The following is a 57,671-nucleotide window of genomic DNA, read 5'->3' as shown; positions in this document are numbered from 1 at the left end:
TACAGTTGTATAAGTCGAAGAGCTAAGCAAGTCGAGGCTTCATTTAAACCCAAGACTAGAGGTGCAATACAGCATCTAGCTATTGATGCGACGGGTCTCAAGGTTTATGGCGAAGGTGAATGGAAGGTCAAGAAGCATGGTACTAACGGGAAGCATAGGGTCTGGATAAAATTGCATTTAGCGGTAGATACCAGTACTCATGAAGTCGTCGCGGCAGAACTGAGTTTATCTAATGTTACCGATGCAGAAGTCCTTCCTAACTTGCTCAAGCAAACACGCCGAAGAATTATCGAGATATCTGGTAATGGCGCTTATGACACAAGGGATTGCCACGATGCCATACGGTTCAAGCGAATGCATTATATAATAATCGCTCAATTTTAGGCAGTTTGGTTCTCTGATCGAATTACGCAACAAAGCCGAAGAGAAGCGCGAAAATATGGATTAGATTGCATAGCGAGCAGATTAGAATTTATACAACGTAAAAAATAAGCTCGTTGTTCAAACCATCTCTATGAAGGGCTTTAATGTCTAAGTTATCAACAATGTGACGATACATTTCACAGATCATGGTTTTTATAAAATATAAAGAGTATTATAGTGAAACTAATATAACCACATACACGTCAGTAACAATTCCTTTTTACGTAAGGTTAAGTTATGTTTTTCTCTAAAAAAAAGACAATAATAAAGTCCTGTCATTCCGAGAATGTATACAACGCTTTAAAGAGACATGTTGCATGGGTCGAGTTCAGCCTAGATGGATCAGTTAAAGATGCAAGTCCACTATTTTTGAAAATTTTTGGGTTTTCATTAGATGAAGTTAAAGGTAAACATCACAGAATCTTCTGTCCAGAAAACCAAGTAAACTCTTCCTTATACCAAAACTTTTGGAGAGATGTAACTAATGGAGTAATTAAAGAAGGTACCTTCGAGAGACAAAATAAGCAAGGTGAGCGCGTTGTTCTTGAAGCTACTTACTTCTCAATCAAGGACTCTGACGGAAATTTCACGGGTATTGCAAAGGTTGCTTCCGACGTAACAGATCTTTATAACAAAAATCAAAAAAGTGAAGCACTTATTTCAGCCCTAAATAAATCTCAAGCCATTATCGAATTTGACCCACAAGGAGTTGTGCTTCAAGCAAATAACAACTTCTTGAACACGTTAGGTTACACAGCAAACCAAATAGAAGGGCAACATCATCGTACATTCTGCTTTGACGATTTTTACGAAAAAAACCCTCAGTTCTGGCAAGAGTTACAAAGTGGACAGATTAAATCAGGCCTATTTCAACGTCGTAGCGCTAATGATACAAGTGTTTGGATTGAAGCTACATACAATCCAATTCTCGACGAAACAGGCAAGGTAGTAAAAGTTGTTAAATTTGCGAGTGACATTACCGAGCGAGTAGAACGTAACCGTGCTATAGCTGAAGCTTCAGAAATTGCTTACTCCACCTCAGTAGAAACGGCACAAATAGCCCAGGAGGGCTCTAGGCTTCTGGCAGACTCTGTTCAAGTTTCATTAAACGTATCTCAAAAAGCAGGCGAAACAGCTCAAAAAGTCCACCAACTAAAAGATAGCTCGCAAGACATTCAAAACATAGTAAAAACGATTCAGAGCATTGCGGATCAAACCAACTTACTAGCACTTAACGCAGCTATCGAAGCTGCAAGAGCTGGTGAGCATGGCAGAGGCTTTGCAGTTGTAGCGGATGAAGTCCGCCAATTAGCGTCTCGAACCTCAGACTCTACAGACGAGATTGTAAAAGTGGTGGAACAAAATCAATCCCTAATCAACGACGTGACAAAGAGCATGACCGAAGTGTCATTAATCTCAGAGGAAGGTAACGCCAAAATCACTGAAGTATCGACGGTGATGGATGAAATCCATAAGGGCGCTGAAAATGTTTCAAATACCGTTATGAGTCTATCTGAGAGTCAATCATAATGCTTTGAGCGTTTTTTTAGAGCAAGCCGACCCCAAAGGTTGGCTTTGTTTATTATTGAGATAGTAAATGTTTTCATTGTAGACAGAGGCTATGAAAATGAAGATCTCAAAGCATATATATGTTTAAAGGAGAGGCAAGCCTCACTCCCAAAAGGAACTATGGTCAGGATATAGATAAAAAATGTGTAGATTGGTGCTTATATACATACCGACATCAAGTTGAGAATGCCTTCGCAAGGATTAAGCACTCTCTGTCAATATCAACCAAATATGACAAGTTAGAGAGAAAATACGCCAGCATGGTATCACTGGCGTTTACTATGATGTGGCTATCGATGTATTGCTGAGAACAATATGTACAGCAAAGATCAACACGCCCTAGAAACCCACCGTCATGTGTAAGCTGTAAAACAGGCCACGTCCTATCAACTCAGACGCTAAGATCAACACCAGCGCTACGGTTAAGTTAACTGGATTGACACTCGACTTATTGATCATCGGCAACACCCAAATGAGTAGACCAGCCAGCAGAAGAGCCACTTGCACACTCAAATAACCGCCAAGTCCATCCACCAGTTCAGAAGCTTTAATAGTTGAACTTTGTACTTCACTCACAAGGTTCATTTTGCCCACCGTCACGACCAAGCTAATCGCAACCGCAACAACAGCCAACATCACAATGTTTCGATCCACAGTGAAGCGGCTATCCTTGGCAGATACGATCACCAGCTGCGAGAGCAACAAACCACCGACCACCATTGTCATCACAAAGCTTAGCGGTGTGTAAATGTTAAACCAGGTTGGAACGGTATTGATCATGTACACATTCACCATGGAATACATAAAGATACAACCCAGAACCATCGCGCCAATCATTAAGATTTTTTGAACTGCTGCACCGCCTTTATTCAGTACTGATAGCAACCACTGTAGCCCACCAACAACGAAGAACGCAGCGCCAAAGAACACTTCATTTGACAGCCACGCTGAACCTAGCTGGTTAAATGAGTTAAATGCGCGGAGCGGAGAACCTAAATGGGTGATCGAGAACAGAAAGCCCAATCCCATGATCGCCCACAGAGCAAACATCGGCACTTTGTAGCTGTTGATTTTTGCTTCATCAAAACCCATGGCCAACGCATGCGCGCTAACGATTAAGTAACCACCGACGGCCGTTTGCGCCAGCACCGTAAAGAAGATTAAAGAATACTCATGGAAAATCATCTTAAACCTCCTTAGGGTTTGCTAAGTAGCCAGTTGTATCGCCCGTTGGCTTAGCATTCTTGTTCAACTTAATCACAATATTGGGCAAAGTCAGGTGTGAAGAAGGTAGTGGCGCAACATCAGCGGTTGTACCGTATTTCTCACGTAATACCTGGACTTCCCCAAATTCCAACGCACGCAGCGGACAAGATTCAACACACATTGGTTGCTTACCATCAGCCACGCGCTCGTAGCACCCATCGCACTTAGTCATATGGCCTTTCTCTTTGCTAAACTGAGGCGCGCCATACGGACACGCGTTGCTACAGTGCTGACAGCCAATACAAATCTCTTCGTTTACCACCACCAAACCATCTTCTTGGCGTTTGTGCATCGCGCCTGACGGACACACTTTCACGCAAGCTGGATTTGAGCAGTGATTACACGCGATGGACAAATAGTAAGAGAACACATCATTTTGAATCCACGTATCTCCATCTTGGACAAAGCCGCCGCCAGCGTATTCATACACACGACGATAATTGCGCTTCACGTCCAAGTCCCGATAGTCTTTACAAGCAAGCTGGCAAGTTTTACAACCTGTGCATTTACTTGAATCTATGTAAAAGCCGTATTGTTTCATCTTTACCTACCTTATGCTTTGTTCGCCAATTTGATATCAACCAGATTGGAGTGTTGCGGATTACCCTTAGCGAGTGGACTTGGTCGCTGAGTCGTTAACACGTTAATCGAGCCAGCATGATCGACTTTTTGTCCATCGGGTGCATACCAAGCGCCTTCACCTAGCGCGACTACGTGAGGCAAGATACGTGGTGTCACTTTGGCGGGAATCCACACTTCGCCGCGATCATTAAAAATACTCACCATGTCGCCATTTTTGATGCCACGGGCCTCGGCATCGATCGGATTAATCCATACTTCCTGACGTGCCGCCGCTTTAAGCAATGCCACATTGCCATAAGTAGAGTGGCAGCGAGCTTTAAAGTGGAATCCCGTCAGCTGCAGTGGGTACTTGGCTGTTAATGGGTCATTGTGTCCCTCAAACGAATCCACATAGATAGGTAGTGGATGAATCACTTCATCTTCTTTTAGCGTCCACTCTTTGGCAATGTTCGCTAGTGTTTCAGAGTAAATTTCAATCTTGCCACTTGGGGTTGAAAGCGGATTGGCTTCAGGATCATTACGAAAATCTTGATAAGCGATGTAATCACGCTGATATTGACGCTTATAAATGCCCAACTCTTTCATCTCTTCAAAGGTTGGTAGAGATGGGTCTTGCTTGCGGGTTTCCGCATACAAATGCTCAACCCACTCTTGCTGTGTCCGCCCTTCAGTAAACTCTTTCTCTACTCCCATCCGTTTGGCGATTTCAGAGCACATTTCGTAGATACTTTTTGCTTCGAACTGAGGCTCAATCGCTTTCTGGGCGTAGATGAAATAAGGCGCATTCGATGCTTTGCCGTCCATTGCCCAGTCATCTTGTTCAGAAGTGGTTAAATCCGGCAGGATAATATCGGCGTACTTAGCAGAAGAAGTCATGTGATTGTCGATCACGACAATCATTTCACACGCTTTGTCGTCTTGTAAGATTTCATGAGTTTTGTTGATCTCGGCATGCTGGTTAACCAAGCAGTTACCCGCGTAGTTCCAAATCATCTTGATCGGATTCGCTAAGCGCTCTGCACCTCTCACACCATCGGTTTTATCTGTCATTTCATGGTGGCGATAAATTGCATCCGTCCACAAGAACATCGAGATAGAGGTTTTTACTGGATTAGGAACCGTTGGGAAACGCACAAACGGAATATTGATATCACTCTCACGAGCACCAGTTGAACCACCAGATACACCTACCGAGCCAGTCAGTAGAGACAGCATAACAATAGCGCGCGATGCCAATTCACCGTTCGCCGTGCGTTGCAAACCCCAGCCTTGGTGAATGGCACATGGTTTGTTTGCGCCCATTTCTCGGCCCAGCTTAATAATGGTGTCGACAGGAATCCCTGTGATCTTTGAAGCCCATTGCGGCGTTTTTTCTACCCCATCGTCACCCAAGCCTAAGATGTATGACTTGTAGTCGCTGTTTTTTGGTGCGGACGCTGGCAGGGTTTTCTCATCGTAGCCGATGCAATATTTATCGAGGAAAGCCTGATCGACATAGTTCTCCGTGATAAGCACATGCGCTAAGCCTGCTACTAATGCCGCATCAGTAGAAGGACGAATTGGGATCCATTGGTCTTCACGCCCGCCTGCGGTATCGGTGTAACGAGGGTCAATAATAATGGTTCTAACGTTGGACTTATTTTTACTCTCGACATAGTGATGGATCAAACCACCACCAGACATCCGAGTCTCAGCAGGGTTATTACCAAACTGGATATTAAGCTTTGCGTTGGCCAAATCAGAAAACGAGTTGTTCATCGCCCAGCCGCCGTAGGTATGACTGAGGCCTTCCGCAATTTGCGCTGTGGAGTAATCGCCGTAGTGATTTAAATAGCCACCGCATAAATTCATTAAACGAGCAATCAATGTGGATGCTGGTGGCCATGACTTAGTCACTGTCCCGCCAAGCGTGCCCGTACCGTAGTTCAAATAAATTGCGTCGTTGCCGTAGTCTTTGATTAGCCGTTGCATCGTCTTGGCAACTTCATCGTAAGCTTCTTCCCAACTGATGCGCTTAAACTTACCTTCACCACGCTTACCTACCCGTTTCATTGGGTACTTCAATCGGTCTGGGTTATATACCCGGCGGCGCATAGAACGGCCACGTAAGCATGCTCTTACTTGAGGACTGTCACCAAATACGTCTCCACCGGTATTATCGGTTTCAACATATTTGATCTCACCATTTTGTACATGCATGCGAAGCGGGCAGCGTGAACCACAGTTTACTGTGCATGCACTCCAAACAACTTTCTCGTCACTTGTTACTGATTCTACCGCGCGTGCAGGGCTAGACTTAAATGGTAAGCTAATACCACTGGCTAACGCCGCTGCACTACCTATCGCAGAACTCGCTTTAATGAATCCGCGACGAGTCAGATTCATCAAGTCAGATTGCTGTTTATTCTTCGTCATAATTGGATGCCTTAACATTGCTTGCACATACCACTTTAGGGTTAAATTCGTGCTATTAAAATGATGAGAGCACCCACTATTGATATAAATCAAAGTGAATATTAATTTAATTTTAAATTGTCAATTTTGTGATTAAACTTGGCGTGAATATGAAAGAATAGAAACACACATTGTTAAGCTAATTTATTGAAATGAAAACGATTATCTATACACTAAAGATATTAGGCACACTGTTCTATCACAAACGCGGCAAGTCAGAATCGGTTGAGCTGGTACGCTCTTTAGTGACAGAAAATGTTCTTCAAACAGAAACGTTGAATTCGCTCACTTCTTTAACGGAAGAACAACTCGAACATGATTTCAGCGTGGTATTCGAAGGAATGGGTACTATGCCAGTCCCACCTTGGGGATCGGTATATTTAGACAAAGAACAGATATTGTTCGGTGAATCAAACACGCAATATCGATTATTTTTACAGCAGAACGGTATCGAATTAGATTCAGGCCAACGCGAGCCAGAAGATCAATTTGGTTTAATGCTGTTAGCCTGCGCATACTTTCTTGAACAAGACCAAACACAAACAGCATGTGAGCTACTCGGAGAGCATTTAATGCCTTGGGGCTCAAGCTATCTTGAGCAGCTCAGATACAAAGCGCCAAATCTGTTTTATCAGCGGTTGGCAGAAGACGTCTCGAAATGGCTAAACGCATTGATTCAACAACAACAGATTGAAGTAGTGAAAAGGAAGATCTATTTGAATGAGTGAATCTATCGATACTAATCGACGAGGCTTTCTGAGCCGTTTCAGCCAACCAGTAAAACGGACTCAGCAAGCCGAAATAACACCGCGCCTCGTAGCACGCCCGCCTCATGCGGTGGATGAGGCGTTGTTTGTGCGTCTTTGCGACGGCTGTGGTGAATGCCTCAAAGTTTGCCCAAACAGTGTCATAGAGCTTGATGCTCAACTGGCGCAACTCAATCTCGATTACAACCAATGCAGTTTATGTAGCGAGTGTGTCAAAGCCTGCCCTAGCGACGCGCTGCATGCTTCTGTACCACTAGACATCAACTTGCGTCCAGACTTTACGCAAAGCTGCGACAATTACCTTCAGACGGAATGCCAGCAATGTGCCTCCGCTTGTCCACAACATGCCATCTCCGTTCAAGATGATGAACTACCACACATAAACAACGAACTCTGCAATGGTTGCGGGCAATGTCGTATTAGTTGTTATTCAAACGCGATTTTAATGAAGCTGTATAACAAACACTATAGATGAAGTGCATTAAGTGACTTCCCTTAACTTCACGTCCCCTAACGAAAAGGCTTTGATGTGATGGACGTACTTCACTTCTAGTATAGTTGAACAAGCTAATGACCTATAGCTTCGTAACACCTGAAAGAGTTCTTGTTTTCTCGGCTTTGCGTAAGCGCTTCAGCCAAAGACTCTAACTTAAGAGGTTTTGTTATCACAACATTTACCCCGGCCCTGATATAACCCGCAGCTGTCTCATCGGTTACATCAGCAGTGCAACCAAGAATTATCCCCTTAAAGAGGTGCTCATTTCGTATGATGTGCGTGGCTTCTATACCTCCCATTTTAGGCACCTGATGATCCATTAAAATCACGTTGAAAGATGTTTGCTGCACCTTTTTTATCGCCTCAACACCATCAGAGGCGATAAAAACGGTAAAACCTAGTTTTTGGCACATACGCTTAGCAACGAGTTGATTCACTCGGTTATCCTCAACAATCAGCACACTCTCTCCCTCAAAATCGGCTAGTAACAGGGATTTTTTTTGTAAGTTGCTTTGCGTTCCTACGGGAGTTGTAACTGTCGCAGTAAAGCAACTCCCGATACCTAACTTACTAGTAACTGTTACGTCCCCCCCCATTGCCAAGCATAATTTTTTTACTATCGATAGACCTAACCCTGTGCCTCCGAAGTCATGCATTGTTCTTATCTCAGCTTGCTCAAAAGCATTAAAGATACTCTCTAAACGTTTGCTTGGAATGCCTATCCCTGTGTCAGAAACTTGGAAGATGAGCTCCTCTTTTTTAACGTCATACTTTACTACAGCTTTAACCATACCATCCGAAGTGAACTTGATTGCATTCCCCACTAAGTTAAAAATAATTTGACGAATACGAACAATATCTCCTTTCAGAACTAAGTTCTTGGGAAGCTGTTGAGTGTCAAAAGTGAGCTGAACACCTTTATCATGAGCTTGTGGATTGAACGCATTTATTACAGGTATTACTAATTGACGAGCATCAAAGTCTTCTTTAACAAGGTCTAGTTTTCCTTGTTCTAACTTCGAGAAGTCTAGAATTTCATTAATAATCACCATAAGGTGCTCACCAGATTCTAGTAGCGTGCTTAAGTGCTCCTGAACCTTGGGGTCTTTGTTATCTGATATGAGCAGCTGAGTCATTCCTATAACACCATTCATTGGAGTACGAATTTCATGACTCATGGCTGCCAAAAACATGGATTTAGCATGGTTAGCCTCTTCGGCTTTTTTTACCGCTGCTTGCAGAGCTAGTTTGGTATTTTTGAGTTCAGCTATGTAGTGACTAAGATATAAAACAATGACCGAAAACATTAAAACAGTGGAAAGTATTAATGAATAAACCGCCGCTTCACTCGTTAGAAAAATATTATTCATTAAACGTTCATGAGCTTGTTCGGCGGCTTCGTCCATGGACTCTGAAAAAACAAGTCGCTCTAATTTATTTAGAGGTGGCGTTGTTTTTGTCTTTTGCTTAACTTCAATTATATTCTCAAGTAAAGCTAACTGCTCATTTGCTGTTTTGGCGTAAGCTTCAACTATGTGAGAAAGTGAATCTCCTAGCCAAAAAAACTGGGGGAATCTTGTAGTAATATCATTGGATGCTTCGGATAGCCCCTTTAATTCACTAGTTAACTCTTGTATCTGGTTCAATAATTTACGTGCTTTATCGTTATCTTTTCGGTCTAATAAATAAACATAATTTCTGATATGAATAATACTTGATGAGTGCGCAACATGAGAACTTTCTACTGCTTCTAGAAGGTTGTTTTGAGTCTTAAAAGAGAAAAAAAGCAATCAAGGTGATACCTAATCCAATGCCAATAAAAAACTCAAGTATATTCATACTTTGTGAATTTCTATCATTCACTAGACTCCTCCAGATGGAACTCATGGATCACAGGTATGACACTTTCTTTTTCAACGTAATAGAAAAAAGAAGCGGCTATCACCAACAAAGTGGCTAGTATTCCCCGCGCGAGCATTTTTAACTTAGACAACGATCAGCCTCCTCAGCCATCCTCGCACTTATACAACCAGTCTAGTAAATAACGGCCCCTTGCGCCAATTTTGTTACTTCACGCAACCATCTGAAAAGTTGTCATAAAGCCCCCATATTCTCGTTCTGGCATGGTTCAGAGGAACTGTGGTGCGACGCGTAAAATGAGTAACTGATATATTGGCTACTACTGCAGCAACTTGAAAAAAACGACTTGTCTTTGGATGTGTTGAATAGAACCATTGACGAGTACTTTGCTCCGCTCTAGGAGTAACTTCATAATGCACAACAGTGTCCGGCTTTTATTAAACCCTTTCATAAATTACTCCTTACGAAGAAATACCGTATATTTCAATTTTGATAAAATCATTCGCATTTAGGTTACTATCAATGGCTAAGTCTAGAAAAGTAAGCAGTACCACCACACCGCTTTCAAGCTCAAATTGAATGTTATGCCGATACATTCCTCCTGAAGATAATTTCTCATATGACCTCCTGTTAGGTGAATACACCAGCAAAGGTGCATAGCGGCCTAGTCGTACTCACCTATGGGTCTGTAAGGTCAAACATAAGTTGCGAAACTTTAGTTCAGTGCATATCTTCTTTACTCGTGCTTTTCTCGTAGTACAATCTTCAAGCTGAGCGGGGTCATACCGATATAAAACTACAGTGTTAAAGTATAAGTAAATGGACAGACTGTTAAGAAATCACGTTAATATCTCAGTCGCCTAATCTGTACTAGCTTTGAAACGGCTTGAGGTCTGTATTCAGTAAGCTAGATCCAATTATCGGCTCGCACTGTAAGGTAGTATTATTTGCCTTTAGTGCGAGCCTTTTTATTGCATCACGTGCTTTATTTGGTCGCGGTTTCTAGCGCCAATAGCATCATATTATCAAACGAGGTTTGACGCTCTTGATGCGTCAGCTCTCCGCCTTTCACTACGTGGTCAGACACCGTCAGAATACTTAACGCTTTCACACGATTTTTCGCGGCGATTGAGAACAACGCGGCGGACTCCATATCCAACGCTAAGATATTCATCGTCTTAAGTGCAGGCATGAGGTAATCCGGATCTTCATAGAAGAAATCATTGGTGAAAATGTTGCCCACTCGCACGTCGATAGACATCGCCTCAGAGACATCCCAACAGGTTTTCAGCATAGAAAAATCCGGAGCCGCTGCATAATCGTAACCTGCGAATCGTGCGCGGTTCATCGCATTGCCAGTACTGGCCGCGTTTGGCACAATAATGTCTCTTAGCTCAATATCTTCAGCGATCGCGCCACAACTACCAACACGAATTAGCTGCTTAACATCATACTCATTAATTAGCTCATTCGCGTAAATCGCCATTGACGGTGTACCCATGCCAGAAGCCAATACGGAAACGGGATTTCCTTTGTACGTGCCAGTAAAGCCGAGCACGTTTCTCACGTCGCTCACTTGCTTGGCGTCAGATAAGTAGTTTTCGGCGATAAATTTAGCGCGAAGTGGATCACCCGGCATTAGAACCGTTTCAGCAAAGTCACCTTTTGATGCATTAATATGAGGAGTCATGATTGTTCCTTTTTGTATGTATCGACTTATTAATTGTAGGTGATGGCACTTAAAAACAAACGGACATATGTCCGCCAGTACACGTATGTTGACTCGATAATTAACGTTCTGTTAAGTAAGTCTATTTTCAGCAAGTAACTGTTATTACGACTCTCCTTCCTGCCCCTGATGTTCAAAAGTTTCAATCGCATAGCTCTCAATAATTTACTTATATTAAACCCAATGCCTTATAATAAATGTTGCAATAAATAACGCGTACATGACAGAGCGAAATAATCGTAATTCCTGATGAATTAAAAAAGAACCCCACTTTAAAAAGTGGGGTTCTTCATCAATCTGAATCCACCGCATTAAAAATGCAGTGGATTTATATCAAAGGACGGTAAGCTCAACTAGCAAATTGCGTCTTCTGCAGCCTGAACTTCAGGAACGACCGTGTTAGTAATACGAGTACCTGCTTGACCTGCCAGTGCTTCTAAAGCGAGCGTTAAGTCCGCGATTACGCCTGTCGATTGAGGTACCGCTTCTGCGTAGTTAACGATAGCATCCACTTTAGGCTGCATTGAGCCTTTATCAAACTCATAAGTTTTTAACTCATTGCAGCTGACCGTATCCAGTTTGTACTGATCCGGTTTACCCCAGTTAATGAAAATGCCGTCACCATCGGTCAGGATCAGGAAGTAATCAGCAGCGATTTCACGTGACAACAAAGATGCGGTTGCATCTTTATCGATCACACAATCGATATTGCTCATTACGCCATTACACTCAGCGACAGGGATACCGCCACCGCCACAACAAATTACAATGTTGTCTTGCTCTAACTCGTGCTTGATAGCCTGGCTCTCTTGCACTTTTTGTGGCTGCGGAGACGCCACCACGCGACGGTAGTATTTGCCATCGGCGCGAACTTCCCAGTTGTATTGCTCTGCTAGCTTCTGCACTTCTTCTTGGCTGTAAACCTGGCCAATGAATTTTGTTGGGTCATTAAACTCTGGACTATTCGCATCGACTTCAACATGGCTAAGAATAGAGACAATATTCTTCTCTGTACGCTTACGTAATTCTTGCACTAGCATTGTGGCGATCATTCCCTGAGTTTCTGCCACTAAACAGCTTAATGGATAAGCCGGTACAGACTCCTGGTACGCTTCATTTTGCTGGCTCAATAGACCAACTTGAGGGCCGTTACCATGCACGATCGCGACACGATATTTTTCGCTCAACTTAGCGATCGACTCAGCCGCTACTGCAACGCTGCTTAATTGATTTTCGTATGATGGAGTTTGTCCACGACGTAATAAAGCATTACCACCTAAGGCAACCACGATAGTTGGTTTCATAAATTATACCTATTGTTTTAAATGTTGGAATGTGAACGCTAATCTGAATAGCGTATCTTTTCCGAATAAATGCCTTGCTGAATGAACGTGTTCAGCAATAGCAAGCACCTGAACGGTGCTTGCGTATAGCACGTTTTAACGAGGGTTTTTGTTTGCGGTCATCGGTGCAGATCCACTGCGACACAATAAGAAGTAACCTAAAGATGCAGTTAAAATAGAATCAAGAGAAGGGATACCAGTAAGAGTAAACATACCATTCACGGTAGCAAAACCAACCAAAGAACCAAGACCCCAAGCAACGAAAGTCATTGGCTTGATAGCACTCTCTTTTTCAAGTAGATCTTGGTCATAACCTTGTTGACGGTTCATGAAAAAGTCCGCAATGTAGATACCTGCAATAGGTGGTGTCGCAATACCTAAAAATAGCAAGAATGGAATAAACCACGCCATGATCTCCATACTACCTAGAATAGTTGCAAGAATACCTAGCACGACGGTAATTTTCCATTTAGCGATTTTATTAAACAGCGTTGATACCACCAATGTTCCTTGGAACATGTTACCAGCATTACCTGTCACACAAGCAAAGACTAATAATACTGCTGCAGGAAGTGTCGCACCAATGACTGCCATTGCACCTAGCAATGAACCTTCTGAAGTGAGAGCACTTGGTACTGCGCCAACAAAGAATAGTACTGGATAAGCAAGGCCAAACGTCAATACACCAGCCATAACTGCATGCCTACGATTGTGCACGAAACTACCAAAATCTGGTGCCGTAGCAACCAAAACGATGATGGAACCAACAACAGAAGAAACGGCAGTCCCAAATGGTAGTTGTGCTAGTTTTTCTGTTGCAGAAACGCCACTGTTTGTCGCAAGGAATAGCACAACAAACATCAACACAACGATTACTGGTACCGCAGCTTTCGATACTTTACCCAATATTTCAAAACCAAACGCGGTAGAAGCAACGAAAATAACACAACCAATAGCAACCAATATTGGAACAGGAATAGATAACCCAAAGTCAGCCAATACATCATGCACACTGTGGCCGAACATATTAGCGGTTACTGTGATCCAACCAAATAAGCTGATTGCCATAATAATATTAATTGCAATCGCTCCTTGGTTACCAAAAGAGAATTTGACAATACCGTAGGTTGGCAATCTTGCCTTTTCTCCGATAGAGATATTAATTGCCGCAAGCACTGTTAAAATCAAACTACCGCAGGCAATAATTAACGCAGCATTACCCAGCTCTAGTTGGCTACCCAAACTAGACGAGGCTAGCAATACCGGGGTAATCAAGATACCAAGTAGTATCATGGCAATTTGAATACCAGAGGCAGTATTCGGTGCGTCATCGCTCTTTCTGTTGTTACTCATAATTCATGACCTTTTATGTCGTAGACTATTATGGTCTCCAGTCATCTCGTGGTAGGGATTAGCAATTAAGCTAACGAGATGACTGGAGAAAGTTGGTTAAACCGTTAGCTCAACGTTTCGGTGTACTTGCGCCAGCCACCGGTATGAGTGATTTCACGCTGTCCTTCAACTAGAGATGGCTCACCTAGTACGCCTAGTACTTCGCTACCATCAGCAAGAATAACCTTACCGATTGAAAGGCCTGCCGGCTCATTCATAAGTACAGTGGCAAAAGCTTCCATCGGTAGTGACCAGATTTCTAGGTCAACGGAGTTGTTTTCTTCGATGGTGCGAATCATCGCAGGATGATCATCATTAATTGACCACAGACGGTAGTGTTTATCTGTCACGTCTTCACGAACAAACTCGCCGCCAACATTTAGTAGGTTTGGGTTGAGTTTTAGGCCGCGCATTAAAGTACCATTAACGGCAAGTAGTGTAGTTTTAGTTGTTGACATGATTCTCTCCAAAAAGCCCAGCGCACTGGGCAAATAAAAATTAATTAACTGTGTTTTATCGCCAAGGGCTTGCAATAGTGAGTTCGCTTTCGCTATTAAGCCACTTGTAGTCCGTTGCCATGCGTGTTCACAATGTCCCAACCACGCTCAATCAGGACATTCCTACCGAGGGCAAGACAGCTAACGGACGTTTAGTCATAATTATTCTTCTGACGCACGCTGAGCTTTTAATGCAAGCAGCGCATCAACAAAACATTGCATCGGTGCACTTGTGATACCTGCACCAATCTGACCAACACCCGCCTGTTTGTGCGCAATACCGGTATTGATAATCGGCAGTACCCCGCTATCTGCGACTTTGCGAGCATCAATCCCCGCCGCAGTTGGAGCAAAGTTAAGAGCCGGTAGAGTAAAGGCTGGGTTATTACCAATAGTAATTGACTGCATTGAACGGCTGTTATTCGTTGCGTCATCTGGCGTACCACCAACAAACTTAACGATTGCTGGAGAAGATGCCATTGCAAAACCACCAACACCTGCGGTTTCAGTGATCGCACTGTCACCCAAATCCGCAGCGGCATCCTCAACACCGTAACCCGGGAAGAACAAACCATTCACCGGGTTAGCTGGTGCTTGGAACCATTGATTTCCGGTGCCTGAGAGTTGAATACCAAAGTTCACACCGTTACGAGCCATCACTGTAACCATGGTACTGTTTGGCACACCCTCTGCGGCTTTCATCATGCTCTTACAAGCTGCCATAGAAAGGTTAAGGAAGAAGTGGTCATTACCCGTAACAAAGCTCATTACACGTTTAAGCACATCTTGCTCTAGATTCGCTGCGATTAATGCTGGGAGCAGGTGCTTTAACAACAAGCCGGTTGCGGCTGCATTGCGGTTATGTACTTCATCACCCATATGTAGCGCTTGCGCCATGATTGGCTTAAGCTCTAGACCGTTAATTTCGCGTACTGCGGCTTGCATCGCTTGAGCGAGTTCTGTTCCCATCCACTCAAGACGCTCAATAACTTCGCGGCTGTTCGCACCAAAACGAAGAACTTTACCTAAGCCTTCATTAAAGTTACAGAATACGCGCTGAGTGCCCTCTTCGGCCTGGTTTTCAATAACCCACACAGGCATAGAACGACTGATGATACCGGCCATTGGACCCACTGCGTCATAGTGATGGCACGGCTCAAATACAACCTCTCCAGAGTTGATCATTGATTGAGCTTCATCAATATCCTTAGCCCATTTTTCAAACACGATTGCGCCAAGAATCGCGCCTTGCACAGGCCCACACATGTCATCCCACGCAATTGGCGGACCTGCATGTAGAATAAGCTTACGTTCAGCGAGTTCAGGGATCGCTTCTCCTGCCATCATGACATCGACCAATGTTGGCTGCGCCGCTAAATAACGTCCTAGCGCAACTTGGTTCGCCTGTTCAATCTGAGAATCATTAATAAGTTCTGCGAGAGCTTGACCGCCATTAATGTCGCCATTTGCAGGTGGCTGCCAGTTAATAGAAACTGCGCTGCTGCCCGCGCGTTCGATGTTAGTTGCAAAACTGGTTAATCCAGCGTTAAGGACCGTCAGCTTTTGATTGAATAATGTTTTCACTCTGCTCTTCCTTATTGATTTTGCTCGTTAATAATAAGTGCAGCAAACTGTGCCGCTTGTGCGTTGCAATCAGCAATGATGATGCCTTGGTCGGCTAGCATTTGGCTGATTGATTCACGTGACTGTGGATCGACGTCGGTACCACAAACATGAGCGATAAATACCGGAAGTTGCTCTTGTTCTCTCTTCAGATTTTCAAGTTCTGAAATTAGCTCATCCATCGGCTGCTCTGATGCACCGTAACCTAATACGACATCAAACAAGACAACGGCAGTTTCTGGATCACGTGCCTCTTGTACAATGCGTTGGTTGCGCAACGTTGGGTCAATCATTGGATGTGGACGACCTTGCGTGAAGGCATCGTCACCCATATCAACGATTGTGTGCTCTTGGCTATTCCAGATATCATTTAGTGCAGCGTAAGTTGCAATCGGTGTGTTCGAGTAACCAGTAATGCCCGCTTCATGGCAAATAAGCTGCGCTTCAAAACAGAATGTACCGCCAGCAAAAACACCACGTACATAACGCTGCTCTTTGCCTAATCTCATCGCGTGGTTAAGCACCAAGCTTTGAGCTTCTGCTGTTACCTCTTGAGCTGGGCTAGCTTCTTGACCATTCAGCAATGCCACAGCCACTTCAGCAGAGTGAGCAAGTGTCTGTGCTGGATAAACACCATCACTCTGGATACTATCGCTTGGTGCGCCTAAGAAATGCACAACAACTGGCTTTTCAGTTAATTGAGCAACTTTCAGAATTTTCTCTGCAATCTCTTGCGCTGGTGGCTTAGAAATAAGCACGATAACTTTGGTTTGCTCATCTTCAATCAGAGCTTGCAACCCAGTAAGCATCGAAATACCACCGATGTCTTGGTGTAAATCGTGACCACCGGTACCCAACGCTTGTGAAATACCAAAGCCAAGTTGGTGTACACGACACGTTGCTTCTTGCAATCCAGTACCAGAAGCCGCAACAATACCGATTTCACCTTCACGTACAACGTTAGAGAAACCTAGCGGTGTACCATTGACGATCGCAGTACCACAGTCTGGTCCCATAACCATGAGGCCTTTCTTCTGGGCTAGCTGTTTGATTTTTAGCTCATCTTGCAAAGACACATTGTCGCTAAACATCATTACGTTCAGGCCAAGATTCAGCGCCTTCATCGCTTCTGCTGCTGCGTATTCGCCAGGAACTGAAATCAGCGCGAGGTTTGCGTCTGGGTTTTGTTCTAGACCCAAAGCAAAGCTTGTTAAAGGTTGTTCAAAGTCGTTTTTGGAACCTGATTCGTTAGAGTGAGATGTCAATTGCTCTTGCGCCAATTCGATGGCTGCATTACATGCTTCTTCTTCACCTTTTACAGCTATAACTAAATCGTTGGGCTTAGCAGTAATATCAGAACCGAAGCCGGCATCTGCCATACGGCTTAAATTCGCTTCAGTGCCCATTACTACCGATGCATCTTCTATTCCATCGATTTTATTTAATTGTGCTGATAGTTGCATCAAAGACACAGAGTCCTGATACATATTTTCAAATGCTTTATATTTAACTGTCATAAATAACCACTTTGTTTCTTAATCAATAACTGAATAATGATTAATTAGATTTCCTAAACAATATAATTATTCTTTAATTGATTAGCCCCAAATAAAATACCTGAAACAATATCACATCCAGAGTTAGACCCTATTTTTAGAACATTAGATATCGTTTTTTCTAATTCACTATTTGAACTGGAATTAAAAATCTCATAAACCAACCACATTACCGGCTGCGAAAAGTAGCCTTCTACCGCTTGCTTTAAATAGTGTTGGCTTACTTCTGTTGTCGTTCCCCACCTTTTCTGACATGCCTTGTTCACTTTGGTAAAAACTGATTTTTCTACAAAATCAGCCTCTTTGTGTAAGTATGTCAAAATAGCAAGAACACCACATATAAAATCATCACCAGAAGGTGTCAACCCCTGCCCTTTACCTATATTAATCACAATCTTTTCAGGTTCAGAAAGCAAGTCAAAGCTAAAGTAAATATCTTCTATTTTTAAATAATCAATATAACTATTTATGTGTTTATTATTTAACTTATTATTTACTCGGCTTAAAAAATAATTCTCTGCGTAAGAAATATTTTTTAATATTCTGTTTTTCTGATACTCCTCTGGCTTTGGTGGTTGTTGCCAATAAACCGCGCTCCGGCTATCAATCGATAACAAAGATTGTGCACCAAAGCGTAATATACCGCCACGAAAGTAAACTCTGTCATTTACTTTACACTGCCGAAACTCTGGTTGGTTTAAGATATCAACCTTTAATCCACAAGGTGTGTTAGGTAAAGAAGTATCAAGTAAGGAAACCCATGGCATAGTAGGATCATTGCTTATGATATTAATGGCTTTGTCAAATACACTATGAATATAACCATCAAATGCCTGATCCGGACATAGGTCTCCTTTTTCGGAAGCAAATAACATCACTATGTCACGATTATTTAATAGCCTCAATGATCGAGTTTGAGTCAGATACCCAACCAAAAATCGCACCTTGAGCTTTGATCATTTCAAGAGCGTACTTTTGGAACTCAGGGAAGTAAGAGCCAACACAATCTTCAGGAATAATACACTCATAACCACGGTCGTTTGCTTCACGAACAGTTGTATTAACACATACTTCTGTTGTTACCCCACAAACAATAAGCGTTTTAATGTTATAGTTTTGCAGAATTAAGTGGAGGTCGGTTTGGTAAAATGCACCTTTACCCGGCTTATCGATAATAGGCTCGCCTGCAGTAGGGTACAGTTCAGGGATAATGTCATGCCCCTGCTCACCACGAATAAGAATACGGCCTTTTGGTCCTTTTTCACCGATAAATGTCTTGCCACCACGTGTTAACTTCGCTTGTGGACAATCCGTCAAATCTGCACGGTGGCCTTCACGAGTGTGAATAACCATAAGACCCGCTTCACGAGCGGCTTCTAAAACGGCCATGCATGGTTCAATTGCAGTACGTACTAGTGATACATCATTACCAAGCGCTTCACCAAAGCCACCAGGCTCAACGAAGTCACGTTGCATATCGATAATAACAAGTGCTGTTGTTTTGGGATCAAATTCTAGGGCAAAGGGCTCAGCTTTAAATGACTTAACCATAACTATCATACCTTTTGTTGTTAGTGTTTTTTGACGCTCTTTTGCGTACCCATATAGTCTAGAGCGATGCTAACAACAAAAAAAGCGAGAAAATAACGGCTAACCAATCAAAATAATTGATGCATTATTATCAAGAAAGATCCACGTCACACCAAATTCGATGTTTTGATAAACAAGGGTGTGAATAGTTAAGAAATGGTTACAACCACAAACCAGTCAACGAATTTTTTGCATTAAAGCATCAAGGTTTTGCGGCATTTAGTTGTGAAAAATGAGAGCTAGGTAGGGATACAATACTAACGTAGCGCTAAAATAATGCAGAACTAACCTGCTTATAATCTCTAAAATATGCAATCTATGGAGTTTAAAATCGTGTAAATAGGAATATGGCCTATATTTCGAAGACACTATATATAATAAGGTCTTAATACTAAGCCATCTTTAGTTATTGCGTAATGATACCTTCGTCTAAAACGTCAATCTCAACGTTTCAGACAAAGGGAAAGATAGATAGGACGCGAACGAGCTTTTGCGTTGAACGTGCGGCTTTAACAATGCCAACTCAAATGATGTTCATTTTTAATTAAATAATCGACGCACCACTCAAGGACTGGACTTTCACGTTGAGCATGCCAAGCGTAAAAAAGTTGTGTTGGCTGCTTATGCTCAATGATGGCTTTTTTTAAAACTTTTCCTTGATTGAGGCGCTCTTTAACGAGATGGTGAGGAACGTAGCCAACCCCAATCCCCTCTTCAATCATACGAATAGCAGTATTGAGCTCAGGAGCATAAATCATGGTTTGGCCGGTTAACGACCATGATACGCGTGGTGAGATGTGCTGTGAGGTATCACGAACAACGACCACAGGATAACCTCGCAGTTTCTCTGTGGTTAGTGTTCCAATATGCGATGCTAATGGATGAGTTTGGCCAACGATGAAGTCCCATTCCACTTGGCCTATCGCATGGTACACAATACCCTCCAGTTTAGGGGCTGAGTTTGGTGCGCCAATAATAAGATCAGCACGGCGGTCGTAAAGAGCATCCCAACAACCGTTGTATACTTCGACTTTAATACCTATCTGTGTGGACGGGAATTGCTTATTGAGGTCTCTCACAAGCTCGACAATGCCTCGACGGTTAATAATATTATTAATTGCGATGTCGAACGAGACATCAACTCCGCGGCTGATCATGGTACTGTTACGTACTAACTCTTCAAATGAGTCTAACATCCATCGACTTTGTTCAATAAAGTAGTGGCCAGCAGGTGTTAGCTTCACTTGTCGCCCCGTACGGTCAAAAAGAGCAAAACCAAGTTCTTCTTCAAGTTTTTTTACCGTATAGCTTATCGCGGAAGGGACACGGTTTAGGCGCTCTGCTGCAACCGCAAAGCTTCCTGAATTGGCAATAACATGGATGGTTTTTAGTGATTCTTTAGATAATGGCATGGGAACAATTACAATAAGGTCATGGGCATAATTATACTTAATTTAGGGAAAATTACTTCGCCCTTTCTGCGCAAACCACCAAAAACACTTGCCTTATCAAACTCAATTTGGTGATTTCAACTTTCCCGTTTTCTTACACGTCATGATCTGTTCTTAAAAAAGCAGAGCACAGATTAACGAAAGGAGTTGTTCGACTCCGTCAAGAATCTCCTTTGGATAATCATTTGAACACTTTATACAGGTTCGATTTGCGATGTCACCCAGTCAATCAATAGCCTGGCCGCTTCGTTATTCTCTCTATTTGACACCGACAAAAAGTAGGCTTTGTTTTCATATTCAATGGTTGGTGTTAACGCAACCAATTGGCCGGATTCTAAGGCATCTTTGACATGCCACTCGGTGACAAGTGCCACCCCGCCGTCATTGAGCGCCGCTTGGATCACGGCCACTTGGTCTTCTACAAAGAGGATGTCATCGGATGGATCATAATCAACCCCTAAACGATGACAAAACGACGCCCACCCTTCCCACATTGGCAGTTCTTCTTTCAGCATGATTTTCCATTGTTGCAAAATGGCGCGCATATCTTTGTCTTTTAATCGCGTTTGCACAAAGTTAGGGCTTGCCACTAGCAGCACGCGATCATGAAACAGTAAATAGTTATCACGGTTTGATGTATCGACACTAGAATAAAAGAACGCTACATCGAAATCATCGCTGTCGTCAACATGAGTACGTTCATTGTTGACAATGAGGTTGATCTGAATGTGTGGATAGTGGTGACGAAAATCGTCGAGCTTAGGCAGCAGCCAAAAGTGCAAAAAACACAGCCCAACTTCCACATTGAGCACCACGGTGCTGTCATCGTCTCCAGAAAACTGACTCGTTCCTTGTTCAAGAATATCAAGTACTTGCCGCGTTGTTTCCAAGTACTTTTCACCCGCTCTGGTGACCACAGCCCCAGTACGAGTTCGATTAAACAGCTTAACTTGAAGTAGATCTTCTAGTTGTTTTATCTGCTTGCTCACCGCCGCGGTCGAGACAAAAAGCTCTTCGGATGCACTGACAAAACTCCCCAATCTTGCAGCAGATTCGAACATGATTAGGCTTCCCGTTGTTGGGATCGTTTTGCGGTCTATTGGCATGGTTCCTCAAAGAGCGTTAACTAAAAGTTGAACCTAGCTTAACAAATTAGCGTTTTACTGACAAATCTCACGCTTTAATATAAAAAATGAAAATTTATGAATAGTTAAGGAGATTGAATGAAATCCGTAAAAGAGATTCATCACGACTGGCTTACCCTGCCCGACGGTACACGCTTGGCGTTCCGTGCATGGATGCCGGACGATGCAGAATCTAAACCGGTACCTGCCATTTTAGAATTTTTGCCTTACCGAAAAAATGATGGAACAGTCATTCGTGATGAAATCACGATGCCAGAAACCGCTGCGCATGGTTATGCGTGTATTCGCGTCGATTTACGCGGCTGTGGTGAGTCGGAAGGATTGTTTGAAGATGAGTATTCAGCCCAGGAACTGCAAGATGGCTGCGACGTGATCAACTGGATCGCACAACAATCGTGGTGTGATGGTAACGTCGGCATGGTCGGTATTTCCTGGGGTGGGTTTAACTCGCTGCAGATCGCAGCACTACAACCTCCCGCCCTTAAAGCCATCATTACCCAGTGCTCCACTGATGATCGATTCCGTGATGATATTCACTTCCTCGGTGGGTGTCTGCTAAACGACAACATGGACTGGGCGGCCTTTTTCTGGGCTTATGCCCAAGCTCGCAGCCCCGATGCCAAGTTGGTCGGCGAGAACTGGAAGTCAATCTGGCTTGAACGTTTGAATAACATGCCGTTCTTAGCCAAACCGTGGATCAGCAACCAAACCCGTGGTGATTACTGGAAACACGGCTCGGTATGTGAAGATCACTCAAACATCAAGATCCCGGTCTACGCGATTGGCGGTTGGGCAGACAATTACCGCAACACGGTATTCTCTCTGCTTAGTCATTTAGAGGGGCCGAAAAAAGGCTTGATTGGCCCGTGGGCGCACAAGTACCCCAACATTGCCTACCCGAACCCAAAAATGGATTATGTGCAAGAATCTGTTCGTTGGTGGGACCGTTGGTTAAAAGGGATCGAGAACGGCATCGAGCAAGAGCCGGAGCTCCAGTACTACTTACAAGAGAGCGTGCTGCCAAGCAGCGACTACGAGATGCGTCCAGGTAAATGGGTCAGTGAGCCAACGTGGCCATCGCCAGATACTCAGTACCAAACGTACTATTTGGGCAATAAATCGTTGCAAGAGACACCAAGTACAAGCGGTCCGGTTTCGATTCGTTCACCGCAAGATGTCGGCCTTGATGGCGGTCGTTTGTGTGTGGGTATTCGCCTAGAAATGGAACAACCGGCTGACCAACGTCACGACGATGCTGGCTCATTGGTGTTTGAAACCGAATCATTAACCGACGATCTGCCAATAGCTGGGCAAATCAAGGCCGCGCTGTCACTTTCGAGCTCTGCACCTAACGCGCACGTCGTGGTCCGTGTTTCTGATGTACACCCAAGTGGTGAAGTCACTCGCGTGAGTCACGGTATTCTTAACCTCGCTCATCGCGACAGCCATGAGTTTCCAGAAGCGTTAGAACCGGGACGTGAATATCACGTTGAAGTGCCGCTGTATCACATGGCATATGTGGTACCAAAAAGACACAAGTTACGCGTAGCGATATCTACCGCGTACTGGCCGCTTACTTGGCCATGTGAACACGATGCAACGCTAACGCTGAACCCGACACAATGTTCCATCCAACTGCCGCTTAACCGCACACAAACACTAACCGACCGTGTGCCGGCCTATAGCCGAGCGGTGAGTTTTGATGGCGAACAACGCACGCCCACAGACAGCCAACGTGTAGTACATCGTGATTATCAAACTGGCATTACGACACTCGAAACATACGACGATTTTGGTTGCCAGTACTTCAATTCATCACAAAGTGAGATTGATTTTGACATTCACCAATTTCTCTCTATTCACCCTGAAGACCCTCATAGTGCGAAAAACGACATTCGCCTACGAGTGGATATGGGACGTGATGGGTGGCGTACCGGCATTGAAGCCCAGTACGTAATGACCTGTGATGCGGACAATTTTTATATCAAAGCACACTGGACCGCCAAGCACGATGACGAGGTTATTTTTGAAAAAGCCTTTGATGAAACCATTAAACGCAATTTTATGTAACCTATTTAACAGGATGTTTTGATGTTTAAATATTTACGACCGTTGGTATTTTTTCCAACGTTTTTCATCTTAGTCAGCGCGCTGATCTTAAGTTTGGTGGATTTAGAGCAATTCACCGCGGTGACAAGTGCGCTTAACAGTAAAGTGTTAGAGCTATTCTCTTGGCTCTTTAGCTTAGGCAGTTTTTACTTACTGGTTTTGGTGGGCTTAACTTATTTCTCCAAGCTCGGTGATATCCGTATCGGTGGAGAAAACAGTACGCCACGCGTGACCAAGCCCCGTTGGTTCATGATTGTACTTTGTACCACGCTTGCTGTAGGTGTATTATTCTGGACCACCGCTGAGCCGATTTATCATCTGCACGCGCCACCGGAAAGCCTTGGTATTGAACCAGGTAGCGCAAACGCAACTTTGTTTGCTTTTTCAGCAATGTTCTTGCACTGGGGGCCGACGCCTTACGCGATTTATTGTGTTCCGGCGCTGATTTTCGCGTTAGCGTTTTATAATCAGAAGATGCCCTTCTCTATCTCTAGCTCACTGCGCCCAGTCTTTGGTAAAGCACTGACGCCACGCGTATCAGACATTATTGATGCGCTCGCCCTTTACTCACTGGTTGTCGGAATGGCCTCTTCACTCGGTACAGGTGCGTTGACGTTGCTTGGTGGTGTCAGTCAATTTATCGAACTCGATCGTAATGCGCTGACTTTAGGCACTTTCATTGCTCTGATTGTCGCGACCTTTGTCTTCTCCGCAGCAAGTGGGTTAAATAAAGGTATTGCACGCTTATCGAAAGCGAACTTCTGGATGTTGATCGCCCTGTTTGTATTCGTGCTGATCTTCGGCCCTACGGTTTACATGCTATCGATCGGCGCAGAAGGGCTTGGTGCGTACCTACAAAACTTCTTCCGCTTGAGCCTATTTACCGGCCAAGCCGCCAACGACCCGTGGCCGCAATGGTGGAGCGTATTCTACTGGGCTGTGTGGTTTGCTTGGGCGCCTATCACCGCGATGTTTTTGGGCAAGATAGGTCGCGGTTATACCGTCAAAGAGTTTATTCAAGTGAACTTGATCTTCCCGAGCCTATTTATTTTGTTCTGGGTTTCGGTGTTCTCGGGTACTGCGGTTTACCTTGATACCACTACAAATGGCTCACTGTATAACGTATTAAATAATGGCGGAATCGAACAGCTGCTCTACCACATTATGGATCAACTACCGATGGGAGGGGTGACCTCGTTCTTCCTCGTATTGGTCGCGTTTATCTCTTACGTTACCGCTGCGGACTCCAGTACCGATGCGATTGGGGATTTGTGTACTAAAGACTTCACCTCTGAGTCAGATGAGGACACAGCTTTACCAATCAAGATCGTTTGGGGAACGCTGATCGGCTTAGTCGCGTGGATCATGGTCAGCACCGTGGGTATTAATGGTGTGAAACAACTGTCCAACCTTGGTGGCTTGCCTGCTACATTAATTATTCTGGCCTGTAGCTTAACCTTGATTCGTTGGATTAAAAACCCATCGGAGGTACAACGCTAAGTCGCCGCATTTACCGTTAAATTAACCCAACCCCGCTTAATGGGGTTGGGTATTTTTGAACACGGCTATTCGCGTATTCTAACTTATCACTAATATACACAAGCAATTTCACGACACTTGGTTGAACAGGCTTCAGTTACCTATTCTGTTAACCATGATTTGCGCACAAGCGTTCAGAACTTAGGCTCTCCCCTTTCCCTCTCTCTAGCACTTTTTTGGAATCCAGTTTCCATAATTACACTATTTTTTGATAAAACACTTATTAAAAATCTCGAAAAATAAGACTTAAATACTGAATAATTAAGAAATTACTAATTTAACCCCCACTTAGCGCTACCATCTCCCACTAATCAGAATTTAATCCCAATTACGTGCGGATTTCACGATATCATTCGAAATATAGAAGCTCTCACAGATTTTATGTACTATCAACTCGATAAATTTTCTGCCGATTTTGCATTGTAACTTTAAGCGTTATCAATGCTCATGAATTCACCGCCATGAATTCAAAATGCATATCTAATATATAAAAATCAGGATATAAAGTGACTTAGCGCCTATCTATCACAACGCCGACATCTGTTCTGTAAAACTTAGGTGCGTACCTACTCATTTTATTGCTGCGCATTTGGCATCTCTTATAAACAGTCCGAATAAGTGGACTCAGTGGGAAATATTTATGTCTAATTGGAGTATCCGAAACAAACTCTTATTTGCACTTGCTTGCATACTGCTTGTTCTTATCGGTGGGATCTCTCTTTCTGTGAAAATGTCACTAAAAGAGATCACGTCATCAACGACCTCTTACGCTGAAAACATGCTCGAAGAACAAACACGTGAAACCATGCATTTCGCAACAAGAAGTGCAGAAGAAGAAGTCGAGCAGTACATTAATTCTGCATTAAACCTAACTGATGCTTTCTCTTCTATGCTTGCCTCGACGGCATTAAGTAATGATGGTCGTCCCTTAGAGAGAGAGCAAGTTGAAGCCATTACTCAGAAGTTACTGATGGATCATCGCGCTTTCAGTGCGCTTTACGCCTATTTTGAGCCAAATGCTTATGACCGTCTTGATAGCATGTTTAAGTCAGGTGACGCGAGACACAGTACCGACAGTGGTTCTCTAGAGGTATTTTGGTACCGAGACGGAACCGAAGTAACCCATGAGCGTATTTCCGACGCTAATGAAAAATACGACAGCAGTATTAATGAATTTGGTCAGCGAAATGCTGAGTGGTACCTCTGCTCCCTAGAAACGAAAAAGAGCTGCATCTTAGAGCCTTACCGAGAAGAGTTGGAAGATGGTAGCGCACCATTAATGACGAGTATCACCTCGCCCGTACTGAGTGGAAATACGTTCTTGGGCATGGTTGGTGTCGATATTTTCTTGCCAGAACTGCAAGATCTGATCAATCAGCTTTCAGCGAATCTGTACAATAACCAAGGCGAAATGCTCCTTCTCACTCAGCAGGGTACGCTCATCGCCCATAGCGCCTCCGAAGATGGTTTAGGACAATCCCTACAATCGGTTAATCCGAAATTATGGGCGGAAATTCAAGCAGTTAAAAACCAACAATCTCTCGATGCTCACGACTCACTGCTGTCGATCATCCAGATTACATTAACGGACTCATTAAATTGGACGTTGGTTTATCAATTGCCTAAGTCGGTCGCATTAGCGGATTCGGTAACTTATCAAAAGATGCTGACGTCGAGTTTTAATCAGATCAACTCCATCATGGTAGGACAAGCCTCCATCGGTTTGGCGATCTCCCTTGTTGTTGTTGGTTTTATGGTTAACAGTTTTACTAAACCATTGATGGTGATGAGCAAACATTTCCAAACGCTTGCAAGTAGCGATGGTGATTTAACGATTAATATCCCAAGTCAAAAGCACAAAGAGCTGAATGACATGGCCTCTGGCTTCAATGATTTTATTGAAAAGTTCAGGGTGATGATCGTGACCATGAAAGGGCAATCTAAAGATATTGGTGCCAACTCAGAATCACTATTACGCTCCTCTAACGCATCAAAACAAGCGGCACAGCGCCAGTCGACCGAGACCGACAACATAGCGACAGCGATGAATGAAATGGCGGCTACCGCGCAAGAGGTTTCGATGTTGGCACAAAATACCTCGAAAGAGGCGCATGAGTCCGACCAGTTGTTGAATCATAGCTTAACTATGTTTACCAAAACGCTGTCGGATATTCATACCGTTGCAACCGATATGGACACGGCGTGTGAAAGAATGTCGCAAGTGGCGAGTCGAAGCGATGATATTTCGAAAATACTCGATGTGATTCGAGATATTGCCGAGCAAACCAACTTGTTAGCTCTCAATGCCGCCATTGAAGCAGCACGTGCAGGGGATACTGGACGCGGTTTTGCGGTGGTCGCTGACGAGGTTCGTAACCTCGCGTCACGCACTCAGCATTCAACGGAAGAGATTGATGCATTAATTCAAAACCTACAAACGGAAGTGGATAATACCGTCAATCAAATTGAGCAAAACAGAGATAAAGTCTCCAGCGCCGTTAAAGATGTTGAAAGCAGCAATCAAAGCTTACAAGACATGACTGGCATTATCGGCAGCATCACAAGCAACGCGACCCAAGTTGCTACAGCGGCCGAAGAACAAAGCTCGGTTACTGAAGAGATTAATCGTAATATCACCGCGATTGTCGATGCAGGAAGAGAGTTAAATAATCTCTCTGAAGAGGTTGAAACCATCAGTCAGGACATGGGGAGCTCCATTTCTGAGCTCGACAGTCAGCTCAATATGCTGAAATCATAAGTTTCAGCCGCACGTATTCTTAACCTCAAGTGGCTCTATCAGTTGAGGTTTTTTTATTTTGTTCCCAGGTTTGATGAGATAACGTTGAAACATACCTTACGCAAAGTATGGACATATTGTGCAGGCTCAATTAATGCAAACGTATACACCTGTGAATTTTCTCAGTATATAAGTGGTCTAGGTCTTACTTTCACGAGAAAGTAATCGATCAATTTGTGCTTGTTACACGATGGGTGTTTAATACGAAAAATTCAAATTAATAGCCAGTAAGGGTTCTCTATGGCAACGATCAAGGATGTTGCAAAAGAAGCCGGCGTGTCCGTGGCAACGGTCTCCCGCGTGATCAATAAATCCCCCAAAGCGAGTCAAGCCTCTATTGATTCGGTCACTAAAGCAATGAGTAAACTGGGCTATCGTCCTAATGCGGCGGCACGCGCGCTAGTGAGCCAAAGCACCAACACCATGGGCGTGCTAGTTGGGGATGTCTCCGACCCCTTTTTTGGCACAATGATCAAGTCGGTAGACTGCGTTGCGCATAAGAATGGTAAACACCTTTTAATTGGGAATGGCTACCACAGTGCAGAAGATGAGCGTCGCGCGCTTGAATTACTGATCAACAGCCGCTGTGATGCGATGGTGATTCACGCCAAAGCATTGTCAGATGAAGAGTTAATCGGCTACGCCAATGAAGTAAAGGGAATGGTGCTGATATACCGCCATATTCAGCAATTGGCCGGACGTTGTGTGTCACTCGATAACGAGAAAGGCGCTCTGATCGCGACCGAGTATTTGATGCGCAATGGCCACAAAAAAATTGCGCACATTGCCTCTTCTCATGACATTGAAGATACGCATCAACGTTTACAAGGTTATCACGCGGCACTGAATGCACACGGTATTGAACTACCCAAAAGCTATATTGAGTACGGTGAGCCAAACAGTGATGGTGGTGAAGTGGCAATGACTCACCTTCTCACCAAATCGTTAGACTTTACCGGCGTGTTTGCCTACAACGATTACATGGCGGCCGGTGCGCTTGCTGTGTTAGAAGAAAACGGCATCCGAGTACCTGAAGACATCGCATTAGTTGGGTTCGATGACGGCTTAATTGCCCGATTTGTCCATCCCGGTTTGACTACGATTCGTTACCCGATCGAAATGATGGCAGAGCGCGCTGCAAAATTAGCGTTGGCACTGGCGCACGATGAAAAGATTGAGGAAGAAACCGCGATCTTTAGCCCGACACTGGTGCGTAGGTACTCAGTGTAGCCGACACGATTCAATTTGAAATATTCGCCACAACGTGTAGCGGTGCGCGTTCGTGGCCGAACAAGCGGTGAATTTGCGCTAAATACAATTCTGCAGTGGCAATCGCATCATTGAGTGCATTATGCGCTTGATAACCTGGCAACCCATGCTCGGTCCTGACTGAGCTCAAACGCCAATCGCGGCGCACTTGCCTTAACTGCTCACGATACTGCTCAATTTTTAATGTGTCGAGCCAGACCAATGGTAACTCGGCTTGGCCGTAGTTGGTGGTCAAATATTGCTGCAAAAAACGTTTTTCCATCACGCAGCCATGCGCTACTACAACTTTCCCTTTCATTACCCCAAACAGCTGCGAAAAGGCTTGTTCCTCACTAATGCCTAAATGGAGCAAGGTTTCAGGTCTTAGGTGGTGGATTCTTGCCGAGTCATGCTCTTGCAAAACCGGTTGATCCAACACAATATGGCGCGCACTGGTTAAACGAATTTGGCTATTGCGGATTTCAACCCACCCGATGCTCAACACTTTGTCTTTTTCAGCATCAAATCCACTCGTCTCAAAGTCCAACACAAGCGTATCGAGTGATTTTAAATCTGCGGACTTACTCGGCAGTGGCGTCTCTAGTAACGCCTTAAGCGAGATAGGGAATTTCGCTAAATCCATACTGTCGGCATGCATTGGTTTGCTTGAGTTCATATTAGGCCTTAGGAACCAAATTTCATTTTTAGCGCGTCTTGATAGCCGCCAATAATTCGAAATGCATCTTTCAAGTGTTGGCGTTCAAAGCTGCCAAATCGTTCAGGATAAATCGAGTTACTCACCCCTTTCCCCTCTCGAATACCATTGAGGTGATGAGCATAACGCAATTGAGTGACATAACGATAGGTACCGATCAAATCTTGATAAGAGCTTTCATTGATAAGCCCTTGTTCATAGGCAAACTCAATTCGCTCTTCGGTCGAACGCATCTCTCCGCCTTTGCTGAGGGCGTAAATTCGTGCTATATCCACCAACAAGCCTATTGCCGCTTTTTTAATGTTCAGCGTTTTGCCATCACTGGCGTCTCTTTGCAGTACTAAGTTGTTGAAAATGCCGAGCGGTGGGCGCTCTTTGAGTAAGTTTCTCACCAGAGCCGACATCAAACGTGGATTGTGTGTCACACACTCATGCCGATGTTGATCGAGCTGTTCGAACAGGCTTTCATCCCCTGCAATTAAGCGGATCTCTAAAAACACATTCAGGTTGAGTAGCATGTCATATTCGGGGTTGTTCGCCCATTTTCGGTAGTACTGCTGCCATATATAAAGAGGTTGATTCCATTTCGAGGTTGCAGCCATAAAACGCCCATTGCATAAGGAGTACCCACACGCGGCCAACCCTTTGCATACAAACATCGCCAAGTGCTGAAAATAGATCCTGTCTGTTTCAGTCGCGCCATCCTCAAGTACTAATGCATTATCTTGATCCGACCCCAAATGCACCTCTGCTCGTGCGTGCGATCCTGCGACTATCCACGCATAGCGACATGGCGGCTTGCCAACCACTTGTTCGGCCATTTTCAGTAGTTGTGAGGTAAACGCATCATAAATCATTGTCAGGACTTGCCCAATCATCTGCGCCGGCATGTGCGCTTCGACCATCGCTTCGAATACGGATTCGCGCAAAGGGATGAGTTTGCTCAGTGCGTCTAAGGCGTCGCAGTTGCGAATTTTTTCAATCAAATAAATGGCCTGCACACCATGTTCTTGCACCAACTGTTTGGGCGTGACTAAACCAACAACTTGATGATCTCTGTCGACGATCGGCACGTGTTGAATGTTGTGCTTCATCATCAGATTAACGGCGGCAAGCACCAGTTCATCTTGCCCTAGCGTATACGGATCTGGCGTCATCACATCACGGATTGGGCCACGAACATCCATCGCATCCGCTACTACGCGATTGCTGAGGTTACGCTGACTGACAATACCCACCAGTGTCCCCTCATCCAGTACCAGAGCACAGGTACTGCCCTGATGGTCTCGCATCTGTTGTGCAACGCGCTGAATCGATGTACTCGGTGCGACCATCACCACATCGCAGTGCGCTATCTCCTGCACTGACTTAAAATAAACGCCCTTTACAGCTTCCATTAATTCATTATCGACCCGAGATTGAAGGCGATGATTGGCGTTAGTCGCGAATTGATTGGCAATGGATGCAAAGTTTGCAAGCTTGGCGAGCAACAACTCGTAGTTAAATTTATAAACTAAGCAGCTTTCAACCGTTTCGATACGATAGTTGTCTTGCACAAGGTTAAAACCAAACAGATCATTTTTACCGAGTCTCGCTCTTAGGCTCCCATTAGGAAAGCGCTGCTCAATCACACCAGATCGCAGAATATACAGGCTACGCTCAGACGCATCATTGAGCGCAATATGTTGCTGCTGCCCCCAGAACAAGATGTCCGCATCGCTTGCGATACGGTCGAGCACTTCATCCGGAAGCTGAGAAAATGGCGCAATCGTTTTGAGAAAGGCAACGACATTGGGTAGTAAAGTAGAATCCATCAACACTCCATCCCGCTAACACATAAAATTCATAGGCCAAAAACGAAAAAAGCTCCGCCAATAATGAGCGGAGCTTCGTTAACGGTCTACTTACCAGAATAGCGCATAAAGAACCGTTAGTATGATCATGATGCCATATGACGCGATATTAAAGCTGCGGTCCGTGGCGAACATGGATGCGGTCACGCTGATGCCTTTTGGATCGTCATCGTTTGCTGAGGTGCTCAAGCTAGTGAACGCAATCACAACAATCGTGAACAGCAGCGTGTAGAGCATCTGGTTCATGAAAGGCATGGAAAGTGGCATGAATTTCAAGAACAGTGCAAATGGGATAGAAGCAACAACACCAATGATGGCACCTTTACTGGTGGTTTTCTTCCAGAACAGACCCAGTAGGAATACCGCAAGAATACCTGGGCTAACCAGACCGGTGTATTCCTGAATGTATTGGAATGCTTGACCGATACCACCTAGCATTGGCGCGATGAAACATGCGATAACAAGAGCAACAACCGCTGCGGTACGACCAACGTTAACCAGTTTGTGGTCACCAGATTCTGGGGCAATGTACTCTTTGTAAATATCCATCGTGAAGATAGTTGCAGTCGAGTTAAGCATAGACGCCAGTGACGACACGATAGCCGCTGCTAGTGCAGCAAATACCACACCTTTCACACCAACAGGTAGGAACTGAGTCAACCATGGGTATGCTTTGTCAGCATGCGCTGCGCTTGGTAGGTTTGATGCACCAACTTCACCAAGACCTGCCATTAATTGTGCGTCTGACGTGATCACGTAAGCCGCAATACCAGGAATAACCACAAGGAACGGTACAATAAGTTTTAAGAATGCAGCAAATACGATACCTTTTTGCGCTTCTGCTACCGACTTCGCTGCCAACGTTCTTTGAATGATGTATTGGTTGAAACCCCAGTAGTACAAGTTCGCAACCCAAAGACCACCAATCAGTACCGCGATACCAGGTAGGTTCATGTATTGCGGGTTGCTTTGGTCAAGGATCATCTCAAAGTGACCTGGTGCCGCTTCAGCCATTTTTGACATGCCTGCCAACCAACCATCCGCACCACCAATGTAGCTCACCGCCATGAAGGTCGTCATGAAGCCACCAAGGATAAGGAAGAACACTTGGATAACATCGGTCCAAACCACAGCCGACAAACCACCGTAAACCGAGTAAACCAAAGCAAACAGTGCCAGACCCACAATAGAGTACATCAACGGAATACCAAGAATGGTTTCGAGTGCCAAACCACCGAGGTAAAGAACGGAAGTAAGGTTGACGAAGATATAAAGTGAGATCCAGAAAATCGCTAAAATCGTCTTAAGCTGCTTATTGAAACGCTTTTCTACAAACTCAGGAATGGTGTAGATCCCTTTTTCAATAAAGATAGGTAAAAAGTATTTACCCACGATAATCAAAGTGATGGCAGCCATCCACTCGTAGGACGCAATCGCCAAACCGATAGAATAACCAGAACCCGACATGCCGATAAACTGCTCAGCAGAGATGTTGGCAGCGATCAATGACGCACCGACCGCCCACCAAGGAAGAGATTTACCCGCCAAAAAGTAATCTTCTGTGCTTTTTTGAGCGCCTTTCTTATCGCGGGAAACCCAAAGTCCCACCCCAATAATAATCGCGACATAAATGGCGAAAACCATTATGTCAATCGTGTTTAGACCATGCTCTATATTAGACATTTGTTTCATCCTATAGTTGTTTCACGCCAAAAAGTGTAAACGTTACCACTCAAGAAAAATCCAATATGTATCACATGTATGTATAAATCTTACACGTTGAATCAAAATGGAGGCGCAAATCACACTTTCAGTAAAAGTTATTATGTGTTGAGAGATATCCTAAATAACGTTTGATGTAACGTAGATAGTTATATTATTTGACTATTCTAATGACATAACTTATTAAAACGCAATTATAAACCAGTCAATTTGGTTTGCTTAAAGGTAATCTCAACATTGAAAACGAAGTAAAGTTGAAGCGAGCTAATACTATATTAAAACCAATAAAAACCACCTATAAAAATAGGTGGTACAGAGCTAATGACAGTGTTTTTCTATTAGTTTTTTAGCTTCTTTGATAATCGTTTACACTATAATTAAAATTGGTATCGAAAGTTTATATACTTATAACACTTGAACCTCTTAAAATTCGAACTCATAAACCGTTCTATGTTGATAGCAATCTTCAAAGCTCAACACCCCGTAGTTGAGTCCCCATTCTGGCTTATTCGGCCCGTCGGGAAAATATTGCGCTTCTAATGCGAGCCCATCATGATTTTGATAAACCTTGCTTGCGCCGGGCGTGCCGAGTAAAAAATTACCGGATTAGAATTAAATCGCCGGCTTGGTGGTACGTACTTTCATGCACACATCGTCGTTGGGTGCAAACAGCACAGCGGCCACGTCTTTGCCATCCGACAATGGTGGATTAAGCACAAACGAGTGATCATACCCTGCCGCGATTTTTTGATCGCCATCACAGAGAAATTCATCCGCTATGCGTTTGGGCTGACGAAAATCAAAACTGGTGCCAGCAACCGGTTTATGCTCCCCTGTGGGGATCAAGCCGGCATCCGTAGGCAAATAATGCTCAGCATTCATCTGCAAGCGGTGCTCAAGCCCCATGCTTTCACTCGCCTCACCCGCCAAGTTGAAATAAGCATGATTGGTTAAATTGAGTGGACAAGACTGATCGCTTGTCGCGTGTTCATCAATCATCACTTCGTTGTCATCGCTCAGCGTGTAGCGTACCTTAACATCCACATTGCCCGGGTACCCTTGGCCACCATCTGGCGAATGCAGGGTAAACTCGACCATATTAGGCTCACGCTGAACAATACGCCAACGACGCTTATCAAAGCCTTCAACGCAACCGTGCAGTGCATTGTCACCGTTGTTGACCGCCAATTGATAACGCTGACCGTCCACTTCAAACTGCCCCTTGGCAATGCGGTTGGCAAAGCGACCAACCATCGCACCAAAGTAGGTAGCTTGGTGCCTATGCTCATGCATATTGGGCGAACGCAGTAGCACTTCTCGTGGCGTACCATTCAGCGGAAGGGTGCAGCTCAACCACGTGGCCCCATGTCCATTAAGGTGATGGTCATGCCATTTGCGTTAGTTAAATGCACCAACTCAGCGGGTTGACCATCAAACGATGGCGTGCACGCCATCGCTTGTTGCAGTTGGGTAAAATCGCGGTTCATGACGACTCCTTACAGCACCTCAACCAGACCCGCGCCCGGTTTCGCTTGGCATACGTAAATGGACTCTTTCAGCCCTGTCGCCGCCTCGTAGTTGGCTTCAACGGTGGCTTTCACTTTCTCAACCAGTGCCACCACACAACCACCAAAACCGCCGCCCGTTATACGCACACCGCCTTGGTCGCCAATCACGTCTTTGACCATCTCAACTAAGGTATCGATCTCTTTCACGGTGATTTCAAAATCATCACGCATTGAGGTGTGGGACTGTGCCATCAGCTCGCCCATGCGTTTCATGTCGTGCGCACGCAGTGCCTCAGCCGCCTCAAGTGTGCGAGCGTTTTCGGTGATCACGTGGCGCGCGCGTTTTGCCACCATTTCATCCAGATCAGCGGCTTTCTGATCAAACTGCTCAATCGTCACATCACGCAGGACTTTAACACCAAAAATGCGCGCCGCTGCTTCACACTGCTGACGACGGGTGTTGTATTCGCTATCAACCAAGCCGCGTTTTTTGTTTGAGTTGATGATCACCACCGCCATGTTTTCTGGCATCGACACCGCTTGCGTTTCTAGCGTACGGCAATCTAACAACATGGCATGGTTTTCGCGCCCTTCAGCGGAGATCATTTGGTCCATGATGCCGCAGTTACAACCGACGAATTCGTTCTCCGCTTGCTGACCGTTCAACGCAATTTCAGCTTGGCTGATCTCAAGATTGAACAACACTTTGAAGGTTTGCCCAATCACCACTTCAAGCGCCGCTGAAGAACTCAGTCCCGCCCCTTGGGGCACGTTACCGGTGACCGCGATGTCAACACCGGTAAACTGGTAACCGCGAGCTAATAAAAACTTCACCACACCGCGAATGTAGTTGGCCCACATTTTGTCCTGTTAGAAGGTGATCGCTTGGCTGATATCAAATTCGTCCACCACGTTGTCGTAATCGACTGATACCACACGTACAAGGTTATCGTCTCGTTTTTTCGCGGCGACCACGGTTTGGTAGTTAATGGCACATGGTAGGACAAAACCGTCGTTGTAATCGGTGTGCTCACCAATCAGGTTAACGCGACCCTGTGCTTGAATTATATGACTGGGTGCATAGCTCAATACTTGCTCGAATGAGGCTTTCACATTTTGGATTAATTCAGACATTTTCTATTCCTAAAACTATTTGTGGTAACTCTTGGGATCACAAACTGGCACTGCAATACGTATTTTTAAAATCGGATATTTTCTTAACCCCCCAAATCGTTGGGGGTGCCGCTTCAAATACCATGGGCTTATTGTTCTTTGTAATGCACGTCACTTAGATCACGCAGACGCTGCGCCGCTTGCTCAGCGGTGAGATCGCGTTGGCTCTCTGCCAGCATTTCGTAACCAACCATGAACTTACGTACCGTGGCGCTGCGCAGTAGTGGCGGGTAGAACAAGGCGTGTAGTTGCCAATGGTCGATGTCCGTTCCCGCTTCAAAGAACGGGGCGTAATGCCACCCCATGGAGTAAGGGAAAGAACATTGGAATAAGTTGTCGTAACGGCTCGTCAATTTTTTGATCGCCACGGCAAGATCGTCACGTTGCTCATCGCTCAGTTCGCTCATGCGGCGGATATGCGTTTTTGGCAATAGCATGGTTTCAAATGGCCACGCCGCCCAGTAAGGCACTACCGCTAGCCAGTGCTCGGTCTCGACAACGGTGCGCGCACCATCCTTGAGTTCCGCTTCTGCGTAGTCCACCAGCAAATTACGGCCATGCTCTTGGTAGTAGTAGGCTTTAAGGTGTTTCTCTTTTCGTTCTATCTCGTTAGGTAAGAAGCTGTTGGCCCAAATTTGGCCATGTGGATGCGGCTGAGAGCAGCCCATCGTCTCGCCTTTATTCTCGAATGCTGCTGCTTTGGTGTTAAGCCTATGCTGGCTGATGCACATCTTCCACTTGAGAAGTTCTCGCCTTTCCCTAATCGCAGAGCAAGACCTAAAGTCTCTATAGGACCAATTCCTTCAAATTTTATTAACTTCTGACAGACATCATTATCTTCAATTGCCATCTCTATCTGTTTAGCCAGATCATCCAGATGTTCTATCTGAATAAGCAAATGTTCCCACAACCGAAGAAGCACGGCTCTGAACTGATCAGGTAATCCATTTTCCGCATCTTCAAGAACAAATGGAATCCCTTCTCTTAACGAAGTTAATCCTCGGGGTAGAATGCCCCCCAATTCTGGCAGTAACCCACGAATATGATTACTTTGAGCTATCTGGTGAGTGAGAGCTAAATTTCTGCCTCGTTCCATTCCTTGCATTGCTTGATCATCCACAGATTGAACTCGAACGCTATGGATATGCTCAAGAGATGCTGCGGTGTCAATTGCAAGAGCATCGTTCTTATCTGTTTTTTGTTTGAAATCCCTTAACCGCACGAGTATTGATCACTTTGACTTGATGACCAGCGGCTTTAGCATATCTCGCCCAATAATGAGCACTAGCACACGATTCCATTACCACTAATGAAAGCTTCTCTTTAATTAGAAGTTCTTTGAGCTTCGTTCTGTTTATTTCTCGATTGTATATAACTTTTCCCTGTGGGCTTAATTTACAAGCCTGAAAGACATTTTTGCCAAATCAATCGCTATAACGTTATATTTCTGCATTGTATGGACTCTTGGTTAGGTTTTGATCAACTTCAACCGTAGCTCCTTGGAGAGAGGGAGTCCATACATCTTAGAGGGACGACACTTGGTAACAGATGTCGTCTACTCAACAAAGGCCGAAGGTGATTTAAGCAACTGCGAAGGATTCCTTCCTAGTTGCCAGCACGGAATAAGGGCAATTCGAGTTATCTTTTTAATTTAGTAAAATATGAATTAACTTCTATGGAAGCGGAACCGAGTCACTGTTACGAAGTCCGCTTAAAGAGTGGCAACAGCGACCGCTCAACGTGCTCTATCCCTTTGTTTAGCTTGACGCTATCCACTATAAAATCAAGGAAGACGGACGCTACATAAGCAAAACTATTCACGCCATCCTAGAACTGAAAATCGACGGAAAGAAGGAACTGCTTGATCTCTACCTATCTGAATCTCAAGGGGGAACTATTGGCTGTCTGTATGATCTTCATCCTTATGCATCTTTTTGATCATATGACGTCGCTCGGCGCTGTCAGGCAATGTTAGAATCATGCGTACTCGGTAACGGTTGCGAGTTTGTATGTTTGGCGACAGTTCAGATTGCTCAAACGTTACCGAGTTCCTTTTTGTTTCTATACACCAGTGGATTACATTTAGGAATAGCTATTTAGCTGGAGCTAATTCATGATAAAATAACTGCCTTAAGTCAGGAATCAACTTTATGTTTGTATTATCAAAAGGATCGATATCTTTAAAAAGCTTAGATCGACTCTCATCGTATGTCGTGATCAGTTCACTGCTAATATTTTTTACGCAGCACCTGTACGAAAACCACGCATTTCAGTACATCGATATTTGTGTTTTGATCTATTTTTCGCTGGAATTTTTCTTGAAAGTACACGTGCTGTCGTGGAGGAGATATTTTCAGTCCCCGTCCTGTCAGTTTGACTTCTTTTTACTGGCTGCCAGCCTGGTCGCCATGCCTATCGCCGATATCGATAGTGTTATCTATTTACGCGTGTTCAGGTTAATCTCGGTTATCCGCGTGTTCAAGATCATCCCGAACGGCTCACAAGTTCTGAGCGGATTAGCTCGGGCGATCAAAAGCTCCAAAGCGGTGTTGATCCTGCTTTTCTGCCTGTTGTGCTTCTTTTCACTGATTGGATTTATCCTGTTTTCCACCAGCGTTCCCGACTATTTTAGTACTCCATTGACATCACTCAACACTGTCTTTGAGATATTTACCATTGAGAACTGGGGTGCATTGCCGGACTCTATCGATAAAACCAGCCATCCCTTGCTGCACGCCAGCGTCAATGCCTTTACCATCATCGTCCTGGTCAGCGGCGGCTTTATTGCGGTTTCTCTAGCGAATGCAGTGTTCGTTGATGAACTGGTCAGTGACAACAATGATGACCTCAAGCGGGAGGTGCTTGAGCTAAGGCGAGAAAATCGTGAAATTAAACAGCTACTAACCGAGATAAAGCACAAGATTGAATAAAAAACGCCTCTGATTCAGAGGCGTAGTGGGTTATGCGATTTCCAGCGTATTATTGTTTTCCAGCAGGGCCATAAAATCATCGCTGGATCTGATTTTAAGATCGACTTTCATGAAATCGGCTATCGCTTCAACGTCAGAGTTGACGTTACTGTCACCATCAATAGCTCTTGATAGATGTTCAGTCAGCGAGCGAAACTGCAGTTTATCCCGGGCTAGTTTGGCTATCGACGCCTGTTCAAACGCATCCGTGTTGTCTTTGATTTGCTGAATTCTCATCTCAAAAACTTCTTTAACCCGCTTGGTACGCAGCTCGGCCTTGGTTGAAAAAATATCGGCCTGATCAAGCAGCCAAACCACCAGGGTTGAACCAATCCCGGACACCATGATGCCGGTAGCCTCTTTGAGATGCTCACCCACCACAGGGATCATGTCGACATAGGGTGATATCACCTGTTCAAAGGTGAAACTCACATAGGTGACCACGGTCGTAGCAAGCAACTTGGTAATCGCATCGGCTTTCTGCGCCGGAGTGCTGTCACTGAACAGGATCTTGATCGCCTGGATTATGGCATTAAATCCTTCAGAAATGATCTTCAGCGCCCGTTTTAACATTCCAACAAACAGATTAATAACCGCATTGATCAGGTACTTGACGAAGTTTTTCAGTGCGTCCTTGATAACATCAAACCCGACATGTTTCAGGTTCGCCATGATGTAACGATACGCTCTCTTGAACCGTATTCCTATCGCATCTAGCTTGGAATCGGTCTCTAGTCCATGGAGTACGCCATATTGGAAAGTGTCTCGCAGCTCAAAGAAAATGGGTTTAATGATGAGGATGATGAGCTCACCAATACCCTTTTCTTCCAACTCATCTTTCGCCTGGCCGTAGGCTTCCTTCGCCAGTTTTTTGCCCATGTTACGATCTGTTTTTAGCTTGTTAGCCACCACTTTGTTCAGATCACTTTCGATCGCCTCCTTTGCTGTTTTTTCGGCCTCCAGGGCATTATCCAGCGTTTTTTGCGTCGGCAGGTCGTTTAACTCCTGCTGTTCCGACTTGGATAGGGTCCCCGCTCTTTGCTTACGTTCAAGCCGGCCTCGCTTGTTCTCGACCCACTGCTGGTATTCACTCCAGGATTTCTCTCCTTTTGAAGTGTTGAGCTTTCCGGAGATATTCTTAAAGTTCGCGTCCTGGTTGAGCGCCGTTTTCAGATCATCGAGCGAAATTGCTTTACTCTGGCCATACTCCTCAAAAGCATGTTTCAGCGGAACCTGGTGATCAACGTTAATCTCACTTTTGGAATAGTTGACCCCCTGCTCTTTTTTCGCCTGGTTGATCGCATCGCTTCTCCGGTATAAATAGCGTTTCTGCCCCTGCTCATTGACTTCAAGCTCACTTTCGATGCGCCGGTTGTTTTTGATACGACTGTCTAGGTAGTCATCGAGCTTATCGGTATCTTCGACTATCTTGCGCTTACCTTTGTATGGCCCCTTATCGTCTCGCTGCTTTCGCGTATGCTCGTCCAGACGTTGTTTATCGAGCCGATGATCGGCCACCATACTCGCCGACGCATCATAACTGAAACTCTGTAACTCATTCACCAACCGGGAGGCTGTAAGCCCCTTTTTTGACAACTTGAGTTTCGGGTGGCTGACCAGCCCGTCACACACGTTCAGCAGGATCGGCTTAACCAGTGACTCGCCGATGCCCGCTTGACTGTCGGCCATTTCCTCCTCAATGGTCTGTAACACTTCCAGGCTGTCTCGCTGATCGTGCAGTTCGACATCCAGCAGCACTTTGCTGGCCTGCAGTGGCGAGCAGCCCTCAAGCCGCTCAACTAGCTCGGTACTGGACAATGACTTGATCTCAAAATCTTGCTTGCTTGCCATCATTACCTCCTCATGCGCACAAAGAGTGTGACTGAGACATCTCGTACACCGCTTTGGCTTTCTCGCTGTCGGCGGCAATGAACTCACCCGATTCTGACAAGTAACCCAGGTTTGCCATCTGTTTCAGGACAATCGACAAGTTAAACAGGGCACGAAACTCTTCCAGGTGAACAATCGGCAAACGCTTAAAATCGAGTTTGTGGGCAAACACATCGCTGTTTTCGGCCATCTGATGCATGCGCTGGGTCTGGATTCCGTATTCGAACCGGTCCAATAACTTGCTGTAGTTGGCCACCAGTTCATCGAAATACACCACCACGTTATCGATTGACTCTTCGATCACCTTAAGTTGCTTCTGCTGTGCCTCCAGCTTGGTGATCTCTTCAGTCACGCGCGCGCGCTCCTGCTTGGCACGCTCGAGCGACTCTTTGGCTTTCTTACGCGAAAAGAAGCCCAAGGTCAGCACCATACCCAGTGTATCCAACAGGCCCATCTGATTAAAATCAATCAACATGATCTCTGATTTCGCCCTGACACCACGTTGCGGTTTGATCTCCAGGATGCGGTCATCGAACAGCTCTTCAAAAGGCTGACCCTTTACCGTAACGTTGTGCATCCGCTTTGATACCTTGATAAAACGCTCGAAGTGAATCGCGTAAATGTCCTGCTTCTGGCGGTTGATCCGGCTGATCTTAGTCTCGATACTGGCGGATATCTGTCTGACCTCTTGCTCGTAAATCTGCTTGGCATCGGTAAACCGTTTTTCCGTTTCGGCAATGATTGATTCCGCTTCATCGGCATAGTGCTTACCCGTAAAGGCGCTCCATACCTTAGAGCACGTCTGCTTTACAGCACCTGTAGCTTTCGATGTGAAATTTTTTGCCGCACTATATGCGCTTGAACACCAACTTCCTAATCTGCTAACAAAGCCCATACATTATTCCTTATCAATCATGGCATAGCCTTCCGCCACCATATCGTTCATGGCGTTCACCCAACGCTGCATTTTCTTCACTTCAAAGCTGTCGATCGCCAGCGCATCGCTGAGCTTGTCCATAAACGCCTCTTCCTCGATGCACACCTCACCGTCGGCCAACAGGATCCCGAACAGTTCAACCAGTATGATGCGTTTGCTTTTCCCTTTTGATTTTGCCAGCACTTTGATCACGGACTCAATGTTGTCCTGCTTGGTCAGGGTATGCTCCGTCAGACCACATTCCTGCACAAACGACTGAAAAATCGTCTGCTCTTCGGTCTTCTGCTCACCGTTCAACCCCATGGCGTATTTCGCCAGTTCCAGGAAGTTCTTCTTCTCGCCAATATTCAGTTCAGATAAGTACATGTGTTGTCCCCAATAATTAATACGCTGTTTCTAGTTTTTGTTTTTCGTTGCCTTTCGGGTCATAGACCGTCTCGATACGCTTGCTGATTTCGCCGGCATCGTCATACAGGTATTCGAACACCAGGTTTCCGGCCTGGTCGAATTCACAGCCCCGTGCCGGTTTTCCGTCCTCATTAAACGTCATCTGGTATTTGAGCTGGGTACCGGCAAAGGTATCACTGCTGCGCTTTTTGCCGTTTTCATAGTAAATCTGCGTCACCTGGCCGGAGTGCTTGTCCTCGATCTGGGTCACTTTGCAGTCGCCTAGCCGCTTGACGAAATCGTCCGTGTCAATCGTCAGCTCCTGATGCCTGGCCAGTTCATTGGTCAGGCTCACCAGGTTATCGGCGCGTAACTGCTGGATCTGGGTGGTTAAATGTTCAAGCTGGGCAATACCGGCCTGCTTGGCCGCAAAATCGCGCTTCTCGTCCAACTGCTGAAGCGTTTGCAGCAAGGCTTTCAGGCTGCTGTGGGACTGGCCCACCAGCTTCTGCACGTGGATTAACTCTTCGCTCTGTTTTTTCGCCAGTGACCTAGCACTTTCCGCCTGGGTGCGTGCCAACTCAGAGTGCAGGTGACGGCTTTCCTGATGCTGCTCCTGGCTCAATGCATGCAGAGCCTCGATCTGCCGTTGCTGCTCTGCAGCCTGCTGCGCGATCAGGCCATCGGTTCTCTCTTGTTTGCTTTGCATCGCAGACAAGCTGGCCCCGGTGCTGGTGTGCTGCTCCAGCAACTTTTGCTCCAGCGCCAGCGCTGCACCTTTTAGCTCAGCCTCGGTCGCGGCAAGCTGTGAAGAGAGCTGAGTCAGCTCGCTCACCACTTCTTTCTCCGCCGCAGACAGGCGCGCGACCACTTGTGCGCCCTGCTGGTTAACTTCAGCAGTAACGTGCTGGATGATGTCGCCCGCAACGATTTTCATCACTCTGAGCAACTGGTCCGTTTTATCGCTGAGTTGTTGGCCGAGCTCACCAGCCTGCCTGTCCATTTGCGTACTGTGCTGATCAAACCGGGCATTGACCCGCTTAGCTTCATCGAGTGCCCATTGCTGCATCTGATGCTTTTTGTTGATGGAGATAGCTTGCAGTAGCACGATCAAGCCAGCACAGCCAACCAATGTCCAAAATAGTAGCTCTAACGTAATTTCCATTGTTGTTCCCTTAAACAGGTTGTTAGTTTGTTATTAAGTATCAGGAGACCGATGCCATCGGCTGGATCTCGATATCCCAAATATTGTCGCCGAAGCTGTTGAGCCACTTTTTCAGGTAGAGCGAATCAATCACACTCGCGCTGATATGCAGCGAATCATCACGCTCAACGACTTGCTGGTCCGGTGACAGTGGTGTTTCGCGCAGAAAGTAACCATCAGACTTGGTGATGCAGAACTGTAGTCGGCACTGTTGACCTTCGCCAAAACCAAACCTTCCGTCCGCATCGTATTTTGCCAGGTCAAAATCCTCCGGCCGGTCAAAGGTGAAGGTGGACAAGTGCACGCTGGTCACCCGGTGGATGGCTAAAGTTCGCTCATTCGTGTAACCTTCAAAACGACAGACCAGGTAAAGTCGCTTGCCCTGCTGCGCGATGCCAAGTGGCATGACGGTCGCTTTTTTCGGTTCGTCTTTGCTGTTGGTGTATTCCAGACTCAGCCACCGGTCTTCGTACAGACCCTGGCTGATGGTCCTGAGCACTTCCTCGTCCAGATGCGGGGCGAGCAGAGGCTGGGTTTCACTCACGACTCTGACCTTCTTCAGCCAGCTGCGCTCTTTTTGGTTAGGTGAGGTCGGATTAAGCTGGTAGTCCGCCTCATGAAAGAACCCGTCCATGGCAGCAAACATCCGGCTCGGCAAAAGGCCCGCCAGGTATTCCCGCGCCAGATGAAACAGCAGAGACTCCTGGGCCGACAGGGTCGGCAGACTGAGTACCGCGTTGACTTGGGTCAGCTTATAGCCGTAAGGTTTGCTTTTGTCGTTGCGGTCAAGGTTAAACTGCTCTGATAAGGTTTCCATGATCCTCTGTAAGGTGCGGATATCGCGCTCAATGCCCACCTCAGCCAACTGGCTCTGCAGCTCTTTAACCGTGATGTATCTGGACTTTGGAATGCGCTTGAGGATCTCAAGCGCCAGATTCAGAGATTCATTCAGAGATGACTTTTTTTTCATTTTGTGCTCATTTGTATACTGCATCTCGTGCGTCAAGTAGCGAAAACTATCACAAAGTCGCTATACATTGCTGATTTAAGCCAGATTTATATCAGATATTTTTGATATAAATCATGCTCATATCGTTTATGAAAATTTTACCGCTAGCTGCGTCAGAATATGTCGGATACCAAAAAGAGTTCATCATCAGCATCCAATTTCAGAATACATGGCCAATTGAACATTAATGACTCCGATAAAGCATACCGCCACTACCACATGCAGGGTCATACACTGTGATTGAAAGTGGCAAGTTATCTTAGATTGGATCGAAAACAAGGTGTGTCATTAGCTCAATAACTTCACGTAGGGTAAAGTGCTCACTCGCCTCTTCATTGTTCTCTTCATTGAACTCAAGGATCAATTCCTCAAATATATAGCCCTTACTAAGATTGCCAAGTGCAGGTAGTTTGTTGCCCTCAGGATCTTCTTTCACTGTTGGCGTTAAGTTGATGTATGGCGAAACGAACTTCTCAAACACATTTAGCAGGACGTCTTTACCCGCCATGTGACGGATTTGAGCTTTCAGGTTAAACACTCAACAATCTCTTTTACGTTGTCGCTTAAACCGTTGATGTAATCTTCGAAGTTAGCCAGCAAAATCTGTTGGTTGTTAGTCGCCGTACTGAATAGCGTTTGCAGAGTCCACTTGGAAGTGTTGTAGAACACATTACCTGATGCAGCGCACAATGGGGCATCATCAAGCTCAGTTTCATTCATCTCTTCTTTTTGGAATCGAACCTCTTCCAATACCGCTTCTTTTGATGGCTCTAAAAGCGTATCCAGACGGCGCAGCACCACCATAGGTAAGATAACGCCGCAGTATTAAACACGAACATAAATATTACGAAGACAGTCGTCGGTAATTGACCAAATAAATGAAATGAGTTTGTTATGTACTGAGTAGTCCATAATTTTCGTCCCAAAGCGATAGTTGCTTGAAGTTCAAACAATAATAATAGGGATAAGTGGACAGGATTTTATTGACTTTTGGCACTAGTAGCGAATAAAACATGCGTTTCTGCTCGCTACTAGCTCCGTGGTTTGGTCTACATATCAAGATTTAAAACACTGCATCTCAATATGCTCACGTAAATGCTTAAATGGATAAGGCGTTACGGTTGGTAGACGATGTCTTAAGTGATAAACATCAAACAAGTTTTCTACCTCTTCTGGTAGTGCATCAAACGAATGCTTTATCAAGTATAAATGGCTAAAAGTTTCTATTTTGCTCTGTGGGCTGCCTTTGCCACCAGCAAAGTACATCCCCAGCTCTCGGTTATAGAAGAAACCTAAAGATGCATTAAAGAATCCCTCACTTTGCCCTCTCATCGATGTTTTTAAAAAGAATCCTTGTTCGCGCAGCCAATCATAGAATTGTTTTTCATCATTGCTTTTGTATGCGATTGTCGAAAACTCATCAAACGGTAGAGGGGCCGTATCATCCCACTCTGACAATATCACTCTCAGTTTGGTTACAACTTTACTCTCGGGGTTTTCTTCAATGAACTGAGTCAACAGTGCAATAGGAACATCTTGTGAACGGCCTTCTTTAAGTTCACGCAATCGCTCTGCAACCGCTTCAAATTCCGGCAGCATTTGAATGCCAGTGTCAATGAAAATGGCATAGTTCCCCGTCTCCGGCCAATAAATAAAAGGGGAACGTTGGAATCCTTGAAATACTTGCCATTTATCATTACCTAAATCGAGTTCAATATCTTCAAGCTCCTCTTGAGTCGCTTGTGTATATTGCCATCCATCAGCCACTAACTTAGACGCATACACTGGCCACGGCCCGTCTCGAACCTCTGAAAATTCGCCTTGCGGCCGATGAGGCATGTAATATACACATCCTTCAGGGCTGCTTGGGTATTCAATCAAATGCTTTCTTGTATGGACTTCTAACTTGATAAGCAGTTCTTTTAACAATACTTCCATCACATGCCGATTTGGTTGTCCTCTGCGATCCCATAATCGTTCTGGATAACACGCTTGGAATACCGTGTCTTGGTATTTTTTGCGATAAACCTGATACGGGTCTTCTGCTGCTGACTTATAGGCCTCTTTATTACCAACAATTAGGATATTCAATGCACCACGAATCGGAACGTCAGCTATTTCTGCATTTATATCTAGATGCTCGATACCATGAAGCAAGATTAATGCAGCGTCAGTATCTTTGCTTTCGGTTAAATCACAGATCACCAAACGATACTCTTTTAACGCATCAAACAGCCCGACATAGTGATTTTTGACAATCGTATCTGAAACAAATCTATGCTTTTCTCCGGGAATCCGCTGCAACTTCACCGAAACTGAATCGCCATAAGCTTGCTTAAGATCTTGCATGAACTGTTCAAGAATACCGATCTTAGATAGTTGAAAACCGCTATAAGATTCTTTGGTTATATCAATCGCCTGAATTCGATTCTTCGCATTAGAGTAAAGCGGCTTCTTGATGTAGTCTCCCTCTATGGATTTGCTTACCAACATCCCCACATCATCAAGTTGATAACGTGTAGCAAACTTTGCCTTTTTCGGTATCTCTCCGTTCTCTAACGTAAACCAAGACAAAGGGGAAAACGTTTTGGCATTCATTGACAGTGTTTGTTTGAATCCAAGCGCTGCACATGGCGCTAAATCGATTTCCACGGTCGTTAATTCATAGCCTGAGTGACCTTTCGGTAACTTTTTGCTTTTGACTAGATAATATAAACCTTCACTTTCAAAGCGCTTTATCGCTGGCGTAGTGCCACTCAATACTTTTGGTATCGCTTTGAGCAGTAAACGGGCCAATTGCCATGTAGGTAGCTCGGCAGCGTTAACTGGTTTGATAGCCAAAGACGTGTCTTTGAGGTCTAATTTGGCGTCCTTTGGTAACAGCACCCAATAACACGCTTCTTTATTGGCACCTTTGACTAAGCAATAAACACTTCCTGACTTATAGATTTCAGACGCTAATGTTACTAAACGCTTAGGTCGTTCTGAGAAGTCGATTCCTTTATAACTGACACAGTAAATCGCGAAGCTTCTATCAACCCAATCAGTGTCAATGGATATTTGTTCCACTAAGGTTGATAAAGGACCGTGTGAGGAAGGTTCTAGCTGTTGTGTAACCATTTTATCAACTCCTGTACTGCGGTTAGGTTGGTGTCGGCATTGCTATCATCAATTAGTGCCGGAATTTCAATAACTTTAGCTAACTGTGGTGAGGTTTCTACGAAGCACGAGTCCAAATATCTAATCGGCTTTGAGGCATCCCCCAACGCATTCACGTAAATAAACTTCGAAGGTCCAACCTCTTCTTCTACCAATGAAATTTTCGAACTGTAGCCTTCGCTGCTTTCATTTCCTTCATGCTTCCAATATTTGCTGTCTAGCCAGATCGGTTGCTCAATCCCTGCAAATATGACTCTGTTGTCAAATCGCTCGTAAATAGAATTTGGAACTTCTTCAAAGGTAAAATTGAATGCTGTTAAAACTGCCTCTACCGCTTGTTCCCCCAACGCTCCCTTATAAATGTTGGTGAACATAACTGGCGTCATCACGTAACCTTCTTTTTGCCACGAACAGGCAAAGCCTTTGTGTTCAAACCACGGCCTCACGTATTGGTTCTGTACTAACGTAGCCAGGCTACACGCTTCCTCTGAGACCATATCGCCAGAAGGTACTCTATTAAAGAACTCGAAGGCATTCGGATCACCATCTAAATTACCTTGATAGCGGTAATACCCTTTGGTCATCGACTGTAAGTACAATCGATTGAATCGCTCTGGTTGATAGGCCACCGTCGGATAGCTAAGCAACTGAGTTCTAATGTCTTGCCATTCTTGAATATCACTATCGGATGCTGGTTGATTATGTAGACGGCGAACTAAGGCTTTGATTGACTGCATACCATCTTTATTATTTCTTTGAGCAAGATTGAATAAACGTCGAACAGATCGGTCCTCAACTAGACACTGATTAACTGATTTCGCTTTATTAACCAAAGCAATATATTCGTGCGAAAACAAACTTGGGTCTCGACTCTCTTCTGCCAGAATTTCTTTCAAACCAGAATCAGCAAACAAGAGAATTTGTTTTCGTTTCAGAGACGTTCTCCCGGCTCTTCCTACCGCTTGCTCAATGTATTTCCTTATCGCGCTTTGGTAGTCACTTGTTTGGTAATATTGCTGTAAAGAGCGCTCTCTGCTCATGCCCATAAGTTGCTGTCGACACCAGCTTTCAGCGCTTTTCGGTGACAACTCGCCGTTCTCTTGCAAAGATAAGATTTGGTGGAACTGACAAAGCTGGTTAGCAGTGTGCGAGTAATCATCTGACAGGAGTAGCTGAGTAGGTTTTTCAAGATAAATACTGTCTATATCGCTTCGCTGCTGGGTGCTATAAGTGACATCGGCAACGGATATTAAGCTTCCACCTTCCAACGCTAAATTAACTGCGTAATCAGGGTTTTTACCTGCTCCCATTGAAGCATATGTACTAAATACAACGACTTTCCCTGGCTCAGTGTTTAGGTGATTGGAAATTTCATCGTAGCCAACCAACCTCATCCAATCAGCATTCACACCCAAAAATGTCCTGGTTTGGACATTAAATTCTTTTGCCCATTTATCGCAGCAGAACTGGATGAAATCGTTAATGTTCTGACGTGTTGTATCTAGGGTGCGGTTTAACAACGACAGCATATAACGATTATCAGGGGCTGAGATAAACGCTTTAATGCTAGCTAAGAGCTTAGACAACCAACTACGAACAAATGCCTGCTCTGATTCCCCAATACCGAGATAGTGATTTAGGATAAAGTGACTTGACCGAGCTTCCGGCTTATATTCTTCCAACAAAGCATCAAGAAATGCATCTCGGCTATTGAGATATTTGACCGTTAAAACCACGCCGTTATCTTTATAGTTGCGTCTACTATGGTAATAATCATTTACCCGCTGTTTTTGCTCTCTCGACAAAGATAGAAGCTTTTTACCCAAACGCTCATTCAAGTATTTAAAATCAAAGTTATGTATTACGGTGTCTGCTCTCGCCGTTGCACTTATCCCGAGGATGACGGCACCTGCATCAACCATATCCGCTAAGACACCCGATGGTGAAGTGTTTAGGAATGACGCTTTACAATTTACGGTATCGCGAGTCCCCTGATTATGAGCCACCTCTACAAGTTTTAGTCCGGTATGATGGTAACTCTTGCTAGAACTTAACTTGTTCGCTTTACCACCTGCAGATTGCCGTAACCCCCGCGTATCGAAAGACTCGTAAACTGCAGACTCAAATTCTTGTAAGTTGAAGTGAGTAAGCAGGGATTGAACAGCTTCTTGAAACGTTCCTTCTAGACTTCTATTTTCGCGTACTTCGATTTCTAGGCCACGAACGTTCTCCCAGTACTGAAACACGGCTTTACGCATTGTGCCAAGAAACCACTGATATATAACATCGGCTTCATTGACAAAGCGGGTTAAAAGGCCGTTTTTTTCAATGAGAGAGCCTTCTACTTTCTCATCGCTGAATATGAGATTTTTCTGTCTCAATAAATCTGATTTTAATGACAGCTTATGAGTGGCACTACTTACATGCGTGAAGCTTCTATCCGAAAACAACCTAACAGGCCGCTCATTCAAGTTAGCTCCTTCCGTATTAAACGCGAACGCTAGATTCCACTTGGTGCCAAACTCTTCAAGTCGCTCACGGAGTGGTTCAAATAAGTTTTCAATTTTGTCGTAGCGAGGCGAGCTCTCAAGTTGATGATCTCTAAAGTTTGCTCTTAATGTTCTGATCGCCCAAATTAAGTCCTGCGCTTGTTGCTTACACAACTCAGAAAGGATGACCTGATTCTGCTTGTCAATTTCATCAATGATAAGTACAGCACCACTTAGATCGCGCAATGGGCTATAACGCGAACGAGTATTGTGGAAGCCTTTCAGAAACTTGCTAGTCGTTAAGAAAACAACATGAGCACTTCCATTACGCATTTTTTCACCCGGTAATAGTGTTTCAACGGATGTTAGCAACGAACCGCTCAACAATACTCTATCGGTCCCTTTTTGTTTCTTTTGCAAGCGGTCGACTAAATTACGGTAGAAGTAACCAGCTTGCCTATTTAAAGAGACTTTAACTTCAGGATTACTCGCATGGCGTCTTAGACCTGATATGGCACTCCACTCTGCTTGAACATCACGCTCAGCGTCCAAGTTAAATCCGGTTAACACTTCATTCAATACCGTATCAGAACATTGCAATAGCTGCTCTGACTGGTTGGGCAGGTGTACTATTTGCGCTTTAAGGTACTCTTGTTGTTCTAAAGTGAAGCGAGGCTCACCCTTGACTGTCTGCTTTTCAATTAACTTCAACAAGTCTGCTTTCGCGCTTACCACGTTATCTACTGAATCAGTAACGTAATACAGTAAGCGTTTGGATTTGTTGCTGGTATTTTCTTCTTTCAGCTCGCTTCGTATTTGCTCTAACATCTGCTGGAGTAAGAAATTTAGTGCCGTGTAAGTTTTACCGATTCCTGTCTGAAACGGTAATGGGAGCAAAGCACCAGATTTAACGCCATTTACTTCAATGTGACTTTTGAGCGACTCTGTAATTACCAGCTCAAGGGGCGAAGGATCGGGAGCAAGCTGAAAATCAAAATGAGTAAACTCTTCTATCGACACGTTCATACACTATTACCCCGGCAGATCTTGATGTTTTATTAACCAGATCATAGTATGACGTCATTAGCGACAGGTAAATACTGAATACATAAACATGTCGAGTAATTAGGCAGGAATCTTAGAATGAGTGCGTGGCCAATCCGTTGGGATCTACTGTTTCGATACAGAATGATTGAGATTATTGCTTTGTGGGAAGGAAGATTAAATACCAACCACTTAATACAGAGCTTTGGCATTGGTCGGCAGCAAGCCTCCAAAGACATCAATACTTACTTAGTTGATGTCGCACCTGGCAACCTCATTTACGACAAACGGCTTAAAGGCTACAAGCCGAGCGATAGCTTTGTTCCCAAGTTAACAAGCGGTCATGCGGATGAGTATCTGCACATTCTTTCTCGTAGTGAAGATATGGCCGTAACATTTGCTGATCTCAATATGGGCTTTGAAAATACAACCATGGTGCGCCCAGTCACACGCAGCATATCACCAGAAATTTTGCGTCCGTTAGTTCAAGCCATCAGAGAGAAAAAACGTGTCGATATTTGCTACACATCGTTAAAAGATGGTGAGTGCTCGGGGCGCATAATTTCCCCTCATACCTTAGTTTGTACCCCACTACGCTGGCATGTTCGCGCTTATTGTGAACATGCTGGTGGCTTCCGCGACTTTGTGTTAAGCCGTATTCATGGAATACCGGATATTAACGAGCAAGCCACTTACGACAAACACGCTGACGAGCTTTGGATCACTAAAGTGAATGTTGATATTGTGCCTGACCCGCGTTTGAACGAGAAACAGAAAAAGGTAATTGAAAAAGACTATGCCATGAGTGACGGCGTTCTTAGCATCGCTACAAATGCATCATTAATACGATATGTGCTAGATGCTTATAGCATCGATATACACACGCAGAAGTCTAATCCTCAAGGCCAACAAATTGTATTAGGTAATTTATCTGAGCTAACAAATTACCTATGATAAAGAAAAAATTGATCTGTATTCAGATAACAAATAGAGCGAACTTATTGACACAACACGTGATTCAGATCTCATTTTAAAGTTATTTTTTGCAGTTCCCCTAAATGTCCCCCAACGAGTAGCAAAAGAAATATAAAGCGTTAAAAAACAAAATCTTAGGTGGAAATTAAAAAACCCTCTTGAACAGTTTGTTAGGTGCGTAGCCAAAGTTGGTAAAAGTCTGTTTCATCGTGCTTGGGATTCTTGCGCACGAACTCCCAACCATGGCGCTTATAGAATGTGAGAGCTCGATGGTTAGTTCGGCTTACTGAAAGTACAGCACGCAAACAACCCGCTTTACTCAAAGTGCTTACAATATAATCCTGCACTTTTGCAGCGAGTCCTGAACCACGAAAATTTGGTTTTAAGTAAATGAGATGCACATAGCCAGTCTCCGACTCGGGTGAAAAGCTACGAAACTCTAACTGCCCTGCAAACTGACCATCCACAAATATATGGATATAGAACCATCCTGATGTTGCTAACCGGTCTAAGACGCGTTCACGATAACCACTGATGAAGTCTTCGAAACCATCGTAATGCCCAAAACTACAAAAGTATGCATCTTTTCTCGCAGCAACGCACAATTCGAAATCATCAATGTTTATCTGCTGAAAAGCAATTTCCATACTTACCTTTTCCTTCAAGCACCTAACGCCCTGCTAAGGGGTGAGCAACGCAATACAAAAGCCGCCGCATGCCACCTTAAGCACTAAAATCAACGCATAGCAAAAATGCCACGCGTTGCGAATCCCTCTTAAGCAGTTTGTTATGTGTCAAATTTTAAACTCAAACTTAGCTTTTTTAGGGCCAGTTTCCCCTTTTTCGGAAGGCGCATACTTCCGTTTTGATAATATTCGCACTGCTTCAGCATCGAACACTCCTTTAGGTACAGAATCAGTAACCATTATGTCAATCACATCACCCTGACTACTAATATTAAACGTGAGTACAACAGTACCGACTAATTTGTTTTTCCTTGAACCTTTATGATTCCTAGGCGATACACTGTCCCGAGCTTTGTGTTCTTGATAATTTGGGGAACTAGCACTTTCAATTAAACCAGCGCAGCCAGACAATAATGCCGCTATAAATAATATTAAAATCTTCATACTTAATCTTTGACAACATAACGCCCAATTAAGGTGTGAGGCACGCAATACCTATGCCGCCGCATACCGCCCTAATCACTAAAACTCACGCATAGTAAAAATGCCACGCGTGTCGAATCACTCTTAAATTGTTTGTTATAAAGCGGACTCTACGTTAAACGCCTTTTCTAACCACACCGAGCTAATGTACTGTCCATGTTTCTTGGCATACTCATTAAAAACACCGACTTCTCTGAAACCAAACCGTTTATGTAATGCCACTGATGCGTCGTTTGGTAATGCAACACCCGACAATACACGATGGACGCCATAAGCACGAATGGATGAAAACAACTGAGTATATAGCTTAGAACCTAAACCTTTCCCTTTGGCCTCTTGTGCCAGATAAACGGTCACTTCTACAGTGTCGTCAAAAGCTGAAATAGCTCTGTACTGTTGGGAACATGCAAAACCTAGCAACACGCCGTTTTCTACGGCCACATATAGTTGATGTTTGGTAGTGCTAGAGAACTGAGAGAACCATTCCTGACGATTTTCCAGAGTAAATGGAAATTCCTCAAAGCGTGCATTGGTATGTTCAATATAAAAGTTAAAGATGTCGGTAATGCCAGCAACATCTTCAAATTTACCTGTTCGAATTTCCACGAAATGTCCTTTTTCTTCGAGCTTTATAACGCCCTGCTAAGGGGTGAGCAACGCAATACAAAAGCCGCCGCAAACCACCTTAATCACTAAAATCAACGCATAGTAAAAATGCCACGCGTTGTGAATCCCTCTTAAGCAGTTTGTTATGTAATTTTATTGATATAGAACACTACAGCTAAAGCAAAGGCAAACAAGTTAGATAGTTTAGCCTTTTTCGTCGCATACTCATCGAAAACTGTAGAAAGACAAAGAAAACCCACAGAAGTTGCCAAAGCATAAGCTTCAAAATTTTCACCCGTTAAAGCTTGGGGTTTTGTAACGTAGAGCAGTACCGTTATAACGATTAAAACGCATAAATTCGTACCAAACCCAATTTTTGCTAAAAGTTTTTGTGTTGAGCGTTCCCAGCTAGGCTTTGGAGTTGTCTTACGTATTTCTTGAACAGTTCTTGGATCAAAGAACGCACTATGAAAAGTACAATACTCGCAAGAATCAACCTTAGAGATCAAAGCTTGCTCATCTTCTCGTGGTGTTTCAGTATCTTTTGACACAAAACCTAAAACACCTCTGTGCGCACGTTGTGCTTCACAATATTGGGTAACTAAATATCTAATGTTATTTGTCAAAATTGCCTCGATTACATAACGCCTTGTTAAGGGGTGAGCAACGCAATACCGATGTTGCCGCATGCCGCCTTAATCACTAAAACCAACGCATAGTAAAAATGCCACGCGTTGCGAATCCCTCTTGAACAATTTGTTAGCTAAATTATGTAGCACCAAGCCAGACCACCCCAAAACAGAATATTCAAAGTCCAGACCATTACACTCTGAACTGGAAGCATATGAAAAACTATCTGGGGACATGCCTTAAGTTCACTCGGAGAGAACAGTATTTGCGGCTGAAAATCCCAACTAGTAGCTAAACGCAGACCTCTTTTGAATCTAGGGTGATTCACCAAGTATTCAGCGTAGGATGAATAAATTGTCCATAACCCAAAAAAGCCTAGTAACTCAATTAGGGATATCACTTCCAAACTAAATGGCAATAGTGAAGGCCCACCAATGAGCAAAATTGCTGCAAATATCCATTTTCTATTTCTCATTACACATCCTTGTTAATGATTTAAGCTAACGCCCTGTTAAGGGGTGAGCAACGCAATACCGATGCCTCTGCAAACCACCTTAATCGCTAAGACCAACGCATAGTAAAAATGCCACGCGTTGCGAATCCCTCTTGAACAGTTTGTTAGGTGGGATTTTCGCACGCCATAAGCAATGCTTTCAGCTCTAAATTCAATGAAGCCTCACCAATTTTTCTTGCTGAATTTCCCAATTGATTGCGGTAATTACAATCGGCTCCCGCCTCTAATAATAACCTAACACCTTCAATATTCTCATTGATTGCAGCAATCATTAATGGTGAGTTGTAAACATACTCCTGAGTAAGAAGTAAATTGGGATCACCTCCATTATCAAGAAGTAGCTTTAATATTTTGTTATTGGAGAAGTTAGCAGATGCAAAAACTGGGCTATTCCCTTCATAATTCTGTATGTTGGGGAGCGCACCACTTGATAGTAAAGTTTTTACCAGTTCATGGTCACCAAGAAATGACGCCATGAGTAATAGTGACGCTCCACATGAATTGACTGTATTAACGTCCATTCCCTTCTTCAACAAACGTTGAGCATACGAGCTGCTTTTTCCCTCAATCATCTGATAAATTGCGATATTTATAGGACTACTAGGGTCGTTTCTGCTTTTGCAAGAACTTGAATCACTTGTCAAAAACACTATGGATAAAGCTGCTAGTAAAAATCGCTTCAAAATAATCCCTCCTAACGCCCTGTTAAGGTGTGAGCAACGCAATACCAAAGCTCCCGCATACCACCTTAAACACTAAGCACAACGCATAGTAAAAATGCCACGCGTTGCGAATCACTCTTAAACAGTTTGTTAGGCATATATCAAAAACAAGGTTCAACGCCTGTTAATTTTGTGTACATTTTAGTTTGGTTCTCATTTACTTCAGGAATCATGCATTTACTTTTGCCGCCATTAGTTAACTTCAATACATAACCATCTCTTGGTATATATTGAGCTTCAGGGGTGCTTTGCGAAAATACTCCCCAAGTAGTAGAAATAATTAAGCAAACTACAGTTAGGATAACTGCCCAAAATTGCGCTTGTTTTAGCTTTAAATCCCAATAACCTTTTTCGTTTTTGCTCTTAATAGATTCATTGTCATTTAAAGTTATTAACACTCTTACGCCGTTTGCATCATTCTCTTTAGCTACAATCCCTGTTTCTTTTAATGCATCTATAAGCTCTGACTTATTCACTAAAACTCCTTATATGCCTAACGCCCTGTTAAGGTGTGAGCAACGCAATCCCGATGCCTCCGCATACCACCTTAAACACTAAAACCAATGCATAGTAAAAATGCCACGCGTTGCGAATCACTCTTAAACAGTTTGTTATAACTAATCTTCCACCGGAACCCATTTTTTAACTAGACTGAACTCCGTATTTTTCTGGTACAAATTAGACTTACTGAGAGAAACCTCAGGTAACACACGCTTAACATAACTTTCAATCATATCAACAACCCAAATTGGTGCTCTAGGGTCAATTTCAATGGATTGAATAAAGCTATCAACGCCGATAGGCAAGTTGATGTGTGAGTTATCCCAAAAATCACCGTCAAATACCGAATCTGGATGGACTATAAACCTAACCTCTTCTTCATGGCTAAAAGCATCTCGCTTATAGCGCACATCAAGATAAGGGCTTTTATCTTCGTTAGTTAATTTGGGCAACTGTTTCCAGTGAGAAAAGTAAACTACTTTCTCTACACCTAAACGTCGAATGTTTTGCAACAAGTCAAACTGACCAATGTTTGTCGTGATTTTTACCCCAGATTTTGAAGGCGAATAAATCCTCCACATAGCATCCGATTCTAATTTGGTTGTCCAACATTGACCAAAAAAATGCTGAGACCTCGAATACAGGGCTTTATTGCCTTTTTCATCCCTATCGTAATTTGAAAGCTCCGTTTCCCATGGGTCATCCCAATTAGAAACTTTGGTGAAAGTGAGCATTCCCGTTTCAACAAAGTGAACAAAAGACTCGAATGAGAAATACCGACATATAGTCGTATCAAGTTCAAGCCCATTACCAATCTCTAGCCTCATCTAATTCGAACTCCCCAATTAGTTATAACGCCCTGTTAAGGGGTGAGCAACGCAATACAAAAGCAGCTGCAAACCACCTTAATCACTAAAATCAACGCATAGTGAAAATGCCACGCGTTGCGAATCCCTCTTGAACAGTTTGTTATGCGATAACTGTTGAGTGCGCAGAGATAACCTGCCAGTTACCCTTTTGCTTTGTCCAAACACGAGAAAATGCAAACTCACCGTTTGC

The 57,671-nt window shown here is 44.3% G+C and carries 41 protein-coding genes and 7 pseudogenes (1 of these 48 running past the window's edge); 12 read left to right on the top strand and 36 right to left on the bottom strand.

Annotated elements, in window-relative coordinates:
- The 3 genes and pseudogenes from F7Y48_RS20315 to F7Y48_RS20300 all read left to right on the top strand — a co-directional run.
- Nucleotides 1-369 (top strand): annotated as a pseudogene (locus F7Y48_RS20315) (IS5 family transposase) (its annotated part extends 273 nt beyond the left edge of the window); the annotation flags it as partial.
- A gap of 291 nt (nt 370-660) precedes the next feature.
- The gene (locus tag F7Y48_RS23630; RefSeq protein ID WP_410483278.1) at nt 661-1,953 is read left to right on the top strand and encodes a methyl-accepting chemotaxis protein; all 1,293 of its coding nucleotides are present in this window, start codon (nt 661-663) and stop codon (nt 1,951-1,953) included.
- Nucleotides 1,954-2,099: 146 nt separating this feature from the next.
- A pseudogene (locus tag F7Y48_RS20300) lies at nt 2,100-2,300 on the top strand (IS5/IS1182 family transposase); the annotation flags it as partial.
- Between the two features lie 31 nt (nt 2,301-2,331).
- On the opposite strand, the gene F7Y48_RS20295 reads toward F7Y48_RS20300, so the two are convergent.
- Genes F7Y48_RS20295 through F7Y48_RS20285 form a run of 3 tightly spaced genes read right to left on the bottom strand, consistent with a single transcriptional unit; the run spans nt 2,332 to nt 6,255 of the window.
- Nucleotides 2,332-3,177, bottom strand: a complete 846-nt coding sequence (locus F7Y48_RS20295; protein ID WP_301660395.1) for a dimethyl sulfoxide reductase anchor subunit family protein — start codon at nt 3,175-3,177, stop codon at nt 2,332-2,334.
- 1 nt (nt 3,178) lies between these two features.
- A complete protein-coding gene (locus F7Y48_RS20290; protein ID WP_301660396.1) occupies nt 3,179-3,799 on the bottom strand; it encodes a DMSO/selenate family reductase complex B subunit in 621 nt (206 codons plus the stop codon).
- 11 nt (nt 3,800-3,810) lie between these two features.
- Nucleotides 3,811-6,255, bottom strand: coding sequence for a DmsA/YnfE/YnfF family dimethyl sulfoxide reductase (locus F7Y48_RS20285; protein WP_301660397.1), 2,445 nt, complete (start codon nt 6,253-6,255; stop codon nt 3,811-3,813).
- A gap of 191 nt (nt 6,256-6,446) precedes the next feature.
- On the opposite strand from F7Y48_RS20285, the gene F7Y48_RS20280 reads away from it, so the two are divergent.
- The gene (locus tag F7Y48_RS20280; protein WP_301660398.1) at nt 6,447-7,022 is read left to right on the top strand and encodes a molecular chaperone; all 576 of its coding nucleotides are present in this window, start codon (nt 6,447-6,449) and stop codon (nt 7,020-7,022) included.
- The gene (gene napF / locus F7Y48_RS20275; protein WP_301660399.1) at nt 7,015-7,536 is read left to right on the top strand and encodes a ferredoxin-type protein NapF; all 522 of its coding nucleotides are present in this window, start codon (nt 7,015-7,017) and stop codon (nt 7,534-7,536) included. Before F7Y48_RS20280 ends, napF begins: the two co-directional genes overlap by 8 nt.
- Nucleotides 7,537-7,628: 92 nt before the next feature.
- Here napF and F7Y48_RS20270 read toward each other — a convergent pair whose 3' ends face one another.
- The 11 genes from F7Y48_RS20270 to F7Y48_RS20220 form a co-directional block, all read right to left on the bottom strand.
- Entirely contained in the window at nt 7,629-9,347 is a 1,719-nt protein-coding gene (locus F7Y48_RS20270) for an ATP-binding protein (RefSeq protein WP_301660400.1), read from the bottom strand.
- A 1,055-nt stretch (nt 9,348-10,402) separates the two neighbouring features.
- Nucleotides 10,403-11,110, bottom strand: coding sequence for a purine-nucleoside phosphorylase (gene deoD / locus F7Y48_RS20265; protein ID WP_301660415.1), 708 nt, complete (start codon nt 11,108-11,110; stop codon nt 10,403-10,405).
- 389 nt (nt 11,111-11,499) lie between these two features.
- A complete protein-coding gene (locus F7Y48_RS20260; RefSeq protein WP_316685325.1) occupies nt 11,500-12,450 on the bottom strand; it encodes a carbamate kinase in 951 nt (316 codons plus the stop codon).
- A gap of 135 nt (nt 12,451-12,585) precedes the next feature.
- On the bottom strand, nt 12,586-13,842 hold the full coding sequence (locus F7Y48_RS20255; protein WP_301660402.1) for a cytosine permease: 1,257 nt from the start codon (nt 13,840-13,842) through the stop codon (nt 12,586-12,588).
- 104 nt (nt 13,843-13,946) lie between these two features.
- Nucleotides 13,947-14,339 carry a glutamyl-tRNA amidotransferase gene (locus tag F7Y48_RS20250; RefSeq protein ID WP_077647651.1) on the bottom strand — a complete coding sequence of 131 codons (393 nt, stop codon included), beginning with the start codon at nt 14,337-14,339 and terminating at the stop codon, nt 13,947-13,949.
- A gap of 201 nt (nt 14,340-14,540) precedes the next feature.
- Complete coding sequence (locus F7Y48_RS20245) at nt 14,541-15,962, bottom strand: DUF1116 domain-containing protein (RefSeq protein ID WP_301660403.1); 1,422 nt, start codon at nt 15,960-15,962, stop codon at nt 14,541-14,543.
- Between the two features lie 11 nt (nt 15,963-15,973).
- Complete coding sequence (gene fdrA / locus F7Y48_RS20240) at nt 15,974-17,518, bottom strand: acyl-CoA synthetase FdrA (protein ID WP_301660404.1); 1,545 nt, start codon at nt 17,516-17,518, stop codon at nt 15,974-15,976.
- Nucleotides 17,519-17,571: 53 nt separating this feature from the next.
- Nucleotides 17,572-18,432 carry a DUF2877 domain-containing protein gene (locus tag F7Y48_RS20235; protein WP_301660416.1) on the bottom strand — a complete coding sequence of 287 codons (861 nt, stop codon included), beginning with the start codon at nt 18,430-18,432 and terminating at the stop codon, nt 17,572-17,574.
- Between the two features lie 13 nt (nt 18,433-18,445).
- On the bottom strand, nt 18,446-19,108 hold the full coding sequence (locus F7Y48_RS20230) for a cysteine hydrolase family protein (protein ID WP_301660405.1): 663 nt from the start codon (nt 19,106-19,108) through the stop codon (nt 18,446-18,448).
- A 548-nt stretch (nt 19,109-19,656) separates the two neighbouring features.
- Nucleotides 19,657-20,559, bottom strand: a complete 903-nt coding sequence (locus F7Y48_RS20225; protein ID WP_301660406.1) for a LysR substrate-binding domain-containing protein — start codon at nt 20,557-20,559, stop codon at nt 19,657-19,659.
- A gap of 233 nt (nt 20,560-20,792) precedes the next feature.
- Nucleotides 20,793-21,704, bottom strand: coding sequence for a LysR family transcriptional regulator (locus F7Y48_RS20220; RefSeq protein WP_316685324.1), 912 nt, complete (start codon nt 21,702-21,704; stop codon nt 20,793-20,795).
- 117 nt (nt 21,705-21,821) lie between these two features.
- On the opposite strand from F7Y48_RS20220, the gene F7Y48_RS20215 reads away from it, so the two are divergent.
- The 4 genes from F7Y48_RS20215 (at nt 21,822) to F7Y48_RS20200 (ending at nt 29,418) form a co-directional block, all read left to right on the top strand.
- The gene (locus tag F7Y48_RS20215) at nt 21,822-23,813 is read left to right on the top strand and encodes a CocE/NonD family hydrolase (RefSeq protein WP_258489208.1); all 1,992 of its coding nucleotides are present in this window, start codon (nt 21,822-21,824) and stop codon (nt 23,811-23,813) included.
- Between the two features lie 21 nt (nt 23,814-23,834).
- Nucleotides 23,835-25,352, top strand: a complete 1,518-nt coding sequence (locus tag F7Y48_RS20210) for a BCCT family transporter (RefSeq protein ID WP_213904569.1) — start codon at nt 23,835-23,837, stop codon at nt 25,350-25,352.
- Nucleotides 25,353-26,031: 679 nt separating this feature from the next.
- On the top strand, nt 26,032-28,149 hold the full coding sequence (locus tag F7Y48_RS20205) for a methyl-accepting chemotaxis protein (protein ID WP_258489206.1): 2,118 nt from the start codon (nt 26,032-26,034) through the stop codon (nt 28,147-28,149).
- Nucleotides 28,150-28,428: 279 nt separating this feature from the next.
- Nucleotides 28,429-29,418, top strand: a complete 990-nt coding sequence (locus tag F7Y48_RS20200; RefSeq protein WP_301660407.1) for a substrate-binding domain-containing protein — start codon at nt 28,429-28,431, stop codon at nt 29,416-29,418.
- A 10-nt stretch (nt 29,419-29,428) separates the two neighbouring features.
- Here F7Y48_RS20200 and F7Y48_RS20195 read toward each other — a convergent pair whose 3' ends face one another.
- The 7 genes and pseudogenes from F7Y48_RS20195 to F7Y48_RS20165 form a co-directional block, all read right to left on the bottom strand.
- Nucleotides 29,429-30,112, bottom strand: coding sequence for a 3'-5' exonuclease (locus F7Y48_RS20195; protein WP_256957220.1), 684 nt, complete (start codon nt 30,110-30,112; stop codon nt 29,429-29,431).
- An 8-nt stretch (nt 30,113-30,120) separates the two neighbouring features.
- Nucleotides 30,121-31,965: a DUF294 nucleotidyltransferase-like domain-containing protein gene (locus F7Y48_RS20190; RefSeq protein WP_301660408.1), complete on the bottom strand. Its 1,845-nt coding sequence runs from the start codon at nt 31,963-31,965 to the stop codon at nt 30,121-30,123.
- A gap of 90 nt (nt 31,966-32,055) precedes the next feature.
- Nucleotides 32,056-33,687: a sodium/sugar symporter gene (locus F7Y48_RS20185; protein WP_256957222.1), complete on the bottom strand. Its 1,632-nt coding sequence runs from the start codon at nt 33,685-33,687 to the stop codon at nt 32,056-32,058.
- A 462-nt stretch (nt 33,688-34,149) separates the two neighbouring features.
- Nucleotides 34,150-35,213: pseudogene (gene galM, locus F7Y48_RS20180) on the bottom strand (galactose-1-epimerase).
- A 9-nt stretch (nt 35,214-35,222) separates the two neighbouring features.
- Nucleotides 35,223-36,368: pseudogene (galK, locus tag F7Y48_RS20175) on the bottom strand (galactokinase).
- Nucleotides 36,369-36,496: 128 nt separating this feature from the next.
- Nucleotides 36,497-37,099 (bottom strand): annotated as a pseudogene (gene galT / locus F7Y48_RS20170) (galactose-1-phosphate uridylyltransferase); the annotation flags it as partial.
- Nucleotides 37,009-37,629: a hypothetical protein gene (locus tag F7Y48_RS20165; RefSeq protein ID WP_256957223.1), complete on the bottom strand. Its 621-nt coding sequence runs from the start codon at nt 37,627-37,629 to the stop codon at nt 37,009-37,011. The gene F7Y48_RS20165 and the pseudogene galT, both read right to left, overlap by 91 nt.
- A gap of 488 nt (nt 37,630-38,117) precedes the next feature.
- Here F7Y48_RS20165 and F7Y48_RS20160 point away from each other — a divergent pair.
- Both F7Y48_RS20160 and F7Y48_RS20155 read left to right on the top strand, forming a co-directional pair.
- Nucleotides 38,118-38,317: pseudogene (locus tag F7Y48_RS20160) on the top strand (transposase); the annotation flags it as partial.
- 240 nt (nt 38,318-38,557) lie between these two features.
- Nucleotides 38,558-39,337, top strand: coding sequence for an ion transporter (locus F7Y48_RS20155; RefSeq protein ID WP_258489203.1), 780 nt, complete (start codon nt 38,558-38,560; stop codon nt 39,335-39,337).
- A 30-nt stretch (nt 39,338-39,367) separates the two neighbouring features.
- Here F7Y48_RS20155 and F7Y48_RS20150 read toward each other — a convergent pair whose 3' ends face one another.
- The 8 genes and pseudogenes from F7Y48_RS20150 to F7Y48_RS20115 all read right to left on the bottom strand — a co-directional run bounded on the left by F7Y48_RS20150 (nt 39,368) and on the right by F7Y48_RS20115 (nt 51,477).
- Nucleotides 39,368-41,227: a DNA repair protein gene (locus tag F7Y48_RS20150; RefSeq protein ID WP_301660409.1), complete on the bottom strand. Its 1,860-nt coding sequence runs from the start codon at nt 41,225-41,227 to the stop codon at nt 39,368-39,370.
- Between the two features lie 10 nt (nt 41,228-41,237).
- Nucleotides 41,238-42,161, bottom strand: a complete 924-nt coding sequence (locus tag F7Y48_RS20145) for a hypothetical protein (protein ID WP_023584735.1) — start codon at nt 42,159-42,161, stop codon at nt 41,238-41,240.
- A 3-nt stretch (nt 42,162-42,164) separates the two neighbouring features.
- Entirely contained in the window at nt 42,165-42,569 is a 405-nt protein-coding gene (locus tag F7Y48_RS20140) for a TerB family tellurite resistance protein (protein WP_023584734.1), read from the bottom strand.
- Nucleotides 42,570-42,585: 16 nt separating this feature from the next.
- Complete coding sequence (locus tag F7Y48_RS20135; RefSeq protein WP_269665233.1) at nt 42,586-43,755, bottom strand: chemotaxis protein; 1,170 nt, start codon at nt 43,753-43,755, stop codon at nt 42,586-42,588.
- Nucleotides 43,756-43,795: 40 nt separating this feature from the next.
- Entirely contained in the window at nt 43,796-44,764 is a 969-nt protein-coding gene (locus F7Y48_RS20130; protein WP_023584732.1) for a helix-turn-helix transcriptional regulator, read from the bottom strand.
- A 238-nt stretch (nt 44,765-45,002) separates the two neighbouring features.
- A pseudogene (locus F7Y48_RS20125) lies at nt 45,003-45,715 on the bottom strand (type I restriction-modification system subunit M N-terminal domain-containing protein); the annotation flags it as partial.
- Between the two features lie 144 nt (nt 45,716-45,859).
- Nucleotides 45,860-47,923 (bottom strand): hypothetical protein, encoded by a 2,064-nt coding sequence (locus F7Y48_RS20120; RefSeq protein ID WP_301660410.1) that lies wholly within the window; start codon nt 47,921-47,923, stop codon nt 45,860-45,862.
- Nucleotides 47,905-51,477: a hypothetical protein gene (locus F7Y48_RS20115; protein ID WP_301660411.1), complete on the bottom strand. Its 3,573-nt coding sequence runs from the start codon at nt 51,475-51,477 to the stop codon at nt 47,905-47,907. The genes F7Y48_RS20120 and F7Y48_RS20115 overlap by 19 nt, the downstream gene beginning before the upstream one ends.
- Nucleotides 51,478-51,594: 117 nt before the next feature.
- Between F7Y48_RS20115 and F7Y48_RS20110 the strand changes: the two genes are divergently transcribed.
- Nucleotides 51,595-52,449: a helix-turn-helix transcriptional regulator gene (locus tag F7Y48_RS20110; protein WP_006741462.1), complete on the top strand. Its 855-nt coding sequence runs from the start codon at nt 51,595-51,597 to the stop codon at nt 52,447-52,449.
- Between the two features lie 191 nt (nt 52,450-52,640).
- Here F7Y48_RS20110 and F7Y48_RS20105 read toward each other — a convergent pair whose 3' ends face one another.
- From F7Y48_RS20105 to F7Y48_RS20070, 7 genes are all read right to left on the bottom strand, one after another.
- Nucleotides 52,641-53,117 (bottom strand): GNAT family N-acetyltransferase, encoded by a 477-nt coding sequence (locus F7Y48_RS20105; protein ID WP_316685323.1) that lies wholly within the window; start codon nt 53,115-53,117, stop codon nt 52,641-52,643.
- A gap of 147 nt (nt 53,118-53,264) precedes the next feature.
- Nucleotides 53,265-53,600 carry a TonB family protein gene (locus F7Y48_RS20100; RefSeq protein WP_104040754.1) on the bottom strand — a complete coding sequence of 112 codons (336 nt, stop codon included), beginning with the start codon at nt 53,598-53,600 and terminating at the stop codon, nt 53,265-53,267.
- Between the two features lie 135 nt (nt 53,601-53,735).
- Nucleotides 53,736-54,245: an N-acetyltransferase family protein gene (locus tag F7Y48_RS20095; protein WP_316685322.1), complete on the bottom strand. Its 510-nt coding sequence runs from the start codon at nt 54,243-54,245 to the stop codon at nt 53,736-53,738.
- A 143-nt stretch (nt 54,246-54,388) separates the two neighbouring features.
- Complete coding sequence (locus F7Y48_RS20090) at nt 54,389-54,871, bottom strand: hypothetical protein (protein ID WP_069547526.1); 483 nt, start codon at nt 54,869-54,871, stop codon at nt 54,389-54,391.
- 622 nt (nt 54,872-55,493) lie between these two features.
- Entirely contained in the window at nt 55,494-56,072 is a 579-nt protein-coding gene (locus F7Y48_RS20085) for an ankyrin repeat domain-containing protein (protein WP_048625632.1), read from the bottom strand.
- Nucleotides 56,073-56,212: 140 nt separating this feature from the next.
- Nucleotides 56,213-56,587: a hypothetical protein gene (locus tag F7Y48_RS20080; protein ID WP_025523884.1), complete on the bottom strand. Its 375-nt coding sequence runs from the start codon at nt 56,585-56,587 to the stop codon at nt 56,213-56,215.
- A 141-nt stretch (nt 56,588-56,728) separates the two neighbouring features.
- On the bottom strand, nt 56,729-57,439 hold the full coding sequence (locus F7Y48_RS20070; RefSeq protein WP_316685321.1) for a DUF2971 domain-containing protein: 711 nt from the start codon (nt 57,437-57,439) through the stop codon (nt 56,729-56,731).
- Nucleotides 57,440-57,671 lie beyond the last annotated feature (232 nt).

This window comes from Vibrio sp. 2-1-2a, assembly GCF_032648565.1.
GTDB classification, from domain to species: Bacteria; Pseudomonadota; Gammaproteobacteria; order Enterobacterales; family Vibrionaceae; genus Vibrio; species Vibrio diabolicus.
Note: the sequence above shows the minus strand (reverse complement) of the source record. Positions and strands in the feature narration are given on the sequence as shown.

What these genes read in the sequence shown, in the direction of transcription:
- F7Y48_RS23630 (WP_410483278.1), top strand. Translation starts at nt 661, where the DNA reads ATGTTTTTCTCTAAAAAAAAGACAATAATAAAGTCCTGTCATTCCGAG.
- F7Y48_RS20295 (WP_301660395.1), bottom strand. Translation starts at nt 3,177, where the DNA reads ATGATTTTCCATGAGTATTCTTTAATCTTCTTTACGGTGCTGGCGCAA.
- F7Y48_RS20290 (WP_301660396.1), bottom strand. Translation starts at nt 3,799, where the DNA reads ATGAAACAATACGGCTTTTACATAGATTCAAGTAAATGCACAGGTTGT.
- F7Y48_RS20285 (WP_301660397.1), bottom strand. Translation starts at nt 6,255, where the DNA reads ATGACGAAGAATAAACAGCAATCTGACTTGATGAATCTGACTCGTCGC.
- F7Y48_RS20280 (WP_301660398.1), top strand. Translation starts at nt 6,447, where the DNA reads ATGAAAACGATTATCTATACACTAAAGATATTAGGCACACTGTTCTAT.
- napF (WP_301660399.1), top strand. Translation starts at nt 7,015, where the DNA reads ATGAGTGAATCTATCGATACTAATCGACGAGGCTTTCTGAGCCGTTTC.
- F7Y48_RS20260 (WP_316685325.1), bottom strand. Translation starts at nt 12,450, where the DNA reads ATGAAACCAACTATCGTGGTTGCCTTAGGTGGTAATGCTTTATTACGT.
- F7Y48_RS20255 (WP_301660402.1), bottom strand. Translation starts at nt 13,842, where the DNA reads ATGAGTAACAACAGAAAGAGCGATGACGCACCGAATACTGCCTCTGGT.
- F7Y48_RS20250 (WP_077647651.1), bottom strand. Translation starts at nt 14,339, where the DNA reads ATGTCAACAACTAAAACTACACTACTTGCCGTTAATGGTACTTTAATG.
- fdrA (WP_301660404.1), bottom strand. Translation starts at nt 17,518, where the DNA reads ATGACAGTTAAATATAAAGCATTTGAAAATATGTATCAGGACTCTGTG.
- F7Y48_RS20235 (WP_301660416.1), bottom strand. Translation starts at nt 18,432, where the DNA reads ATGTTATTTGCTTCCGAAAAAGGAGACCTATGTCCGGATCAGGCATTT.
- F7Y48_RS20230 (WP_301660405.1), bottom strand. Translation starts at nt 19,108, where the DNA reads ATGGTTAAGTCATTTAAAGCTGAGCCCTTTGCCCTAGAATTTGATCCC.
- F7Y48_RS20225 (WP_301660406.1), bottom strand. Translation starts at nt 20,559, where the DNA reads ATGCCATTATCTAAAGAATCACTAAAAACCATCCATGTTATTGCCAAT.
- F7Y48_RS20220 (WP_316685324.1), bottom strand. Translation starts at nt 21,704, where the DNA reads ATGCCAATAGACCGCAAAACGATCCCAACAACGGGAAGCCTAATCATG.
- F7Y48_RS20215 (WP_258489208.1), top strand. Translation starts at nt 21,822, where the DNA reads ATGAAATCCGTAAAAGAGATTCATCACGACTGGCTTACCCTGCCCGAC.
- F7Y48_RS20210 (WP_213904569.1), top strand. Translation starts at nt 23,835, where the DNA reads ATGTTTAAATATTTACGACCGTTGGTATTTTTTCCAACGTTTTTCATC.
- F7Y48_RS20205 (WP_258489206.1), top strand. Translation starts at nt 26,032, where the DNA reads ATGTCTAATTGGAGTATCCGAAACAAACTCTTATTTGCACTTGCTTGC.
- F7Y48_RS20200 (WP_301660407.1), top strand. Translation starts at nt 28,429, where the DNA reads ATGGCAACGATCAAGGATGTTGCAAAAGAAGCCGGCGTGTCCGTGGCA.
- F7Y48_RS20195 (WP_256957220.1), bottom strand. Translation starts at nt 30,112, where the DNA reads ATGAACTCAAGCAAACCAATGCATGCCGACAGTATGGATTTAGCGAAA.
- F7Y48_RS20190 (WP_301660408.1), bottom strand. Translation starts at nt 31,965, where the DNA reads ATGGATTCTACTTTACTACCCAATGTCGTTGCCTTTCTCAAAACGATT.
- F7Y48_RS20185 (WP_256957222.1), bottom strand. Translation starts at nt 33,687, where the DNA reads ATGTCTAATATAGAGCATGGTCTAAACACGATTGACATAATGGTTTTC.
- F7Y48_RS20155 (WP_258489203.1), top strand. Translation starts at nt 38,558, where the DNA reads ATGTTTGTATTATCAAAAGGATCGATATCTTTAAAAAGCTTAGATCGA.
- F7Y48_RS20150 (WP_301660409.1), bottom strand. Translation starts at nt 41,227, where the DNA reads ATGGCAAGCAAGCAAGATTTTGAGATCAAGTCATTGTCCAGTACCGAG.
- F7Y48_RS20145 (WP_023584735.1), bottom strand. Translation starts at nt 42,161, where the DNA reads ATGGGCTTTGTTAGCAGATTAGGAAGTTGGTGTTCAAGCGCATATAGT.
- F7Y48_RS20140 (WP_023584734.1), bottom strand. Translation starts at nt 42,569, where the DNA reads ATGTACTTATCTGAACTGAATATTGGCGAGAAGAAGAACTTCCTGGAA.
- F7Y48_RS20135 (WP_269665233.1), bottom strand. Translation starts at nt 43,755, where the DNA reads ATGGAAATTACGTTAGAGCTACTATTTTGGACATTGGTTGGCTGTGCT.
- F7Y48_RS20130 (WP_023584732.1), bottom strand. Translation starts at nt 44,764, where the DNA reads ATGAAAAAAAAGTCATCTCTGAATGAATCTCTGAATCTGGCGCTTGAG.
- F7Y48_RS20120 (WP_301660410.1), bottom strand. Translation starts at nt 47,923, where the DNA reads ATGGTTACACAACAGCTAGAACCTTCCTCACACGGTCCTTTATCAACC.
- F7Y48_RS20115 (WP_301660411.1), bottom strand. Translation starts at nt 51,477, where the DNA reads ATGAACGTGTCGATAGAAGAGTTTACTCATTTTGATTTTCAGCTTGCT.
- F7Y48_RS20110 (WP_006741462.1), top strand. Translation starts at nt 51,595, where the DNA reads ATGAGTGCGTGGCCAATCCGTTGGGATCTACTGTTTCGATACAGAATG.
- F7Y48_RS20105 (WP_316685323.1), bottom strand. Translation starts at nt 53,117, where the DNA reads ATGGAAATTGCTTTTCAGCAGATAAACATTGATGATTTCGAATTGTGC.
- F7Y48_RS20100 (WP_104040754.1), bottom strand. Translation starts at nt 53,600, where the DNA reads ATGAAGATTTTAATATTATTTATAGCGGCATTATTGTCTGGCTGCGCT.
- F7Y48_RS20070 (WP_316685321.1), bottom strand. Translation starts at nt 57,439, where the DNA reads ATGAGGCTAGAGATTGGTAATGGGCTTGAACTTGATACGACTATATGT.